The 57,671-nt window shown below is 71.3% G+C and carries 44 protein-coding genes (1 of these 44 only partly in view); 17 read left to right on the top strand and 27 right to left on the bottom strand.

What is annotated here, in order from left to right:
* On the bottom strand, window positions 1–558 hold the start of the coding sequence (locus ACFFGY_RS21490; protein WP_377046588.1) for a YjbH domain-containing protein. Its footprint begins 1,683 nt before the window's first position; the window shows 558 of its 2,241 coding nt (coding positions 1–558); its start codon is at window positions 556–558; its stop codon lies beyond the left edge, outside the window.
* A 306-nt stretch (window positions 559–864) separates the two neighbouring features.
* Entirely contained in the window at window positions 865–1,506 is a 642-nt protein-coding gene (locus ACFFGY_RS21485; protein ID WP_377046587.1) for a DedA family protein, read from the bottom strand.
* 105 nt (window positions 1,507–1,611) lie between these two features.
* On the opposite strand from ACFFGY_RS21485, the gene ACFFGY_RS21480 reads away from it, so the two are divergent.
* The 7 genes from ACFFGY_RS21480 (at window position 1,612) to ACFFGY_RS21450 (ending at window position 7,452) form a co-directional block, all read left to right on the top strand.
* Window positions 1,612–1,938, top strand: a complete 327-nt coding sequence (locus tag ACFFGY_RS21480; protein ID WP_377046586.1) for a YnfA family protein — start codon at window positions 1,612–1,614, stop codon at window positions 1,936–1,938.
* A gap of 253 nt (window positions 1,939–2,191) precedes the next feature.
* Window positions 2,192–2,716 (top strand): HPr kinase/phosphorylase, encoded by a 525-nt coding sequence (locus ACFFGY_RS21475; RefSeq protein ID WP_377046585.1) that lies wholly within the window; start codon window positions 2,192–2,194, stop codon window positions 2,714–2,716.
* Window positions 2,713–3,738, top strand: a complete 1,026-nt coding sequence (gene rapZ, locus ACFFGY_RS21470; protein ID WP_377046584.1) for an RNase adapter RapZ — start codon at window positions 2,713–2,715, stop codon at window positions 3,736–3,738. The genes ACFFGY_RS21475 and rapZ overlap by 4 nt, the downstream gene beginning before the upstream one ends.
* Entirely contained in the window at window positions 3,735–4,184 is a 450-nt protein-coding gene (locus tag ACFFGY_RS21465) for a PTS sugar transporter subunit IIA (RefSeq protein ID WP_377046583.1), read from the top strand. The genes rapZ and ACFFGY_RS21465 overlap by 4 nt, the downstream gene beginning before the upstream one ends.
* On the top strand, window positions 4,181–4,492 hold the full coding sequence (locus tag ACFFGY_RS21460) for an HPr family phosphocarrier protein (protein ID WP_377046582.1): 312 nt from the start codon (window positions 4,181–4,183) through the stop codon (window positions 4,490–4,492). Before ACFFGY_RS21465 ends, ACFFGY_RS21460 begins: the two co-directional genes overlap by 4 nt.
* Complete coding sequence (gene ptsP / locus ACFFGY_RS21455) at window positions 4,482–6,293, top strand: phosphoenolpyruvate--protein phosphotransferase (RefSeq protein WP_377046581.1); 1,812 nt, start codon at window positions 4,482–4,484, stop codon at window positions 6,291–6,293. Before ACFFGY_RS21460 ends, ptsP begins: the two co-directional genes overlap by 11 nt.
* A 163-nt stretch (window positions 6,294–6,456) precedes the next feature.
* Window positions 6,457–7,452 carry a Bug family tripartite tricarboxylate transporter substrate binding protein gene (locus ACFFGY_RS21450; RefSeq protein ID WP_377046580.1) on the top strand — a complete coding sequence of 332 codons (996 nt, stop codon included), beginning with the start codon at window positions 6,457–6,459 and terminating at the stop codon, window positions 7,450–7,452.
* A 331-nt stretch (window positions 7,453–7,783) separates the two neighbouring features.
* On the opposite strand, the gene ACFFGY_RS21445 is transcribed toward ACFFGY_RS21450, so the two are convergent.
* From ACFFGY_RS21445 to ACFFGY_RS21425, 5 genes are all read right to left on the bottom strand, one after another.
* Window positions 7,784–9,511: an ABC transporter ATP-binding protein gene (locus ACFFGY_RS21445; protein WP_377046579.1), complete on the bottom strand. Its 1,728-nt coding sequence runs from the start codon at window positions 9,509–9,511 to the stop codon at window positions 7,784–7,786.
* Window positions 9,508–10,629 (bottom strand): ABC transporter permease, encoded by a 1,122-nt coding sequence (locus ACFFGY_RS21440; protein ID WP_377046578.1) that lies wholly within the window; start codon window positions 10,627–10,629, stop codon window positions 9,508–9,510. Before ACFFGY_RS21440 ends, ACFFGY_RS21445 begins: the two co-directional genes overlap by 4 nt.
* A 7-nt stretch (window positions 10,630–10,636) precedes the next feature.
* Window positions 10,637–11,623 (bottom strand): ABC transporter permease, encoded by a 987-nt coding sequence (locus tag ACFFGY_RS21435; RefSeq protein WP_377046577.1) that lies wholly within the window; start codon window positions 11,621–11,623, stop codon window positions 10,637–10,639.
* Between the two features lie 61 nt (window positions 11,624–11,684).
* On the bottom strand, window positions 11,685–13,649 hold the full coding sequence (locus ACFFGY_RS21430; protein WP_377046576.1) for an ABC transporter substrate-binding protein: 1,965 nt from the start codon (window positions 13,647–13,649) through the stop codon (window positions 11,685–11,687).
* A 173-nt stretch (window positions 13,650–13,822) separates the two neighbouring features.
* Window positions 13,823–14,842, bottom strand: a complete 1,020-nt coding sequence (locus ACFFGY_RS21425; protein WP_377046575.1) for a mannonate dehydratase — start codon at window positions 14,840–14,842, stop codon at window positions 13,823–13,825.
* A gap of 308 nt (window positions 14,843–15,150) precedes the next feature.
* Here ACFFGY_RS21425 and ACFFGY_RS21420 point away from each other — a divergent pair, with 308 nt between their 5' ends.
* Window positions 15,151–16,392, top strand: coding sequence for a class I SAM-dependent methyltransferase (locus ACFFGY_RS21420; protein WP_377046574.1), 1,242 nt, complete (start codon window positions 15,151–15,153; stop codon window positions 16,390–16,392).
* A gap of 195 nt (window positions 16,393–16,587) precedes the next feature.
* On the opposite strand, the gene ACFFGY_RS21415 is transcribed toward ACFFGY_RS21420, so the two are convergent.
* On the bottom strand, window positions 16,588–17,979 hold the full coding sequence (locus ACFFGY_RS21415; protein WP_377046573.1) for a DUF1796 family putative cysteine peptidase: 1,392 nt from the start codon (window positions 17,977–17,979) through the stop codon (window positions 16,588–16,590).
* Between the two features lie 229 nt (window positions 17,980–18,208).
* On the opposite strand from ACFFGY_RS21415, the gene ACFFGY_RS21410 reads away from it, so the two are divergent.
* Entirely contained in the window at window positions 18,209–20,971 is a 2,763-nt protein-coding gene (locus ACFFGY_RS21410; RefSeq protein WP_377046572.1) for a helicase-related protein, read from the top strand.
* Window positions 20,972–21,136: 165 nt separating this feature from the next.
* On the top strand, window positions 21,137–22,492 hold the full coding sequence (locus tag ACFFGY_RS21405) for a glycoside hydrolase family 1 protein (protein ID WP_377046623.1): 1,356 nt from the start codon (window positions 21,137–21,139) through the stop codon (window positions 22,490–22,492).
* A 258-nt stretch (window positions 22,493–22,750) separates the two neighbouring features.
* Here the strand turns inward: ACFFGY_RS21405 and ACFFGY_RS21400 are convergent, their stop codons facing one another.
* From ACFFGY_RS21400 to ACFFGY_RS21350, 11 genes are all read right to left on the bottom strand, one after another.
* A complete protein-coding gene (locus ACFFGY_RS21400; protein ID WP_377046571.1) occupies window positions 22,751–23,725 on the bottom strand; it encodes an MYG1 family protein in 975 nt (324 codons plus the stop codon).
* Between the two features lie 214 nt (window positions 23,726–23,939).
* Window positions 23,940–24,728 (bottom strand): DUF3750 domain-containing protein, encoded by a 789-nt coding sequence (locus ACFFGY_RS21395; RefSeq protein ID WP_377046570.1) that lies wholly within the window; start codon window positions 24,726–24,728, stop codon window positions 23,940–23,942.
* 118 nt (window positions 24,729–24,846) lie between these two features.
* Window positions 24,847–26,256 carry a glycoside hydrolase 5 family protein gene (locus ACFFGY_RS21390; RefSeq protein ID WP_377046569.1) on the bottom strand — a complete coding sequence of 470 codons (1,410 nt, stop codon included), beginning with the start codon at window positions 26,254–26,256 and terminating at the stop codon, window positions 24,847–24,849.
* Window positions 26,257–26,465: 209 nt separating this feature from the next.
* On the bottom strand, window positions 26,466–27,659 hold the full coding sequence (gene mmsB / locus ACFFGY_RS21385) for a multiple monosaccharide ABC transporter permease (RefSeq protein WP_377046568.1): 1,194 nt from the start codon (window positions 27,657–27,659) through the stop codon (window positions 26,466–26,468).
* Entirely contained in the window at window positions 27,656–29,191 is a 1,536-nt protein-coding gene (gene mmsA, locus ACFFGY_RS21380) for a multiple monosaccharide ABC transporter ATP-binding protein (protein ID WP_377046567.1), read from the bottom strand. Before mmsA ends, mmsB begins: the two co-directional genes overlap by 4 nt.
* Before the next feature lie 71 nt (window positions 29,192–29,262).
* Window positions 29,263–30,339: a multiple monosaccharide ABC transporter substrate-binding protein gene (chvE, locus tag ACFFGY_RS21375; RefSeq protein WP_377046566.1), complete on the bottom strand. Its 1,077-nt coding sequence runs from the start codon at window positions 30,337–30,339 to the stop codon at window positions 29,263–29,265.
* 133 nt (window positions 30,340–30,472) lie between these two features.
* On the bottom strand, window positions 30,473–31,399 hold the full coding sequence (locus ACFFGY_RS21370) for a Gfo/Idh/MocA family protein (RefSeq protein ID WP_377046565.1): 927 nt from the start codon (window positions 31,397–31,399) through the stop codon (window positions 30,473–30,475).
* Between the two features lie 5 nt (window positions 31,400–31,404).
* Window positions 31,405–32,334 (bottom strand): dihydrodipicolinate synthase family protein, encoded by a 930-nt coding sequence (locus tag ACFFGY_RS21365; RefSeq protein WP_377046564.1) that lies wholly within the window; start codon window positions 32,332–32,334, stop codon window positions 31,405–31,407.
* Window positions 32,335–32,345: 11 nt separating this feature from the next.
* Entirely contained in the window at window positions 32,346–34,097 is a 1,752-nt protein-coding gene (locus ACFFGY_RS21360; protein ID WP_377046563.1) for an IlvD/Edd family dehydratase, read from the bottom strand.
* A 17-nt stretch (window positions 34,098–34,114) separates the two neighbouring features.
* Entirely contained in the window at window positions 34,115–34,909 is a 795-nt protein-coding gene (locus tag ACFFGY_RS21355) for a FadR/GntR family transcriptional regulator (RefSeq protein WP_377046562.1), read from the bottom strand.
* 344 nt (window positions 34,910–35,253) lie between these two features.
* Entirely contained in the window at window positions 35,254–36,039 is a 786-nt protein-coding gene (locus ACFFGY_RS21350) for a 3-hydroxybutyrate dehydrogenase (RefSeq protein ID WP_377046560.1), read from the bottom strand.
* A 362-nt stretch (window positions 36,040–36,401) separates the two neighbouring features.
* Between ACFFGY_RS21350 and ACFFGY_RS21345 the strand changes: the two genes are divergently transcribed.
* The 3 genes from ACFFGY_RS21345 (at window position 36,402) to ACFFGY_RS21335 (ending at window position 40,386) form a co-directional block, all read left to right on the top strand.
* Window positions 36,402–36,608: a hypothetical protein gene (locus ACFFGY_RS21345; protein WP_377046559.1), complete on the top strand. Its 207-nt coding sequence runs from the start codon at window positions 36,402–36,404 to the stop codon at window positions 36,606–36,608.
* 211 nt (window positions 36,609–36,819) lie between these two features.
* Window positions 36,820–37,734 carry an NAD(P)-dependent oxidoreductase gene (locus ACFFGY_RS21340; protein ID WP_377046558.1) on the top strand — a complete coding sequence of 305 codons (915 nt, stop codon included), beginning with the start codon at window positions 36,820–36,822 and terminating at the stop codon, window positions 37,732–37,734.
* Between the two features lie 465 nt (window positions 37,735–38,199).
* Window positions 38,200–40,386: an anthranilate synthase component I gene (locus ACFFGY_RS21335; protein ID WP_377046557.1), complete on the top strand. Its 2,187-nt coding sequence runs from the start codon at window positions 38,200–38,202 to the stop codon at window positions 40,384–40,386.
* Between the two features lie 21 nt (window positions 40,387–40,407).
* Here ACFFGY_RS21335 and ACFFGY_RS21330 read toward each other — a convergent pair whose 3' ends face one another.
* From ACFFGY_RS21330 to ACFFGY_RS21295, 8 genes are all read right to left on the bottom strand, one after another.
* Window positions 40,408–43,497, bottom strand: a complete 3,090-nt coding sequence (locus ACFFGY_RS21330) for an efflux RND transporter permease subunit (protein WP_377046556.1) — start codon at window positions 43,495–43,497, stop codon at window positions 40,408–40,410.
* 7 nt (window positions 43,498–43,504) lie between these two features.
* Entirely contained in the window at window positions 43,505–46,678 is a 3,174-nt protein-coding gene (locus ACFFGY_RS21325; RefSeq protein WP_377046555.1) for an efflux RND transporter permease subunit, read from the bottom strand.
* Window positions 46,675–48,051 carry an efflux RND transporter periplasmic adaptor subunit gene (locus tag ACFFGY_RS21320; protein ID WP_377046554.1) on the bottom strand — a complete coding sequence of 459 codons (1,377 nt, stop codon included), beginning with the start codon at window positions 48,049–48,051 and terminating at the stop codon, window positions 46,675–46,677. The genes ACFFGY_RS21325 and ACFFGY_RS21320 overlap by 4 nt, the downstream gene beginning before the upstream one ends.
* 1 nt (window position 48,052) lies before the next feature.
* Complete coding sequence (locus tag ACFFGY_RS21315; RefSeq protein ID WP_377046553.1) at window positions 48,053–49,486, bottom strand: efflux transporter outer membrane subunit; 1,434 nt, start codon at window positions 49,484–49,486, stop codon at window positions 48,053–48,055.
* The gene (locus ACFFGY_RS21310; RefSeq protein ID WP_377046552.1) at window positions 49,483–50,010 is read right to left on the bottom strand and encodes a periplasmic heavy metal sensor; all 528 of its coding nucleotides are present in this window, start codon (window positions 50,008–50,010) and stop codon (window positions 49,483–49,485) included. The genes ACFFGY_RS21315 and ACFFGY_RS21310 overlap by 4 nt, the downstream gene beginning before the upstream one ends.
* Window positions 50,007–50,444: a hypothetical protein gene (locus ACFFGY_RS21305; protein ID WP_377046551.1), complete on the bottom strand. Its 438-nt coding sequence runs from the start codon at window positions 50,442–50,444 to the stop codon at window positions 50,007–50,009. Before ACFFGY_RS21305 ends, ACFFGY_RS21310 begins: the two co-directional genes overlap by 4 nt.
* A 5-nt stretch (window positions 50,445–50,449) precedes the next feature.
* Window positions 50,450–51,088 (bottom strand): sigma-70 family RNA polymerase sigma factor, encoded by a 639-nt coding sequence (locus ACFFGY_RS21300; protein ID WP_377046550.1) that lies wholly within the window; start codon window positions 51,086–51,088, stop codon window positions 50,450–50,452.
* Between the two features lie 108 nt (window positions 51,089–51,196).
* The gene (locus ACFFGY_RS21295; protein ID WP_377046549.1) at window positions 51,197–52,051 is read right to left on the bottom strand and encodes a TVP38/TMEM64 family protein; all 855 of its coding nucleotides are present in this window, start codon (window positions 52,049–52,051) and stop codon (window positions 51,197–51,199) included.
* Between the two features lie 151 nt (window positions 52,052–52,202).
* Here ACFFGY_RS21295 and ACFFGY_RS21290 point away from each other — a divergent pair, with 151 nt between their 5' ends.
* The 4 genes from ACFFGY_RS21290 to ACFFGY_RS21275 all read left to right on the top strand — a co-directional run bounded on the left by ACFFGY_RS21290 (window position 52,203) and on the right by ACFFGY_RS21275 (window position 57,590).
* Window positions 52,203–53,240 (top strand): MBL fold metallo-hydrolase, encoded by a 1,038-nt coding sequence (locus ACFFGY_RS21290; RefSeq protein WP_377046548.1) that lies wholly within the window; start codon window positions 52,203–52,205, stop codon window positions 53,238–53,240.
* Between the two features lie 44 nt (window positions 53,241–53,284).
* A complete protein-coding gene (gpmI, locus tag ACFFGY_RS21285) occupies window positions 53,285–54,817 on the top strand; it encodes a 2,3-bisphosphoglycerate-independent phosphoglycerate mutase (RefSeq protein ID WP_377046547.1) in 1,533 nt (510 codons plus the stop codon).
* An 80-nt stretch (window positions 54,818–54,897) separates the two neighbouring features.
* On the top strand, window positions 54,898–56,145 hold the full coding sequence (locus ACFFGY_RS21280) for a murein hydrolase activator EnvC family protein (protein WP_377046546.1): 1,248 nt from the start codon (window positions 54,898–54,900) through the stop codon (window positions 56,143–56,145).
* A gap of 38 nt (window positions 56,146–56,183) precedes the next feature.
* Window positions 56,184–57,590, top strand: a complete 1,407-nt coding sequence (locus ACFFGY_RS21275; protein WP_377046545.1) for a S41 family peptidase — start codon at window positions 56,184–56,186, stop codon at window positions 57,588–57,590.
* Window positions 57,591–57,671: the final 81 nt, after the last annotated feature.

Below are 57,671 nucleotides of genomic sequence, written 5' to 3'. Positions count from 1 at the left end.
GAAGTCGGTACGCAGCGTGCCGCCATTGCCCACCGCGCGCCGGCGCGTGCGGAAGCGGTCCGACACCGCGTCCAGGGGGTTGCCGAAATCATCCGCGGTGCCGAGCCGGCCCCAACCCAGCCCGAGGCTGAGATCGAAGCCGTGCCAGCGCTTGGAGGCCACGACGTACTCGCCGCCGTAAAGGCCGGTGCCGATCATGTCCTGCAGGCCGATCGCCAGGGCGGGAAGGTCGTCGCTCTCGGGCAGCAGCCGCAGCTTGAGGTCCAACGCCCGGTCGGTGGTGCGGCCGCTGCCCGTGGTGCCGTTGAGGCGGTCGGTGGTCCGGAAGGTGGTTTCCAGGAAGGGCAGCGCCTGGAAGGACAGGAAGTAGAAGCGCCGGTCTCGCCGCAGCGAGGCGCCAGCATCGATCACCCCGTCCTCGCGGAAGCGGGCATTGCGGGTTTCGATCAGGCCGACGCCGCCGAAGTTGCTGCCGGTCGGCGCCACTTCCTCGGCAACGACGCGGCAGGGCAGCAGAAGCAGCAGCAGCAGAAGGGCGAGGCGGGAGGACCGGAGCACTGTTCGCGTTTTGCGGGCAAGACTCCGCTAAGCTTGGGCAGCGGGTTGCTGGCAACGGCAGCAGCACAGGCGGGCGGAGAATTTCCCGTGCTGTGCGCCAACCGGCACGAATTATTCCGCTGGAAGGAATGTCGAGGTTCCCCGGGCCACGCGCCGCCGCGACGCTATCGGCCTACCCGTCCCGTTTCGTCCGCGCCTTTCCGGATGTGGTCACTGCGCCAGCCCGCCCGTGCTCAGGGCGACTCGGCGGCACGGCCCAACGTCAGGGACGGGCGGTGTCGCCGGGCGGGATCTTCCCGGCCGGGCTCAGCGCGGCGGGCGGGTGGCCAGGGCGAGGGCGCCCGCCACCCGCTGGCGTCGCCGCAGCCACCAGGCGCCGCCGGCCAGCAGCCCCGCCACGAGCAACACCGCACCCAGCAGCAACGGGCGCTCCAGCAGCGTGCCCAACTGCCCGAGCACCAGCCCGGGCAGGATCATCAGCGGCGCCCAGAGCAGGGCCGAGCCGCAATTGGCCAGCTGGAAGGAGCGGTGCCGCATGCCCGACACCCCGGCGATGGCGGGGGCGAAGGCGCGCACCGGCCCCACGAAGCGCCCGAAAAACACCGCCGCCCAGCCCCAGCGCCGGAACAGCAGCACCGCCCGGGCGTAGTTGCGGCGGTGCTGCCGCGGCAGCCAGCGCTGCACCAGCCCGCGCCCGTGCCAGCGGCACAGCCAATAGCCGATCGCATCCCCCAGGATGCCGCCCAGCACCACGGCGCCGAGCACGGGCCAGGGGTCGAGGATTTCCTGCCCGACCAGCACGCCCAGACCCAGCAGCAGGGCGGTGGCGGGCACCAGCAGGCCGATGCCGGGCAGGGATTCGAGCAGGGCAAGCAGGAAGGCCAGCAAAGGTGCCCAGGCCGCGTGTTCCCGCACCCAGCCCTCGAAGCCCGCGATGATGGCATCCATGGGCCGGCGATCTGGCCCTTTGCCGACGCGGCCGCAAGGCTGGCGGCGCCGCGGGCCGCCCCTCCCCCTTTCGCGCGGCGCCGGACCGTGGCACCGGCGGTCGGCATGAGATCCATCCTGGTGTTCGCCGCCGCCGCGGCGCTCGAGATCGGCGGCTGCTTCGCGGTCTGGTGCACGCTGCGGCAGGGTGCCTCCGCCTGGTGGCTGCTGCCAGGCTCCCTGGCGCTGGCGGGCTTCGCCAGCCTCCTGACGCTGGCCGGCACCGGCTTCGCCGGGCGGGCCTACGCGGCCTATGGCGGGATCTACGTGGCGGCCTCGGTGCTGTGGCTGTGGCTGGTGGAAGGCGTCCGGCCGGACCGATGGGACCTGCTCGGCGCCGCAGTGGTGCTGCTGGGTACGGGGGTCATCCTCCTGGCGCCACGCGGCGGCTGAGGGCGGGTCGGGGCCGCGTGCCCTCTCCGGAGGGGCCGTTCCGCCCTCCCTCCCCCAGCCTTTCCGGACCTCCTCCCGGCCTCGGTTTCGCCGCCCTCATGGCCCCGACGTTGCGCGGCCGCAGGATTCCGCCATGATCCCGCCCGGAAGCGTTGCGGGCGGGCGCGAAGCCCGGCATCCGCAGCCCAGGGGCACGGCAGCGGCCGCGCAGCAGAACAGGAACGGATCGGCCTTGGAAGCAGGGGGAGCGACGATGCGACAGCACGGCAGCTGCGCCTGCCAGCCCGGTCCGATGGGCGGCGTGCTGCTGCTGGGGGCACCGGGCAGCGGCAAGTCGGACCTGCTGCTGCGCCTGCTGGACCGGCCCGGCTGGCGGCTGGTGGGAGACGATCAGCTGATCCTGCGGCGCGACGGTGACGCGCTGCGCGCCCAGGCGGCGTCCCCGCTGCGCGGCATGCTGGAGGTGCGTGGCCTGGGGCTGCTGGAAGGATTGACCCACGAGGATGAGGCGGCGCTGGGCCTCGCCGTGGAATGCGTCGGCCGTGACGCGGTGCCGCGCCTGCCGGTGCCGCGACGGTGGGAAGCGCTGGGCGTGACGCTGCCGGTGGTGGCGATCGACGCCCATGCCGCCTCGGCCCCGCGGCTGGTGGAACTCGCCCTCCAGGGTGCCAGCGGCACGGGCACGGGCTGGCGCGCGGGCGCCTTCGAAGCCGAGGCCCGGCCCGCCGGCCGCGACGAGGCCGCGCCACACCCTGCGGCGGACGGAGCGCCGGCATGATCAACCTGCAGCCCCCGCCGCCACGCCCCGCCGGCCAGCCGGGGCGCCACGTGGTGGTGGTCACCGGCCTGTCCGGGGCGGGCAAGGCCTCGATCCTGCGCGCGCTGGAGGATCTGGGCTACGAGACCGTGGACAACCCTCCGCTCTCGGTGCTGGGGTCGCTGATCACCGAGGATGACGGGAGCCCGCTGGCGGTCGGGGTGGACACCCGCAGCCGCGGCTTCGACGGGGGCGCGCTGATCGCGGGGCTGGCGGCGCTGCGGGCGCGGGGCGACCTCGACCTGCGCATGGTCTTCGCCACCGCCGACACCGAGGCGCTGATCCGCCGCTATTCCGAAACGCGCCGCCGCCATCCGCTGGCGCCTGAAGGCAGCGTGGCCGAGGGCATCGCGCGCGAGGCGGCGGTGCTGGAACCCTTGCGCGAGGAAGCGGACTGGGTGGTGGACACCACCGGCCTGCCGCTGCCCGACCTGCGCCGCATGGTGGAGCAGCAGTTCCGGCCGGACCTCGCGCCGGGGATGTCGGTGGCGGTGAAGTCCTTCGGCTTTCCGCACGGGGTCCCGCGCGAAGCCGATCTGGTCTTCGACCTGCGCTTCCTGCGAAACCCGCACTACGACCCCATATTGCGTCCTATGACCGGAAAGGACGCGCCGGTGGCCGCCTTTATCGAGGCCGACCCGGACTTCCCCGCATTCTGGGGCCACATAACCGCCCTGCTGGACCCGCTGTTGCCGCGCTACCAGGCCGAGGGCAAGAAGTACCTTACCGTCGCGGTTGGCTGCACCGGGGGCAAGCATCGCTCCGTGCTGATGGCCGAGCGCCTGGGCGCCCATCTTGCGCGCGCGGGCTGGCGGGTCGATCTATCCCATCGCGAGCTGCGGCTGCCCCCCGTCGCGCTCGGCGCCGCATGTCCTGCGGACCCTGCCAAACCGGCAGCCCCCTTCACAGCAGGTCCAAGGGACGATCCAAGGTCGTCACCCGGACCTTCCCCTGGGCCGGAGCCCCGAACGCACTTATCATGATCGGAATGGTCCTGGTCACCCACGGACACCTGGCCGAGGAACTTCGCCTCGCGATGGAGCATGTCGTGGGACCGCAGAAGAACGTCGCCTGCGTCTGCATCGGCCCCTCGGACGATGCGGCCACGAGCCGCGAGGAGTTGCGCGCCCGCGTGGCCGAGGTCCGGCAGGGCGACGGCATCGTCGTGCTGACTGACATGGTGGGCGGCACGCCCGCCAACCTCGCCACCGCCATGTTGGCCGAGGGCGACGTCGAGGTGGTGGCCGGCGTGAACCTGCCAATGCTGATCAAGCTGGCCAAGCTGCGCGGCGTGGAGCCGATGCCCCAGGCAGTGTCGCACGCGGTCAGCGCGGCCCGGAAATACCTCGGCACCATCGGCGAGCTGCGGGCGCCCGCGCCCTGCACCGCGCCGAGCGCCATACCCAATGGGGGAGGATCGCCCGCATGAGCACCGAATCCGCCACGGCCGCGCCGCAGTCCGGCACGCCGGTGCTGCGCCGCAAGGTCACCGTGGTGAACAGCCGCGGCCTCCATGCCCGCGCCGCCGCCAAGCTGGTCACCCTGTCGGAGCGCTATTCCGTCTGCCTCAACATCGTTCATGACGGGCAGAGCGTCCCGGCCTGCTCGATCATGGGGCTGATGATGCTGGGTGCCGGCGTGGGCAGCACCCTGACCGTGGAAGCCGAGGGCTGGGAGGCCCGCGAAGCCCTGGATGCCATCGCCGGCCTGATCGAGGCCGGGTTCCATGAGGACTGAGGGCAAGCAGGACACCAGGCGCGCCGCCAGCCGCCGCACGCGGGAGGTGGTGCTGGACGGCCTCGCCATCTCGCCCGGCGTGGCGATCGGCCCCGTTTACGACACCAGCGAGATCCGCGCCGAAACGCCGCGCCGCGCCATCCAGGCCGCGGGCGTCGAGCAGGAGAAGGCGCGGCTGACGGCCGCCGCGGCGACGTCGCGCAAGCAGGTCAACAAGCTCAAGCTCCGCCTGTCGGTGCTGCCGGAAGAAGCGCAGGAGGAGCTGGAGCCCCTGCTCGACGCCTACGCGATGATGCTGGGCGAATCTCGGCTGCTGCGGGGCGCGCGCAAGCGCATCGAGACGGAGCTGCTGTCGGCCGAAACGGCCGTGGTGGATGAGGCCGAGGCGATCGCCGCCGCTATCCTCCTCGCCAAGGACGACGACAAGCCCGGCTTGCGTCGCCGCGCCGGCGAGGTTCGCGAGATCGCCCGGCGCCTGACCCGCAACCTGACCCATGCCGGCTTCCGCTCCTTCAAGGACGTTCCCGCCGGCGCGATCCTGGTGGCCGAGGAGCTCACCCCCGCCGATGCGGCGCTGCTCGACCCCACGCGCATCGCGGGCGTCGCCACCGAGGAAGGCGGCTCGGACGGGCATACCGCCATCATGCTGCGCGCGCTGGGCATCCCCTCGGTGCTGGGCTGCACGGGGCTGACCGAGGCCGCGCGGCGCGACGACCCCTGCGTGCTCGACGGCAGCAACGGCACCGTGGTGCTGCGGCCGAGCGAGAAGTCGCTCTCGGCAGGCAAGGAGGCGCTGGCGGTTCATGCGCGCGAGCGCACCAAGCTCGGCAAGCTGCGCCGCCTGCCGGCGGAAACGCTCGACGGCGAGGAGGTGGACCTTCAGGCCAACCTCGAAATCCCGGCCGAGCTGCCGCTGATCGCCAATGCCGGCGCCCACGGCATCGGGCTGCTGCGCACCGAGTTCCTGTTCATGAACCGCGACTCGCTGCCCGACGAGGAGGCGCATTTCGAGGCCTACCGCCCGATCGTCGAGGCCACCGGCGAGGACGGCGTGACCATCCGCGTGCTCGACTGGGGCGGCGAGAAGGACATGGAAGCGCTGGCCGAGGGCATGGAGCCGACCTATGCCGGCCCCAACCCGGCGCTGGGCCTGCGCGGCGTGCGCATGCTGCTCAAGCGGCCGGAACTGCTGGAAGTGCAGTTCGCCGCCATCCTGCGGGTCGCGGCGCTGGGTCCGGTGCGGGCGCTGCTGCCGATGGTGACGGTGCCCAGCGAGGTCAGCCAGGCGCGCGAGATCTACGAGCGCGTGGCCAAGCGCCTGCGTCGCAAGGGCGTGGCGCTGCCCGACAAGCTGCCGATGCTGGGCGCGATGATCGAGACGCCTGGCGCGGCGCTGGCGGCCGACGCCATCGCGCTGGAGGCGGATTTCTTCGCGATCGGCACCAACGACCTCGCGATGTACACCCTGGCGGTGGACCGGGCCGAGAGCGCGGTGTCGCACCTCTATGACCCGCTGCACCCGGCAGTGCTGCGGCTGATCCAGTTTGCCACCGAGGCGGCGCTGCGCCTGCGCATGCCGGTGTCGCTGTGCGGCGAGATGGCGGGCAACCCGCGCCTGGTGCCGCTGCTGCTGGGGCTGGGCCTGCGGAGCCTGTCGATGAACGCTTCCGCCGTGCCGCGGGTGAAGCAGGCGGTGCGCACGCTCAAAATTGACGACTGTGCCCGCTTCGCCCGTCGCGTGATGGAACAGTCCGACCCGGCGCGCATTCAGGAACTGGTCATGGAGTTCGGCAAGGAATAGCGCCCGCCAGGCACGCCGATTCGCGATGTAACGGCGCGGGAGCGCGACGGTGGGTGCCGGCGTCGCGGAACCCGCCCGTTCTCGCGCCAGTGTCCCTTGCGGTTCTGCGTCCCGCCGCGCGAGAAGGCGGGGCTCCTCCGTTCAGTCCGGGAAAACCTGAACCATGACCATCACCCGCCGCGCCGCCCTGCTGGGCGCCGCTTCCCTGCCCTTCGCCCCTGCCGTGCTGCGCGCGCAGGAGGCTTTCCCGAACCGGCCACTGCGGCTGGTGGTGCCCTATGCCCCCGGTGGCTCGGTGGACATCACCGGCCGCCTGCTGGCCGAGCAGCTGCAGCCGATCCTGGGTCAGACCGTGGTGGTGGACAACCGCGGTGGCGCCGGCGGCAACCTGGGGGCGCAGAACGTGGTGCAGGGCGAGAAGGACGGGCACACGCTGCTGCTGGGCTCCGCCAGCATCCTGGCGGCCAACAAGTTCCTGTACCGCCGTTCCATGACCTTCGACCCGATCACCGACCTCGCGCCCGTCACGCGCGTGACCACCGGCACGGTGTTCATGACGGTGAACAGCAAGAGCCCCTGGAAGAGCTTCGCCGACGTCATCGCCGCGGCGAAGAAGGAGCCGGGCAAGCTGACCATGGGCTCCTCGGGCACCGGCACGATCAGCCACCTGACGATCAGCAAGGTCTGCAAAGCGGCCGGCGTGGACATCACCCACGTCCCGTATCGCGGCGGGGCGCCTGCGCTGCAGGACATGATGGCCGGCAACGTGGACATGATGTTCGACGTGATCCCGCTGGCGATGAGCCAGGTGCGCGACGGCACGGTGCGCGTGCTGGCCGCCGGCAGCGCCGAGCGCGTGACCTACGTGCCGGAGCTCAAGGACGTGCCGGGCATGAAGGAGCTGCTGCCGGGCTCCAACATCGACATGCAGTCTTGGTACGGCATCAACCTGCCCAAGGGCGTGCCGGCGGACCGCGTCGGCAAGCTGCACGACGCCGTGGTGCAGGTCGTGAAGTCCGACGCCTTCAAGGGCCGCATGGAGCCGCTGGGCTTCACCTCCGTCTGGGACGAAACGCCGGCCGCCTACGGCGACTACACCCGCTCGCAGGAAGCGGTGTGGAAGGCACTGGTGGAAGAGTCCGGCGCCAGCCTGGATTGAGGCGCCGCACCCGCGCTGCTGGAGCCGGGTGATCGGGCGTGGTGCCGTTTCCGGGGGAGAGAAGGAATTCTCTCCCCCAGGCCCCCACTCATCTTTTTCCGGGACGCTGCCGCACGGCGGTGGAAGCCGGTCGCGGAACGGTCGATCCTGACCCTACCGAGGAAGAATTTCCTTTCAGCGTGGACGGATACGTCCCTCGCTCCGGGTCATTGACCCGGAGCGCACGTCCCCGGCCACGTTCCCGCGGCAGCGTCCCGAAAAAAGATGAGAGGGTGGGGTCCGGGGAGGGAGAGAATTCCTTCTCTCCCTCCCTGGCCACGGCCACCACCGATCAGGCCGCGTAGCGGAACCTCTGATGCATCCGGCGGTCGCGGGGATCGGGGCGTGGGATCGCCGAGAGCAGCGCCTGGGTATAGGCATGGGTCGGGTGGTCGCAGACCTGCTCGGCCGTGCCGGTTTCCACCACCTTGCCGCGGTACATCACCGCCACGCGGTCGCACATGTAGCGGATCACGCCGATGTCGTGGCTGATGAACACGAAGCTCAGGCCCATGCGGTCCTGCAGCCCCATCAGCAGGTCCAGCATCTGCGAGCGCAGCGACACGTCCAGCGCCGAGGTCGCCTCGTCCGCCACGATCACGCGCGGGTCGAGCGCGATGGCACGCGCGATGCCGATGCGCTGCCGCTGCCCGCCCGAGAAAGCGTGCGGGTAGCGTTCGCGCCAGTCGGGGTTGAGACCCACCAGCTTCAGCAGCTCCGCCACACGGTCGTCCAGGGCGCGGCCTTTCGCGATGTTGTTGACCAGCAGCGGCTCGCCCACGATCTGCGCCACGGTCATGCGCGGGTTGAGCGAGGAGACCGGGTCCTGGAACACCATGCGGATTTCGCGCCGCATGGCGGCCAGGGTCGGCTTGTCGGCGCCCACGAGGTCGACCACCGAGCCGTCGGCGCGGCGATACTCGATGCTGCCCGCTGTCGGCTCGTACATCCGCAGCAGGCAGCGCCCCATGGTGGTCTTGCCGGAACCGGATTCGCCCACGATGCCGAGCGTTTCGCCGGGCCGCACCTCCAGCGACACCTTGTCCAGAGCCTGCACCGGGTTCTTCGGCAGGCCGAAGATCATGCTGAGGTCGCGCACGCGGATGATCGGCGGCGTGGCGGGGTCGATCGGAGCGCGGTTCTGGCGGAGCTCGGCCTTGCGCTCGAGCTTGAGCACGGAGCCGATCAGCATCCGGGTGTAGTCTTCCCGCGGCGCGTGGAAGATCTGGTCCACGGGGCCGCCTTCCACCACCTTGCCGTGGTACATCACCAGCACCTCGTCGGCGATCTCGGCCACCACGCCCATGTCGTGGGTGATGAACATCACCGCCATGCCGTGCTGCGCCTGGAGGCGCTTGATGAGGTCCAGGATCTCCGCCTGGGTGGTGACGTCGAGCGCGGTGGTGGGCTCGTCCGCGATCAGCAGCGACGGGTTGCAGGCCAGCGACATGGCGATCATCACGCGCTGGCGCATGCCGCCGGAGAACTCGAAGGTGTAGCGATCCACCGCGCGCTCGGCGTTGGGGATCTCGACTTGGCGCAGCAACTCGATGCAGCGGGCACGCGCCTGCCGCTTGTCGAGGCCGAGGTGGAGGCGCAGCACCTCGGTGATCTGGTCGCCCACTGTATGGATCGGGGAAAGGGAGCTCATCGGCTCCTGGAAGATCATCGCGATCTCGCGCCCGCGCACGGCGCGGATGGCGCGCGAGCGCGGGTTGAGCTTCGCCAGGTCGGTGCTGCTGCCGTCGGGGCGGTGCAGCACCATGGCACCGCCGACGATCCGGCCCGGCGCGTCCACGATCTGCAGGATCGAGCGCGCGGTGACGCTCTTGCCCGAGCCGCTCTCGCCCACGATGCACAGCGTCCGGCCGCGGTGCAGCGTGAAGGACACACCGTCCACCGCCTTCACGGTGCCGCCGCGGACGGGGAAGTGGGTCGCGAGGTCGCGGACCTCGAGCACCACCGGCGGGATCGCGCCCGACGGTGGGGCCGCGGGGTGGTCGAGGATCGTGGCGCTCATTTGTTGTACGGGTCCGCAGCGTCGCGAAGGCCGTCTCCGAGGAAGTTGAGGGCGATCACCGCCAGCACCACGGCGACGCCGGGGGCGAAGAGCCAGGGTGCGGTGGCGATGGAGCGGATGTTCTGCGCCTCGCGCAGCAGCACGCCCCAGGAGATGGTGGGCGGCTGCAGTCCCAGCCCCAGGAAGGAGAGCGAGGTTTCCGCCAGGATCATCGCCGGGATCGCCAGCGTCACCGAGGCGATGATGTGCGAGGCGAAGGAAGGCAGCATGTGGCGGAAGATCACCCGCGCCTCGGACGCGCCGTCGAGGCGGGCGGCCGCCACGAAATCCTCGGTCCTGAGGCTCAGGAAGCGGCCGCGCACCACGCGCGCCAGCTGCGCCCAGCCGGTGAGCGAGAGGATCAGCGTGATGGTGAAGTAGTTCAGCGTGGCCGGCCAGTCGTGCGGCACCGCGGCCGAGGCCGCGAGCCAGATCGGGATGGCGGGCAGCGACAGGACGAACTCCACCGCGCGCTGCACCGCGCTGTCCACCCAGCCGCCGTAGTAGCCGGAGATGCCGCCCAGGATGATGCCCAGCGTCAGCGACAGGAACACGCCGACGAGACCCACCGAGAGCGACACCTGGGAGCCCTGCATGATGCGCGAGTATACGCAGCGGCCGAGGCGGTCGGCGCCCAGCGGCAGGATGAACTGCGCGGGATCCTGCGGCGCGAAGAGGTGGATGTTGGTGGGGAACAGGCCGAGCACGCGGTACTCGTAGCCGCGGCCGAACAGGTTCAGCGGCACGACGCGGCTCTCGTCGGTGACGTAGCGCATCTCCAGCGTTTCCGGATCGCGCTTGAGCGTGGTGCCGTAAACGTAGAGGCCGATGCCGCCATCGGGTTTGAGGATATGGAGCATCTGCGGCGGCTGGTAGGCGGAGCGGGTGTTCTGCTGCTCCGGATCGTTGATCGCGAAGAAGCCGGGCACCAGGGCGATCAGGTAGAAGACGGCCACGATGACCAGCCCCGCCATGGCGAGGCGGTGGCGGCGGAAGGCCCACCACAGCAGCTGCCATTGCGAGGCGACGGCGAAGCGGCTGGCGGGAACGGCGGCGGTGCCGAGGACGGCGTCGGACATGGCGCGATCAATCCAGCCGGATGCGGGGGTCGGCGAGGGCGAGGAGGATGTCGCTGATCAGCGAACCCAGCAGGGTCAGCACGCAGATCAGCAGCACGAAGGCGCCGGCCAGGTACATGTCCTGGCTCATCAGCGACTGCAGCAGCATCGGGCCTGCGGTGGGCAGGTTGAGCACGATGGCCACGATGATGGAGCCCGAAACGAGGTTGGGCAGCAGCCAGGTAATGGTGGAGATGAAGGGGTTCAGCGCCACCCGCATCGGGTACTTCACTAGGAGGTGGAACTCCGACAGCCCCTTGGCGCGCGCGGTGGTGACGTAGGGCCGGTGCAGCTCATCGAGCATGTTGGCGCGCATCACGCGCACCAGGCTGGCCGTGCCCGACACGGCCAGGATGATGACCGGGATCCAGAGGTGATGGAGCAGGTCCACCACCTTGGCCATGCTCCAGGGCGCGCTGACGTACTGGTCGGAGAAGAGGCCGCCGACCTCCTGCCCCCATTCCACCGCCGCGAAGTACATCAGCACCACGGCCAGCAGGAAGGAGGGCACGGCGAGGCCCACGAAGGAGATGAAGGTCAGCAGGTAGTCGGCGATCGAATACTTCTTCACCGCCGAGAACACGCCCAGCGGCAGCGCGATGCCCCAGGTCGCCAGCAGCGTCGCGAAGGTGAGCAGCAGGGTCAGCGCCATGCGCTCCCAGATCAGCCCGCTGACGGGCTGCTGCCACTCGAAGCTCAGGCCGAAATCGCCATGGAGGACGATGTTGACGATCCACTTGCCGTACTGGACGATCATCGGCTGGTCGAGGCCAAAGCGCTGGCGCAGCTCGAGCGCGGTGTTCTGGTCCACCGTCTCGTTGGAGGCGGCCAACGTCGCGATATAGGTCGTGACGTAGTCGCCCGGTGGCAGCTGGATCAGCACGAAGGCCAGGAACGACACCACCACCAGGGATGGGATCATCCAGAACAGCCGCTTGAGGATGAATTTCAGCATGGGATGACCCGCCATCTCCGCCCTTTCCGCGGCGCTGGCTGCGCCGCGGAAAGGGTCGCCGTCACGAGGAGAAGAAGAACTGCTGCGGCAGGGCCGGACCAGGGTTCGGCCAGGACCAGGAGTTCGGATATTTCGGCGGCACGTTCTGGAGGTTGTTCTTCACGACGCCGAAGGAGTTGCAGTAGAGGCAGATGCCGATCGGCTCGAAGGCCTCGGCCGCGATGTCGAAGACCTGGCGCATGACCTCGCCGCGCTTGTTCAGGTCGGTGATGCCGCGCGCCTGGTCGAACAGCTCCATGCGCTTCTTCTGGTGGTCGGGTGGCTCCATGCCGTCCTTGCCGCCCGACACGTACCACTGCGCCCAGGGAATGGCGTAGCGCGTGCCCTGCGGGTGCTGCGCGAAGAAGTCGCGCGGGTCCATCATGGGATCGAGGCCGCCCGGGCCCGCCCAGGTGGCGGCGTCGTGGTCGTTATTGTCGCCGCGCGTGTAGTAGAGCGCGCGCTCGATGGTGTTGACCTTGATGTCCACGCCGATCGCGGCCCAGTGGCGCTTCACCAGCTCCAGCGCGTCCACCTGGTCCGGCGCCAGGGTGGGGATCACGTCCACCGCGAAGAACACCTTCTGCCCGTCGGGGCGCAGGCGGAAGTTGCCGCTGTCGCGCTTGTTGTAGCCGAGCCGGTCGAGGATCGCGTTGGCCTGCGCCGGATCGTGCTGCGTGAACTGCCTTGCCAGCTTCTCGTGATACCAAGGGTGGCCGGGGCGCGGGCCGGTCTGGTAGGGCTCGCTCTGCCCCAGGTAGACCAGCTCGATGATCTCGGCGCGGTTGATGCCGTGGGAAAGCGCCTGGCGGAACTCCTTGTTGGAGAACATCGCCCGCATCGCGGGGTCCTTGTGGGTGATGTTCAGGTAGATCTGCATCTGCTGCGACGAGGCGCCGATCAGCTCCACGAGGTGGTAGTTGCCCTTCTGCATGTTGCGCGACAGCGTGGGCTTGTTCTGCAGCACGTCGATGTGCCGGTCCTGGATGTCGAGGCGGCCGGACACGGCGTCGATCATCAGGGATTCGACGTCCTGCGAGATGCCGAGGTTCAGCCGGTCGATATAGGGCAGCTGCTGCCCCGCGGTGTCGACCTGCCAGAAATACGGATTACGCTCCAGCACCACGCGGGTCGCGCCGCCGGTATAGGGCTCACGGATCACCCAGGGGTCGAGCACCGGCTTGTCGACGTTGCTCCAGCGCGACGGGATCTCGACATCGCCGCACCGGGCGCGGAACAGCGCGGCCCAGTCGTTCATGCCGGCCGCCTTGGCGTCGGCGGCGACGTTGCTGTTGTACTGCGGATGGAACTGCGAGCAGTAGTGCTTGGGGAACAGCGTCGGGTACTGGCCCAGCGGGGTCGCCAGCGCCTCGAGGAACATCGCGTAGGGTGCGGCGAAGTTGAAGCGCACCGTGGTGTCGTCGATCTTGGTGGCGGTGCAGGGCTTGTTGGCGATCACGATGGCCGACGGCGCCGCGCGGTAGAGCTCGGTGTTCTTGGCGCAGTCCTCGATTGCGAAGACGATGTCGTCGGCGGTGAAGGGATGCCCGTCGGACCACTTCATGCCCGGGCGCAGGTGGAAGGTGAACTCCGTGGCGTCGGCGTTGACCTCCCACTTGCTGGCGACCGAGGGCAGAACCTCGGTATAGGCCAGGTTCCAGCGCACCAGCCCCTGGTTGCCCACGATCTTCAGGATGCCGTTGTGGTCGGCGGAGCCGCGCAACCCGCGGCGGAGCGAGCCGCCGTAGCGGCCGACCTTCTCCACCTGTACCACCATCGGCTCGGCCGGCAGGCGCTGCGCCAGCGGCGGCAGCTTCCCATCCGCCACGAGCTTCGCCAGGTCCGGCGCTTCCTTGGCGCCGGCCTGCGCCAGCGCGCCGGCGGGCAGGCCCAGCACCGCCGCGGCACCGGCCATACCGGCGAGGAAGCTGCGACGATCGACGGCCTTCGGCACCGGCACAGGCCGGTCCCCATCAAACTTGGACATCTCTTCCTCCAGGGCCCGGGCTTGTGCCCGGTGCACCGCGCCGCGCGGGTTTCTCCCGCGTCGACGCTCACTCTCTTGGTGGCCCGGCGCCCCGCATCGAGGCGCATCGCCCGTCGGAATCGTTGCCGCTTCCGTTCAGGGGCAGGCTAGGGACGCGCTCGTTGCGCTGTCAATCACGATCCCTGCCCGGCCCGCGCGCCCGTTCCGGCGTCGCGCGGCGGCATGATCCCGCGCGCCTGCAGCAGTCCGGCGATGTAGCCGTAGCAGAAGGCGAAGGCGGTTCCCTGGGGGTCGCGGCCGCTGATCCGGGGCACGTGGTCGGGCATGATCATGTATTCGTAGCCGACCTCGTGGTAGAGCTTCAGCGACTCCCACATGTCCATGTCGCCGTCCTCGGGAAAGGTCTCCATGAAGGAGAGCTTGCCGCCGCGGATGTTGCGGAAATGGACGTTGAAGATCTTCTTCCGCTCACCGAACCAGCGGATGACCTCGCCGACCTCACGGCGCGGGTCGTCCAGCATCTCGCCCACCGTGCCCTGACAGAAGTTGAGGCCGTGGTAAGGGCTTTCACGCATCTGCACGAAGCGCTTCAGCCCGTCGACCGTGCCCAGCACGCGCGTGACGCCGCGGTAGCCGGGCGGCGTGTAGGGATCGTGCGGGTGGCAGGCGAGGCGCACGCGGTTGCTTTCCGCCACCGGCACGACGCGCTCGAGGAAGTAGTCGATGCGCTCCCAGTTCTCCTCCTCGGACAGCCGGCCCACCGGCGAGAGCGGCGCGTCGTGATCGGCCAGTTCCCAGCGGAAGGCCTCGCTCATCGCGCCGCCACGGCTCGGCTCCAGCGGCGTGCGCGGGATGCCGATGATGTTGAGGTTGTACTTCACCGCCGGGATGCCCGCCGCGGCCACCCGCTCGATCAGCCGGCACACGGCGTCGATCTGCCGGTCGCGGTCGGGCCCGGCGCCCAGGATGTCCGGGTGGGTCTGCCGCTCGATCGGCTTCGAGGGCAACGGCAGCTGCACCATGTCGAGCGAAAGGCCGAAGCCTGCCAGCTTGTCGCGCAGGCCCTGCAGCACCTCGAGCGACCAGGTGTCGGGATTGCCGGGCGGATCGGCGCAGATGTGCTGGATGCCGAGCTGTGCCATGACGCGGTAGTCGTCGTCGTCGCGCGCCGGAACCTGGGTCCCCAGTAGCATTCCTGTTTCCACCCTGTTCAACGAGGGCGTCGTGTCGCGCCCTTGGGTCTGGGGGCGCCTGTCCGGTTCCCGGCCGGCGCGGCGCCCCCGAATTTTCATCATACATCTATAACTATCCCGTGAAGCCCGGCAAGCGCCGCCTGAGGGCCCAGCCTCCCGTATCTGCCGCACTTCGACCCGGCTCACGCCGCCGCGTCCCGGGACTGCCCGGAGGCAGGCGCCCAACGCGACAGGTGGGCGCCTTTGCGGCATCCTATTGATCCTCCCTCCCGGGCCCCGCCTTCCGGGCCCTGTTTTCCGGAGTCGACATGCGCCTCGTGCAAACCAATGCGGAACTGGACGACATCCTGCGGGAGATCAGCGCGGCGCCCAGCGACGATGCGCGGCGCGCGCTGTTCCAAACCTTCAGCATGCTCCCGCCGCGCGACCTGCCCTCCGACCCCTTCTCGCCGGACTACGCGGAACGGCAGATGGCGCTCTACCGGCAGGTTTCCGGGCGCGCCTACTCGCTGGACAACGAGGCCACGCCGCTGGACGTCGCCGAGGCGGTGCGCTGCCCCTTCCCGTATCACACCCGCAGCGCCGCCACCGTCGGCCACCACTACATGGCCATGGGCTTCCTGCTGCGCATCATGGCCCTGCCGCCGCGCTCGCGCGTGCTGGAGTTCGGGCCGGGCTGGGGCAACACCACCGTGGCGCTGGCGCGCATGGGCCATCAGGTCACCGCGGTGGACGTGGAGCCGCGCTTCACCGAGGTGATCCGCCAGCGCGGCGAGCGCGAGGCCGGCGCCGCGATCGAGGCGGTCAACGCCGACTTCTTCTGGGCCGAGACCTGCGGCCGCGAATTCGACGCTGTGCTGTTCTTCGAATGCTTCCATCACGCGCACGACCACCTGCGCCTCCTGCGCGCGCTGCAGACCGTGCTGGCGCCAGGCGGGCGGATCTTCCTGGGCGCCGAGCCGATCCAGCCCGACTTCCCCCTGCCCTGGGGGCTGCGGCTCGATGGCCAATCGCTTTGGGCGATCCGCGAACATGGCTGGCTGGAGCTGGGCTTCCGCGACGACTACTTCGCCGAGGCGCTGCGGCGCACCGGCTGGTTCGGCCACCGCCACGTGTCGCGCGACCTGCCGGAGATCAATGTTTGGGAGATCACGCGCGCCACGGAACCCGTCTTCTCCGCCCCCGGGGCGGATGGCCGCATCGGCACCCAGTCGGGCGAGCGCCGGGACGGGCGACTGGTGTTCCACGACGCGCCGGCCGGCGCGGCGGTCTACGGTCCCTACGTCACCCTGCCGGCCGGGCGCTACCGGGCGCAGCTGGTGCTGGCGGCGGGCGAGCGGCGCGGCCGGGTGCGCATGGACGTGGCGGGCGGGCAGGACCACCACAGCCTGGCCGAGCGGGCGCTCGACCTGTGGCAGCTGCCAGCGGGCGAGGCGATGCTGGAGCTGCCGTTCTACCTCGGCGCCGCGACCGAGCTGGTCGAGGTGCGGCTGTTCAACGAGCCGGGCCTGACGGCCGCGCTGGAGCGCGTGGTGCTGCTGGGGGACTGAGGCCGGGCCGCGCAGGGTTTGCCCTCCGCGGCATGGTGTCGCGGGCGGGGCGGCCGCGAAACCAGGCGACACCCCGCCGCCGCGCGGAAGAAGGTCACCGCTTCCGCGCGGCGGTAGGAGCCGGCCGCGGCGACGGACCGGCAGGGCGATGCCGCGGCGGCTCGGTCACCGCTGGCAGGGCGCGGGGCCGTGCCGTCAGCGCTGCAGGGCCAGGGCGCGCAGGGCCGCCAGCAGCACCGCCTCGTCCATGCGGAACTCGAAGCCGCCCGTCTGCCAGCGGCCGGTGGGGCGGATCACGATCAGCTTGTGGCGACCGGTGTCCTGGGCGGCGAGGCTGATGTCGGGAAAGATGTCGCCGCTGCGGTTGGGCGACACCAGGACCTGCAGCAGCGCCACCTCCCGGAACATCTCGTCCAAGCGGGCGATGGTGGGCAGGAACTCGGCGCGGCTCTCGTGGCCGTCCTCCACGATCTGCAGGAGGTATTTCGGGCCGCGCGCCTGCATCATCTCGCGAAAGCGCGCCACCGAGGCCGTGAGCGAGGCGTGGCCGTCGGCGATCTGCGACTCCTGCATCTGCACGATGCTGACCTGCTCGATCGCGCCGTCGAGCCCGGCCTCGGTGAACAGGCGGACCTCGATGCGGCCCGTAGGCTGCGCCAGGGCGAAGCCGACCTCCAGCACGCGCTCCCCCGCCTCGAGCCGGCCGAGGTCAAAGGGACGCTCGGCCATCGTGGCGTGGTTGTCGCCGCCGCCCACGTCGAGCTTGCCGCGGCCGGCGCAGGGCCCTTCGGCGAAGCGCACCCTGGCGCGGTAGCGGCCGGGCGGCAGCGTGATGTAGGGGCCGTGCAGCGCCACGCCGGCGGGGGCTTGCGAGAAGACCATCCGCCCGTCGCGCTGCACGCCCATCTGGCTGTAGATGCGCCCGTCCGCGCCATCGCACAGGAAGACGGCTTCGCCCGTCGATTGCGGCGCGTGGTCGGTCAGCTCGCCCGCCGCCTCCATCGCCTCGAAGTCGAACACCGGCGCCTGCAGCCGGAAGCGTTCCTCGTAGAACCGGTGCCGCGTGGCACCCTTGCGGCCGGCGGGGCGCTGCGCGGCCGGCACGTCCTCGTAGTGCTCAATGTTCAGCAGTTCCTGGAAGTCGTTCTCCAGGCAGTGCCGCGCCATGGCGGGCGAGCAGCTGAGCCAGTCGAAGGGGCTGCGCGCCTGCCGCAGGTCGAAGCGCCCGAGCATCAGGGCGTTGGCCGGTCGGGTGCCGAAGCTGAACAGCGGGCCGCCCAGCCCCATGCGGGGTGGCAGGAAGCGGCGCCGTTCCTGGCGCCGGATGGTTTCGGCATCCCCCACGGCCTCGGCGGGGGCGGTGTCCAGCAACAGATGCAGGCGCTCGCGCGCCGGCTCGCTGGCGAGCACGCTGCCCAGGTAGTCCGCGATCACGCCCGACAGGGGGCCGCTGCGGGCCTGGGTTTCCAGCGCCTCGGCCTGCTGCGCGGCCGCGGCCTCCTCGACCTCACGGCCGAGCACCGCGCGGTGCACCCCGGCGATCAGTTCCGACAACAGGGTGCGCTGCGTGATCGGCTCGTCTTGCATGCCTCATCCTAGACCGAAGCGGCGCCGGGCCTGGGCGGGGTGCCGGGGCGCCAAGATCCCTACCATAAAGGGCGGCGGGCGCCGCGGCCATGCCACCCTGCCGCCATGGCAATCCGGGCGGCATCCCGCGGGGCGGGACATGCCCAGGGCACCCGCACGGCAGCCGCGATGCGGCGCCGCCAGGGCGCAACCATCGACCTGCCGGCGGCGCTGAGGTTTAACGGAACCAATGACCACCCCTCCATCCCCGCACGATGATCCGGCCGAGAACGTGCCGCAGGCGGCAGAGCCCGGCCACGAAGCTCCGGATCGGGCCCCGGACCACGACGCCGCGGCGACATTGGCCTCGCCGGCCGAGGCCGCGGTGCTGGCCGCGGGCTTCGCCGTGACGAGTCGCGAGATGCCGCAGCTGCTGCGCCTCGTGCGGCGCCGGATGCCCGCCGACCGCGACGCGGTGGCCGAGGCACTGAGCGAGGTGCGGCGACGCGGCTGGGCAGCGCGACTGCTCGACGCGGCGAACCGCACCGGGCGATTCTGGATCACCGCGGCGGATGCGCGCAACGCGGCCGAGGTGGTGCACGACCCCGAAGCCTCGGCCGAGGTGCTGGAAGCGGCGTTGCGGCCGGTGCTGCAGGCCCGGCTGCAGGCGGCCGGCGCCGGACCGGCCGCGGCCCTGGAGTCGCTCGCCACCGAGGCGGCCGACGTGGCCGGGGCGCCGCTCTCGGCCGAGCGGCACGGGGCGCTGGCGCGCGCGGTGGCGGAAGCGCACGGCCTCGATCCGGAGGAAGCCGACCGCTTCCTCAGCCGCGCCGCCAGCGAGGAAGCCGCCCGGCGCGAGGAACGCCGCGCCGCCGCCCGTGCCGCGCGCGAGCTGCGGCGCGACGAGGTGGCCCGGCTGCGCGCCTGGGAACAAAGCCTCGTGCCCTTCGAGGAGGTCGCCGAACGGCTGGGCGCCACCGCCAAGGAGGCGCTGCGCTGGGTGGGCGCCGGGCTGGTGCCGGTGGCGCGCCGCATCCCGGGCAAGCGGGAGCGCTGGGAGTTCGACCCGGCCACGCTGGACGCCCTGCGCGCCGAGGTGCCCGCCTGGCGCGAGGCCGAGGCGGATGCCGCCCCGGCCCGGGCCAGGGGCGACGGACGCGACCGGCCGGTGCCACTGGTGGGCGGCCGCGCGGCCAATGCCGCCGTGGCGCGGGTCGCGGCGCTGGATCGCTACGCCGGGCACTTCGCCACGGCGCGGGCGCTGAACCGCCGGCTGACGCTGGTCACCGGCCCCACCAACTCCGGCAAGAGCCACCTGGCGCTGGACCGGCTGTCCACGGCCGAAAGCGGCGTGGCGCTGGCGCCGCTGCGGCTGCTGGCGCACGAGTTCCGCGAAGCGCTGGCGGCGCGCGGCGTGCTCGCCTCGCTCTCGACGGGTGAGGAACGCATCACCGTGGAAGGCAGCCGACACCTCGCCGCCACGGTGGAGATGTGCCCGCTCAACCGCCCGGTGGACGTGGCGATCGTGGACGAGGCGCAGCTCCTGTATGACCGCGACCGTGGCGCGGCCTGGACCGCGGCGATCATGGGCGTGCCGGCGCGCGACGTGTTTATCCTCGGCGCCCCGGACTGCATCCCCATGGTCCGGCGCATCGCGGCGCTGTGCGGCGACCCGCTCGAGGAAATCTCGCTGGAGCGCAAGAGCCCGCTGCGCGCGGCCACGGAGCCGGTGGGGCTGGGCGACCTGCGGGCCGGCGACGCGCTGGTGGCGTTTTCCCGCCGCGACGTGCTGGACCTGCGGGCCGAGCTGGTGCGGCGCGGCCGTCGCGTCGCGGTGGTCTACGGCGCGCTGAGCCCGGAGGTGCGGCGTGCCGAGGCCGCTCGCTTCCGCTCCGGCGAGGCCGAGGTGCTGGTGGCCACCGACGCCATCGGCATGGGGCTGAACCTGCCGATCCGCCGCGTGGTGTTCTCAGCCGGCTGGAAGTTCGACGGCGAGGTGCGGCGCGAGCTGACCGCGCAGGAGATCAAGCAGATCGGTGGCCGCGCCGGCCGCTTCGGCGCCTTCGAGGACGGTATCGTGGCGGTGCTGGCCGGCAGCGGCGCCAGTCCTGACACCATCCGCCGCGCCCTCGCCGCCCCGCCCGAGGTGATGGACGAGCTGCGACCACAGGTGCAGCCCGACAGCGAGATCATCCGCGCCGTGGCGGCCGAGATCGGCTCCGACAGCCTGTTCGGCGTGCTGGCCCGCATCAAGCGCGCAGTGCTGCGGCGCGATGACCCGAACTACCGCCTGGGCGACATGGAGCAGCAGATGGCCGTCGCCACCGCGGTGGACGGCGTGGCCGGTCTGTCGCTGCTGGATCGCTGGACCTATGCCCTGTGTCCCGTGAGCGAGCGAGACAACGGCGTCGCCCGCCTCGCCCGCTGGGCGGTGGAGCACGGCGCCGGCCGCCCGGTGGTGCCGCCCCATGCCGGCCGCCTGCCCTCGCCCGAGCGGGCGCAGCGCGAGGAGTTGGAACACGCCGAGAAGGTGCATCGCCGCCTCGTCGCCTGGCGCTGGCTGTCACTCCGCTTCGAGGCGGCTTACCCGAACCGCGCCGAGGCGGAAGCGGAAACGGAACGGCTGGACAGCTGGATCGAGGAGGTTCTGCGAACGCAGCGGCAGGGCCGCGACGGCGCGGTCGGGCTGGGCCTGACGCGGTCCGCGCGCGGCCGGCCGGGTGGCGGCACCCCGGAAGGCGGCGGCGCGCCGGCGGCAGGCGAGCGGGAGTCGCGCGGTCGGGGCGGCATGCGCGGCGGTCCGCCCCGTCGCGGCTGGGCCGGTCGCGGCGCGGACGCGGTGGCGGATGGCGCCGAGGCCCGGCCGGATGTGGGCGCGTCCCGTCGGTCCCGCCGCGGGCAGGCCGCGGCACCTCCCGCGGTCCCCAGGCGCGGCCGTGCCGGGGGTGGCGCCGGCGCGGGCAAGCCGTCGCGCAGCAAGGGCGGTCCGGGGCGCCGTTCGCCGAATCGTTGACCGGCCGCACCCGTCCTCCGGTGCCGGGGGGGAACATTCAGCCCCGCGGCGACGTTTCCCGTTGAGCAGTCCACGGGATCTCCATCGATGGCACGGCGACGTTTCCTTCTCGGGGCCTCCCTCGGGGCTTCCCTGGGCGGCTCTCTGGGCGCCCCCTTGAGTGCCATGACGATGGCGGGGCGGGCGCGGGCCGCCACGCCGGACGGCGGCTTTCCCGCAGGCTTCCGCTGGGGCGCCGCCGCCGCCGCGCCGCAGATCGAGAGTGCCGAGGGGCGCGGCCGCTCGATCTGGGACGATTTCGCCGCGCAGCCGGGCCGGATCCATGACGGCTCCACGCCCGCGGTGAACAACAGGGCCGAGGCGCGCTACGCCGAGGACCTCGACCTGATGGCGGGGGCAGGCCTCAACAGCTACTGCGTGTCGGTGTCTTGGTCACGGCTGTTTCCCGAGGGGCGCGGCCCGGCGGACGCGGCGGGGCTCGACCTTTACGACCGGCAGGTGGACGCGATGCTGGCGCGCGGCATCGAGCCCTGGCCGCTGCTGGCGCACTGGGACGTGCCCTCGGCCCTGGAAGGCGGCTGGCTGAACCGCGACGTCGCGGACCGCTACGCCGAACTGGCCGAGGCGGTCGGGCGGCGGCTGGGCGACCGCGCGCGGCACTTCGTGGTGCTGAACGAGCCCGCCACGGTGGCCTTTATCGGGCACGCCCTGGCCTACCATGCCCCAGGACTGGGAAGCGTGGACGCCTTCGTGGCGGCGATGCACCACCAGAACCTGGCGCAGGGGCGCGGCTTCCAGGCGCTGCGCTCGGTGCTGCCGGCGGGCGCCCGGCTCGGCACCACGCTGAACATCCAGCCCGTCCACCCCCAGGCCGACACGGCCGCCGACCGGGCGGCCGCCGCGGCGCTGGACGACTGCTGGAACCGCGCCTTTCTCGATCCGCTCTACGGCCGCCCCTACCCGGCCCGCTTCGAGGCTGCGCTGGCGCCGCTCCTGCGCCCCGGCGACATGGAGATCATCGCGGCCAAGCCCGACTTCCTGGGCGAGAACTACTACACCAGCTACCGCGCCCGCCCGGCGCCGGAGGTACCGTTCGGTGCCACCTTCGCCCCGCCGCCCGACACCCTGCCCCGCACCGACCTGGGCTGGGCGATCGAACCGGAAGGGCTGGGCACGGTGCTGCGGATGTTCCGCGAGGACTACGGCAACCCGGAAATCGTGATCACCGAGATGGGCGCCGCCTTCCGCGACGGCGAGGAAGCGCTGCGCGCCGATCCGGTCGAGGATGACCGGCGCGTCGACTGGCTGCGCGCGCACCTGGCGCAGCTGCAGGAGGCGATGCGGCAAGGATCGCCGGTCAGCGGCGCCTTTGTTTGGACGCTGACCGACAACTGGGAATGGGCCGAAGGGTTCGTTCCTACCTTCGGGCTCGTGCGGGTGGAGCGCGACACGCTGCAACGGCGGCCGCGCCGCAGCTTGGGCTGGTTCGGTGCCTGCGCACGGGCCAACCGCGTCGTGTGACGCGGCCCGGAACCGGTCGCCCCGGGTCGGGCGAACCGACGGCCCTGAAGCGGGCGATCGAAGAAAGGTGCCCCGAAGCGAGGGCTCTGGAACCAGGTGCTCTGCGGGGCAAGAGCCCTGGGACCAGAGGGCTCCGGGCCATCCCCTGACACGACGCGTCCCAGGCTCATGCGATCCGGGCCCATGTGATCCGGGCCCGTGCGATCCGGGTCCGGGTGTCCCGGGCTCATCAGCCCCGGGGCAGCCGGTGCGACGCCCTCAGGCCGCCGGCAGCGTCCCCGCTTCCTCGGCCAGGGCGATGGTGCGGCGGGCCATGGCGAGCGCGCCCTCGCGCGAGCGCGCGGCGCCCACGAAGCGGCGCAGGTGCACGAACACGGCGTCCGGCACGCCGGAGGCCTCGGCCAGGGCCGCATCCTGCAACCCGGCCCAGCCTTCGGGAAGCGGCAGGCGCTGAGCGAAGGACTTGGGCTCGGGCGGCATGGAATCCACCATCCAGTTGCCGTTGGAGGCCGGGAACACCGCGAAGAGCACCGGCAGGTCGTGCGCGAAGACCGCGCCCTTCCAGGGCATGCCGCGGTCGAGTTCCAGCACGCGCCCGTCGGCGGAGGCGGCCTGGGCCGCGACCACGATCGCGTCGGCGGCGTGGCGGGCGCGCAGCGATTCCACCCGGCGGCGCAGCACGCCGTCCAGCAGCGCCACGGCGCGCAGGAAGGCGGCATCCTCCAGCGCCTGGGCGGCCGCCCGGCTGTCGCCGCGCGGGGCGTCCCAGGGAGGATTGCAGTCGCCCACCAGCGCCGCGAGGTCGAGCGGGTCGCGGTTCTCGGCCGTGCCGTTGTCCACCTCGTCGATGCGGCGCACCACGACGCGCTCGACCTCGGCCGCGATGGCTTCCGCCATCGGCGCGTCCGCTGCCGCGAGCAGCGCCCGCACGGCCTCCGCGCCGTAGCGCTGCCACACCAGGCCGGCGGCGCTGAAGGGCGTGCCGTCCTCGCGCAGCGGGGCACCTCGCTGGTGGTGGTCGAAGCGGTTGGCGGCCGCGTCGTAGCTCAGGCCCACGTCCCAGACCACGTCGCCGCGGGCGATCGTGTCGGCATCGCGGGTGCGGACGAGGTCGTGGTCCACCCCGGCCTCGCGCAGGCCCAGGGCGAGGCGCAGCACGACGTAGGCGAAGGCCTCGTCGCAGTGGAAGTTGCCGCTGTGGGTGACCAGGAGGGGACGGGAGGCGTCGGGCATCGTTGCGTGAAACTCGCGAAGGGATTGGGGCGTGGAGCGGCCCCGTTGGACCAGGGGAATCGGTTGGGGGTCTAGAACAGATCGCGGCGGTTCCGTAGCGTTCCCGGACGGGCATCTGCCCCCAGGAACAGGCGGACGGGCGATGGGCCGCGGGTGACGGTCGGCGGACGCGACCCAGGGCGGCGCGGCCGATCCCCCCATCCGGTGCCGCCGCTCAGCCGCCGGCCGGGCTGTCCAGCAGCGGCGTCGCCGGACCATCGGGGCCGCGCAGGCCAAGCCGCCCCAGCCCCGGCAGCTTGACCGCCGGCCGGCGCAGGTCGAGGCCGGCCACGCCGCCCAGGATGTTGATCTCGATGCCCTCCACCCAGGCAACCGTCAGCCCGAGATAGCCGCCAAGGCTGAGGCGGAAGCCGGTGCCAGACGGCGCCAGCCGCAGCCAGCGCCCGTCATAGGGGTAGTCCTTGCCGATCGCGGTGGGCGGCAGGGCGACGTTGACCTCGGGCACCTTGTCCAGCACGGCGGCCACGAAAGTGTTGGAGTTCGGCCCCGGCCAGGCGCGGTAGTCGCCTTCCTTCTGCCAGGCGTAGTCGCGGATCGCCGCCTGCATGCGCGGGATCAGCGCTTCCGCCGCCTCGCCGTCGGCCGCGAAGACCAGTTCCGGCGCGCGGCCGAACCAGCGGCCGTCGGGCTCGAAGCCGTTCAGGCGGATGGGCTCGCCCCAGGCGGTGTAGTCGTAGCGGCTGTAGCGCGCGGCGCCGGCGGGCTTGAGCACGATCCAGCAATGCACGGCCACCACGCCCCGCCAGCGCACCGTCTGCGCCGCGAAGACGCGCACCACCGCCCCCGGCTGGCGCGAGGCCGGCGGCAGGACGCCGATGCTCGACCGGTCGGCCGTACGCCAGCCCGCGCCCGTGCCGTCGAGGCGGTAGCGGGCGGCGGAGATGCCGATCGGCAGGAGGTAGAAGACCACGAAGAGCAGCAGGCAGATCTTGAGCAGCGTCATGCGCCCCAGATTTGTTGCGATGCGGCAAACCTCAATGCTTCCGGCCCCGGGGCGCGGCAGAGTTGATCGGGGGGCACCGACCGCCGCGGCTGGGGCGGCTCCCGTCCACCCTGCCCGTTCAGCCGTGCTCCGGCAGCCCGATCGCCAGCGCCACGTCAGCCCCCGATACGGGGAGCGTGAGGCGCAGGATGCCGTCCGGCGCGACCGTCGCGCGCAGTTCGCCCTGCACCTGGCCCTCGCGCGTGTTCCAGAGCACCACCCGCCGCTCGCCCGGGGCGAGGCCCGGGACGCCGAGAGTGAGCGGGGCGCCGGGGCCTTCCTCCACCCGGCCGTCGGCAGAGCGCACCGTGCGCCGCAGGAGCCAGACCACCGCCTGTTCCGCGTCGCCGCAGGCGAAGGTGGCCCAGGTGGTGCCGTCGACCTCCACCTCCTCGTTCAGGTTGCGGCGGTGGAAGCGGTCCCACTGGATCAGCGGCAGGAAGCCGGCCAGCGCCCGTTGCGCCCGCCGCATGCCGGCGGTGAGCACGTGGGGCGAGCGGTTGGGCCAGCGCATGCCGCCGCCAGCACCACCGGAGGCCAGGTGGGCCCACTGGATGTGGCGGAAATATTCGTCGTCGAAGGGCTCGGGCAGGGTGTGGTGGCGGTCCTTGAAGCGGTGGATCGGCCCGTGCTCGGAGTCGAAGAAGGGACGCTGGTCGGCGATGTGGCGCAGCGCCTCGCGCGTCAGGCGGCCGACGCTGACGGCCGGGGCCACGGTGTCGCGCGGGTCGTCGATGGTGCCGTGCTCGTAGAAATGGCTGCTGGCGAAGTCGAGATGGGGGTGGCGGAAGATCGGGTCCACGATCTGCGGGTGGTTCAGCAGCTCCGGCCCGAAAACTGAGACGCATTGCGGGTGGGCGCGGCCGTGCAGCTCGATCTCCAGCGCGCGCAGGAAAGGCCCGACGTCGTCGATGAAGGCACCGAAGGTGGTGGGATCGTTGCCGCCATGGGCCGGGTGCATCTCGTTCCACAGATCCCAGCCGAAGATCACCCCGCGGCTGCCCCAGCGCCGGGTGGCGAAATCGAGGCGCGCCTTGATCGCCTCGCGCGTCGCGAGGCAGGTGAGGAGCTGATTGCGCCCGGCGCAGGGGCCGCCGTTGCGGCGGTTGTAGGGATGGTGGCGCCAGCGGATCCAGGTGAAGAAGGTGTCGAAGGGCGTCAGCAGCACGCGCAGCCCGTTGCGCTCGCACAGGTCCAGCAGGTCGTCCCAAAGGCGGACCATGGCCGGGTTGAACTGGCCCGCGGGGCGTTCGAGGTAGCGGTGCTGCCCTTGCGCGTATTCCAGCATCAGGCGCAGGCAGGTGACGCCGTGGCCGCGCAGGTAACGGAGGTGCTGCTCGACGCCGGTGAGGTCACGGCGGCGGAAGAGCCCGTTCAGCTCGGGCCAGGAGACGGCATCGTTCTGACCGATCGGCGTCCAGGGCTCACCTTCGGACGTGCGGAAGTAGGGCGCACCGGGCGTGCGCTCGATCCAGGGCAGTGACGGCAAGTGGAAGGGGGCTTTCGCGCGACAGGACGGGACTGGTCAGCCATGTTGCCCCGCGCGCCGGTTTGTCGAGGGAGCAGGGATCGTGGCTGCCACGCGCGGCCGTCGTGGCCCCGGGATGCAGGATCGGGGCGCCGGACCGGAACCGAGGATCGGTCCGGGTGTGAAGTGGCGGACCCACCTCGCGGTGGGCGGGTCCGCCTTTCAGCGCGTCAGGCGCGACGCTGGTTGTAAACGTCGACGCAGACGGCACCCAGCAGAACGATGCCCTTGATGACCTGCTGGTAGTCGATGCCGATGCCCAGGATCGACATGCCGTTGTTCATCACGCCCATGATGAAGGCGCCGATCACCGCGCCCACCACCTTGCCGACGCCGCCATAGGCCGAGGCGCCGCCGATGAAGCAGGCCGCGATCACGTCCAGCTCGAAGCCCAACCCCGCCTTGGGCGTCGCGGTGTTCAGGCGGGCGGCGAAGATCAGCCCGGCCAGCGCCGCCAGCACGCCCATGTTGACGAAGGTCAGGAAGGTCAGCCGCTCGGTCTTCACGCCCGACAGCTTGGCCGCCTTCTCGTTGCCGCCGACCGCGTAGATCTGCCGGCCGATGATCGTGCGGTTGGTCACGAAGGCATACAGGGCGATCAGCGCCAGCATGATGATCAGCACGTTGGGCAAGCCGCGATGCGACACGATCAGCCAGGTGAAGTACAGGATCGCCGCCGCGATCACGATGTTCTTGCCCAGGAAGATGCCCGTGGGCTCGACCTCGATCGCGTGGCTCTGCTGCCGGGTGCGGTTGCGGTAGTTCAGGTAGGTGATCACCAGCACCACCACGAGGCCCAGGAACATCGAGGACAGGTGCAGCCCGCTCTCATCGGGCAGGAACTCGGGGATGAAGCCCGAGGACAGCTTCTGGAAGGTTGCCGGGAAGGGTCCGACCGACATGCCGCCCAGGATCAGCAGCATCAGCCCCTTGAACACCAGCATGCCGGCCAGCGTCACGATAAAGGACGGTATCTTGAAGTAGGCGACCCAGTAGCCCTGGAGCGCCCCGATCAGCCCGCCCGCGACCAGGCACAGGATCGCCGCCGGCACGAAGGGCACGCCGTACTGCACCATCAGCACCGCGGCCAGCGCCCCGATGAAGCCCGCTACCGATCCCACCGACAGGTCGATATGGCCCGTCACGATCACCAGCAGCATGCCCAGCGCCATGATGACGATGTAGCTGTTCTGCAGGATCAGGTTGGTCAGGTTCAGCGGCCGCAGCAGCGTGCCACCGGTCACGACCTGGAAGAACAGCATGATCGCGAAGAGCGACATCAGCATGCCGTAGTCGCGCAGGTTGTTCTTCAGCAGTCCCAGATGGCTGCGCCCGGGAACAGGGGCTACGACCTGCTCGCTCATTGGACCCTTTCTCCCTTGTTCATGATGGAGCGCATGATGCGCTCCTGCGAGGCTTCGGCGATGGGGAACTCGCCCACGAAACTCCCCTCGTTCATCACGCAGATGCGGTCGCAGATACCCAGCAGTTCCGGCATCTCGGAGGAGATCACCACCACGCCCTTGCCGCTGTCGGCCAGCGCCTGGATGATCTGGTAAATCTCGTACTTGGCGCCGACGTCGATGCCGCGCGTCGGCTCATCGAGGATCAGCACCTCGGGGTCGGAGAACAGCCATTTCGACAGCACCACCTTCTGCTGGTTGCCGCCCGAAAGCTTGCCGCTTTCCTGGTACACGTTGGAGCAGCGGATGCGCATCTGCCCACGGTAGCCCTCGGCCACCTGGAGCTCGCGCAGGTCGTCGATCACCTTGGCGCTGGAAATCCCCTCCAGGTTGGCCAGGCTGACGTTCTTGCGGATGTCCTCACCAAGTAAAAGGCCCAGGTGCTTGCGGTCCTCGGTGACGTAGGCGAGGCCGACGTCGATGGCGCGCCCCACCGTGGACAGGTCCACCTCCCGCCCGTCGAGATAGGCGCGGCCGGTGATGTTGCGGCCGTAGGAGCGCCCGAAGATGCTCATCGCGAACTCGGTGCGGCCGGCGCCCATCAACCCGGCGATGCCCACGATCTCGCCGCGGCGGACGTGGAAGTTGACGTTGCGCACCATCTTGCGGCCGGGATGCAGCGGGTGCTCCACCGACCAGTCCTCGACCCGGAAGATGGTCTCGCCGATCTGCGGGACATGGGTCGGGTAGCGGCTGTCGAGGTCGCGATCCACCATCTTGCGGATGATGTCGTCCTCCTCCACCCGGCCGTCGTGGCAGTCCATCGTTTCGATGGTGCGGCCGTCGCGCAGCACGGTGATGCGGTCGGCCACCTGCTTGATCTCGTTCAGCTTGTGCGAGATCAGGATCGAGGCGATGCCCTGCGAGCGGAATTCCTTGAGCAGGTCCAGCAGCGCCTGGCTGTCGCGCTCGTTCAGGCTGGCGGTCGGCTCATCCAGGATCAGCAGGCGGACTTCCTTGGCCAGGGCCTTGGCGATCTCCACCATCTGCTGCTTGCCTACGCCGAGGTCGGTGACCAGCGTGTCGGGCAGCTCGCTCAAGCCCACTTTCCGTAGCAGCTCGCGCGTGCGGGCATAGACGGCGCCGCGGTCGATCACCCCGAAGCGGCGGGGCGCATTGGCCAGGAAGATGTTCTCGGCGATGCTCATCAGCGGGATCAGCGCGAGTTCCTGGTGGATGATGATGATCCCCAGCGCTTCGCTGTCGTTGATGTCGCGGAAGTGCCGTTCCTGCCCGTCGTAGGTGATCGTGCCCTCGTAGCTGCCGTGCGGGTAAACGCCGCTCAGCACCTTCATCAGGGTGGACTTGCCGGCGCCGTTCTCGCCCACCACGGCGTGGATCTCGCCCGGGCGGACCGACAGGTCGACGTTGCTCAGCGCGGTGACGCTGCCGAAGCGCTTGCGGATGCCCCGCATCTCGAGAAGGTTGTTCATCCCCGTTCCTCCCGCAGCCCCAAGGGGGGTAGCTTGGGTGGGGCGCACGGGGCGCCCCACCCGAAACGCCGTCAGGTGAGCTGACGCTTGGTGTAGTAGCCGCTGCCCACCAGAACCTCTTCCCAGTTCGCCTTGGTCACGACCACGGGCTTGAGGAGATAGGAGGGAACGACCTTCACGCCGTTGTTGTAGGTCTTGGTGTCGTTGACCGTGACGTCCTTGTTGCTGAGCACGGCGTCCACCATGTCGGCCGTGACCCGCGCCAGGTCGCGCGTGTCCTTGAAGATGGTGGAGGTCTGCTCGCCGGCGATGATGGACTTCACCGACGGCACCTCGGCATCCTGGCCGCTGACGACCGGCATGGGCAGGTTGCCGCTGCCGTAGCCGATGCCCTTCAGCGAGGAAATGATGCCCAGCGACAGCCCGTCATACGGCGACAGCACGGCATCGACCTTGCGGTTGGTATAGAAGGCGCTGAGCAGGTTATCCATGCGCGCCTGCGCCGTGGCCGGGTCCCAACGCAGCGTGGACACCTTGTCCATGCCCATCTGTCCGCTCGGCACCACCAGCTTCTTGCTGTCGAGGTACGGTTTGAACACCGACATCGCGCCGTCGTAGAAGAAGTAGGCGTTGTTGTCGTCCGGCGAGCCGCCGAACAGCTCGATGTTGAACGGACCCTTGCCCTGCGCCAGGCCCAGCGCGTCCACGATCGACTGCGCCTGCAACACGCCCACCTGGAAGTTGTCGAAGGTGGCGTAGTAGTCGACGTTGGGCGAATTGCGGATCAGCCGGTCATAGGCGATCACCTTGGTGCCCGCGGCCTTGGCCTGCGACAGCACGTCCGACAGGGTGGTGCCGTCGATCGAGGCGACCACCAGCACCTTGGCGCCCTTGGTCAGCATGTTCTCGATCTGCGACAGCTGGTTCGGCACGTCGTCGTCGGCGTACTGCATATCCACGGTGTAGCCGCGGTCTTTCAACACCTTGGAAATGTTGTCGCCGTCCAGGATCCAGCGGGCCGACGACTTGGTCGGCATGGCGATGCCCACGGTGCCCTTGGCCTGGGCCAGGGCGGGCCTGCCGGCCAGACCAAGTGCCGTGGCGCCGAGCGTCGCGGCCGTCGCCGTCAGCAGGGTTCTGCGATCCATTGTTTCTCTCCCTCCTCTTCCTGTTAGGCCAGGGCCCGCGGCCATGGCGCGGTTCCATTCCGCGACTCGAGGAGCAGCGCAGTGTCGTGCTGCCCCGCCCCCGCAGCAACGGTCATGTCGCCCGGCCGGCGCGTCACCAGTGGAACTCCGCCACCACGCGGCGCTCCCCGAGCATGAAGGCGTCGGCGACGTGAACCAGCGGCGCGAGGTCCACCTCGGACGCCCCCGCGCCGATCAGCGCGACGAAGCGGTGATAGATCTCGGTGTATTCCCGCTCCGGCGCATCGTGCAGAATGGCGCCGTCACGGCTCAGGTGCCGCCCGCCGCCGCTCAGCACCAGCGCCCCGTCGGCCGTGTCGACGTGGATGTCCCAGCTCTGCGGCCCGGTCTGGCGCCAGTCGAACTCCACCGCCACCTCCAGCCCCGCGGCATCCCCCAGGCGGAGGCTGGCGGCGATCGGGGTCGCCCGGTTGCCCGGAAACTCCAGCACGGCCTCGGTCACGAAGAGCGGGCGCGGCAGGATGCGGGTGACGATCGACAGCGCGTTGATGCCGGGATCGAAGACGCCGAGCCCGCCCGGCTGCCAGATCCATTCCTGGCCCGGGTGCCAGTGGCGCACGTCCTCCTTCCAGTTGACGCGCACCGAGCGGATCTCTGCCTCGGCAAGCAGCGCGCGCGCCGGCTCCACCGCGGGGGCGAAGCGAGAATGCCAGGTGGCAAACAGCGTCAGCCCCCGATCCCGCGCCAGTGCTTCCAGCGGCGCGATCTCGGCCACCGAGGCGCCGGGCGGCTTTTCCAGCAGCACGTGCTTGCCGGCGCGCAGGGCCGCTGCTGCCAGCCGGTGGCGCCCCATCGGCGGCGTGCACAGCGCCACCGCGTCGACCTCCACGCCCGAGGCCAGCAGCGCCTCGATCGTGAGGAAGCAGGGCACCCCGTCGAGCGTGGCGTTGCGGCTGGCCACCGCCGCGACCGAGATGCCGGGCGTGGCCGCGACCGCGGGCAGGTGCTGGTCGTGGGCAATCTTGCCCAGGCCCACGATCGCGAGGCGTATCTCGGCCACGGCGCTTACTTGCCCCAGCGCAGCACGAGCGGGTCGGTGCGCTTTGCCACCGCGATCAGCCCCGCGCGCGTCGCCGGATGGAGCGGAAGCAGCGGGTGGCGCACCGCTTCGGAGCGGATCACGCCGCCTTCCTTCATCAGCACCTTGGCCGCCAGCAGCCCGCACTGGCGGTTCTCGTAGTTGATCAGCGGCAGCCAACGCTCGTAGGCATCCGCCGCGGCCGCCTTGTCGCCGGCGAACCAGGGGTCGATGATCTGCCGGATGCCGTCCGGGTAGGCGCCGCCGGTCATGGCGCCGGTGGCGCCTGCCTCGAGGTCGGCCATCAGCGTAATCGCTTCCTCACCGTCCCAGGGGCCGACGATGTCGCCGCCGCCGATCTCGATCAGGTGGCGCAGCTTGTTGGCGGCCTGCGCGACCTCGACCTTGAAGTAGGCGATGTTGGGGATCTCGCGTGCCATCTTGGCCAGGAAACCGGCCGAGAGCGGCGTGCCCGCCACCGGCGCGTCCTGGATCATGATGGGAATCGTGATCGCGTCCGACACGGTGCGGAAGAAGCTCTCGATGCCCAGGTCCGGCACGCGGATCGTGGCGCCGTGATAGGGCGGCATCACCATCACCATCGCCGCCCCCGCGGTCTGGGCGCGGCGGGAGCGCTCGGCGCACTCGGCGCTGCTGAAATGGGTGGTGGTGACGATCACCGGCACGCGGCCGGCGACGTGCTCCAGCACCGCGTGCATCACCTGTTCGCGCTCGGCGTCGGTGAGCACGAACTGCTCCGAGAAATTGGCCAGGATGCAAATGCCGTGGGAACCCGCATCGATCATGAAGTCGATCGCGCGGCGCTGCCCTTCGAGGTCGAGCGAGCCGTCGTCGTGGAACACGGTGGGGGCGACCGGGAAGACGCCCTTATAGACGGGATGCTGGGTGGCGGACATCGGCGGTCTCCTCAGTGGTTGTCGCGCGCCACGGGCGAGCCGGTGTTGCCCACCAGGAAGTCGAGATCGACCCCCTGGTCGGCCTGCAGCACGTGCTGCACGTACATCTTGGTGTAGCCGCGCTCGGCCAGCGGCGTCGGCGGCGGGGTCCAGGCGGCGCGACGGCGCGCCAGATCCTCGTCGGACACGTGCAGGTGCAGCGAGCGCGCCTCGACGTCGAGGGTGATGGTGTCGCCGTTCTCCACCAGCGCCAGGTTGCCGCCGGCCATCGCCTCAGGCGCCACGTGCAGCACCACGGTGCCGTAGGCGGTGCCCGACATGCGCGCGTCGCTGATGCGGATCATGTCGCGCACGCCCTGGCGCAGCAGCTTGGGCGGCAGCGGCATGTTGCCGACCTCGGCCATGCCCGGGTAGCCCTTGGGCCCGCAATACTTCAGCACCATGACGCAGCTCTCGTCGATGTCGAGGTTCTCGTCGTTGATGCGCTCGTGCAGGTCCTCGATGCTTTCGAACACCACGGCGCGGCCGGTGTGCTTGAGCAGGTGCGGCGAGGCGGCGGAAGGCTTGATCACCGCGCCCGAGGTGCAAAGGTTGCCGCGCAGGATGGCGATGCCGGCATGCGGCTTGAACGGCGCCTCGTAGGAGTGAATCACCTCGCGGTTCCAGCACTGCGCCTCCGCCACGTTCTCCGCCAGGGTGCGGCCGTTGGCGGTGATGGCGTCGCCGTGCAGGAGCCCGCGCTCCACCAGCTCCCGCAGCACCACCGGCAACCCGCCGGCGTAGTAGAAGTCTTCCATCAGGAACTGGCCCGAGGGGCGCAGGTTCACGAGGCAATTCACCTCGGACGCCAGCCGATCAAAATCCTCCAACGTCAGCGGAATGCCCAAGCGGCCCGCGATCGCCAGCAGATGCACAACCGCGTTGGTGGAGCCGCCGATCGCGGCCAGGGTGCGGATGGCGTTCTCGAAGGCTTCGCGCGTCAGCAGCTTCGACAGGCGCATGTCCTCGCGCACCATCTCCACGATGCGCCGGCCGGACAGGCGCGCCAGCTCGTTGCGGCGGGCGTCGGGGGCCGGGATGGCGGCGTTGTGCGGCAGGCCGACGCCCAGCGCCTCCACCATCGAGGCCATGGTGGAGGCCGTGCCCATGGTCATGCAGGAGCCGGCGGAGCGCGACATGGCGCTCTCGGCCTCGTGGAACTCGCGCAGCGTGATCTCGCCCGCGCGCAGCTGCTCGCTCATGGAGATGGTGTTGGTGCCGGAGCCGATCTGCTGGCCGCGGTAATGACCGTTGAGCATCGGGCCACCCGACACGCCGATCGTCGGCAGGTCGACGCTGGCCGCCCCCATCAGCAGCGAGGGCGTGGTCTTGTCGCAACCCATCAGCAGCACCACGCCATCGAGCGGGTTGGCACGCAGCGCTTCCTCGACGTCCATCGAGGCGAGGTTGCGGTACAGCATGGCCGTCGGGCGCATCTGCGTCTCACCCAGGCTCAGCACTGGGAATTCCAGCGGGTAGCCGCCCGCCTCCAGGATGCCGTAGCGCACGTGCTCGGCGATGGTGCGGAAATGCCCGTTGCAGGGCGTCAGCTCGGACCAGGTGTTGCAGATGCCGATCACCGGCCGCCCGTCGAACTGGTCGTTCGGCAACCCGCGGTTGCGCAGCCAGGAGCGGTAATAGAACCCCATCTTGTCCTGCCGCGCGAACCAGGCGCGGGAGCGAAGTTCGCCGGGCTTGCGATAGTCGTTCGGGTCGTCGGTCATGCTGTTTACTCCGGCGTTCAGGCCGCGCTGCTGGCGCGGGAAGGCGCCGCCAATGGTCCGGCGGGGCGATGGGTTTCAGGGGGGCTCAGCGCGTCGGCGTAGCCGTGCCGGCGCAACCCGTTGCGGATCACCGCGGCCATGGCGGCGGAAGCACCCTCGCGGTCGCGCCGCGTCACGGCGTCGAGGATGCGCGTGTGCTCGGCGATGGTGAGGTCCCGCTCGGCGGCGTCGGTGGGGGCGCTGAGGCGGAAGGAGGCCCGCAGCGCGGCCTCGATCACCGCGCCCACCGAGCGCATGAAGGGATTGCCCGAGGCGGTCGCGATCACGAGGTGCAGCGCGAGGTCGGCATCGGCGAACTCCTCGCTGTGGGGCGCGAAGTGCTGCATCTGGCCGATGCTGTCGCGCAGCTGCGCGAGGTCGCGCTCGGAGCGGCGTTCGGCGGCCAGCGACGCGGCCTGCGGCTCCACCGCCAGGCGGATCTCGGCCAGGTCCGCCAGGAAGCGGGCGTCGATGCCGCTGTCGAGGTGCCAGGCCAATACGTCGGGGTCGAACATGTTCCAGGCCGCGCGTTCCAGCACCGTGGTGCCGACGCGCGCCTTGGTGGTGAGCAGCCCCTTGGCCACCAGCGTCTTCACGCTTTCCCGCAGCACGGTGCGCGACACCTTGAAGCGGGCGATGAGGTCGGCGTCGCGCGGCAGCACCTGCCCCGCCTCGAGCCGCCCGGCCACGATGTCGACGGCCAGGCAGCGCGTGACCTCCGCGTGGCTGGAGCGGACGGCGCGGCTCGGGATGGTGACGACGCTGGCGTGCAAGGGCCGGTTCCTGGAAGGGCGTTCGCGCCGCCGGGGCGCGGGGTGGCACCCGGAAGGGCTTCGGAAGGAGGTCGGGCGCGGGACGCACCGCCGGAGCGCCCCGCCTCACGGGCTCAGCTACCCCGGACTCGATTGCTCCGGACTCAGCTGCCGGTGATCGTGACTCGCATCCTGTTCCCCCGTGTTCGGCGCCCTTCTTCGGGGCGCTGCCTGGTGCGGATGCATCCTGGCACGGCCACGGGTCCATTAAAAGTCATACTATATGACGAAGCTTATAAATCATAGTCCATCCCGAAAGGTGACGGGGCAGCCCTCCCCCGCCTCCTTTCGCGACGGCCCGGCTGTCAGGCGGCGGTCCAGCCGCCGTCCATGGACAGGTTGGCGCCGGTGATCTGCGCCGCCGCGTCGGAGCACAGGAACACCGCCATGGCGGCCACCTCCTCCACCTTCACGAACTGCTTGGTGGGCTGCGCCGCGAGCAGCACGTCGTTGATGACCTGCTGCTCGGTCATGTTGCGCGCCTTCATGGTGTCGGGGATCTGCCGCTCCACCAGCGGCGTCCAGACGTAGCCCGGGCTGATGCAGTTGGCGGTGACCCCGTGGGCCGCGACCTCCAGCGCCACGGTCTTGGTCAGCCCGACGAGGCCGTGCTTGGCCGCGACGTAGGCGGACTTGTAGGGCGAGGCCACCAGCGAGTGCGCCGAGGCGGTCGAGATGATGCGCCCCCAGCCGCGCCGCTTCATGCCGGGCACCGCCGCGCGCATGGCATGAAAGGCCGCCGACAGGTTGATGGCGATGATCTGGTTCCACTTGTCCACCGGGAACTCCTCGACCGGGGACACGAACTGCACGCCGGCATTGTTCACCAGGATGTCGACCGAACCCAGCGCCTCCTCGGCCTGGGCGATCAGCCCGGCGATCGCCTCGGGATCGGTCATGTCGGCCGGCGAGTGGAGCGCGCGGACGCCGAATTCTCCTTCGATCGCGGCGCGCGCCTGCTCGATCTGCTCGGCCGGGCCGAAGCCGTTGAGCATGACGTTGGCACCCTCGCGCGCCAGGGCGCGGGCGCAGGCGAGCCCGATGCCGCTGGTGGAGCCGGTGACGACGGCGTTGCGTGTTCTGAGGCTCATGAGGCTGGCTCCTTTTCCGTAGCGATGGGGTTTCCCGGGCCCGCAGGCGCCGGCCCGCGCGAGGCAGGGGGCGAAAACCGGTCACGCGGCGGCACCCCGTCGCCGACCGCGACGGCGGCCGGCGGGAGAAGCAGCGATCGTGCGCCCATCCGGCGGCCGGCGTGAAGAGCCCCCCGGCGGGACCCGGCCCGAGGAGGCCACGAAGCGGGGTGGCGGCGCTTTCGCGCGGTCCGGACGCTGGCTGGGGCACGCTGCCCTGCGGCGCCGCGCGGGCGGCGGTCGGCGGTCGCAAGGAGGGTGGCGTTAAGGATTGCTTCAGATCCGGCTGCTCTACTCCGCGCTCCTCCAAACGGATCGGACCCATGCGCTTCCTTCTGCGTTCGGCAATGGCGTTCAACCTCCTCTCCGCCGCGGTGGTCTTCCTCGAAGGCTACCTGGGCGTCGGCTTCCTGCTGCTGGCGATCGCGGCCGCGCTGCATGCCAGCCAGAGCTGGGCCTCGCCCCTCCCCGAAGCCGAAACGCGGGAGGCGCCGTCCACGCCCCAGACCGTTCCTGCCCTGAGGGGATAGGAACAGCCCGCCCTTCCGGCGGGGCAGGCCCCGGGTGCCCCGGCGCGCGGGGCCGGGACGCTGCCGGTTATGCGGCCACCTTGCCAGCGGGAGATGGCACGGGCACTCCTGCGGGGGTGGTCACCCGTTCCGGCCAGGGGCGGGTCTGACGGGCGCCGGGCTTCCGATGCGCCGCGCGGCCGCCACAGACGAGCCCAAGGAAGGACCCCTGATGCGCGCCGTTTTCGTGGATGCCAGCCCCTCCCTCGCCGCCGTGGCCGAGCGGCTGCGCCGGCCGGACGACATCGCCCTCGAGGTCAACCGGCAGCCCGACGTGACGCCGGAGGAGCTTCCGGCGCTGCTGGGCGACGCCGAGATCGCCATCATCGACCATACGCACCTGCCCACCGAGATCGCCCTGCGCTGCGCGGCGCTGCGACACGTCGTTTTCCTGGGCACCGGCGCGCGCTCCTACATGAACCCGGAGGAGCTGGACGCGACGCGCGGCATCCAGGTGCACATCATCAAAGGCTACGGCGACACCGCGGTGGCGGAGATGGCCTTCGCGCTGATGTGGGCGGCCGCCAAGGGGCTGGTGCGGATGGACCGCGGCATCCGCGCCGGGCAGTGGCTGCGCACCGACGGCATCGAGCTCACCGGCAAGACGGTGGGGCTGATCGGCTTAGGGGGCATCGCCGCCGAGATGGCGCGGCTGTGCCACGGGGCGGGGATGCGGGTGGTGGGCTGGAACCGCACGCCGCGCGAGGTGCCGGGCGTGGAGCTGGTGGATCTCGACACGTTGCTGCGGGACAGCCACGTCGTGTCGCTGCACCTGCTGCTGAACGACGAAACGCGCGGCTTCCTGTCGGCCGAGCGAATCGCGCTGATGCGGCCGGGCACGATCTTCGTGAACACCGCGCGCGGCGCGATCACCGACGAGGCGGCGCTGGTGGCGGCGGTGGAGGGCGGCCGCCTCGGCCACCTGGCGCTGGACGTTTACGCCGAGGAGCCGCTGCCGCCCGGCCATGCCCTGTCGGCGGTGGAAAAGGCGACCCTTTCCGCCCATTCCGCCTTTCGCACGCCCGAGGCCAGCGACAACCTGATCGAGGCGGCGCTGAACCATTGCCGCCGCATCGCGGCGGGCTGACGGGCGGGGCGACCGCCGCGTCCCAGCGTCGGGGGAACGCCCCTTCCCCTGGCTGGCGCGACCGCGGGGAGCAGCCGGCCACCGCGGCACCATGGCCGCTCCATCCTCCCTCCGGCGCTACCGGGCCGGCCGGCCGCTTGGGGTGAGCCAGTCGGGACGGCTGGCGGTGTGGGCCAGTTGGGGCAACCTGTCGGGGCAGCCAGCCGGGACAGCCAGCCGGGACAGCCAGCGGGGCTGGTCGGCAGTCCGGACGGCTGCAAGGGCATCTTGCCAGCGCCGCGCCACTCGGCTACCGATCAGGGCATGTTCACGCGCACGCCCCCGTCACGCTGGTGGTGGCCCCTGTAAAGCAGGCGGCTCGCGCATTCTCATGAGGCCGCCTCGGAGCATCCGGGCGGCCTTTCGTGTTTTCTGACCCCGCCGATCCGCTCTCCGAGGCCGCCGCGAACCCTTCCGGAGCCCGATATGAGCAGCACCCAGAACAGGCAGGAATACCGAACCGGCGGCGGCCTCACGATCCGGCGGCAGACCCACCACGTCGAGGCCACGGAGATGCTGGCCACGCTGGCGGGGCGGCTGGACCGGCAGCGCGGCGTGCTGCTGTCCTCCTCCTTCGAGTTTCCCGGCCGCTACACCCGCTGGGACCTGGGCTTTGTTGACCCGCCGGTGATGCTGACGGCGCGCGGCCGGGCGGTCACGGTGCGGGCGCTGAACGCGCGCGGCGAGATCCTGCTGGGCGCCATTGCCCCGGCGCTGCGCGACATGCCCGAGGTCGAGCACTTCCGCGGCGACGCCACCACCCTGGACCTGCGGATGCGTGCCCCGGCGGAGCGCTTCCCGGAGGAGCAGCGCTCCCGCCAGCCCTCGGTGTTCAGCGTGCTGCGGCGCCTCACCGCGCTGTTCCGCTCGGACGAGGACCCGCATCTCGGCTTCTACGGCGCCTTCGGCTACGACCTAGTGTTCCAGTTCGAGCCCATGGCGCTGCGCCTGCCGCGCGCCGACGACGCGCGCGACCTCGTGCTGTTCCTGCCCGACGAGATCGTCACGGTGGACCACATGCGCGGCCAGGCGGAGGTCCACCGCTACGACTTCACCGTGGACGGCCGCGCCACCGATGCTCTGCCGCGCGAAACCCCGGCCGACCCGTACCGGCAGGGTGCCGATGCCCCCACCGAGGTCGAGAGCGACTACGGTCCCGGCGAGTACGCTGCCATGGTGGAACGCGCCCGCGACGCCTTCGCCCGCGGCGACCTGTTCGAGGTGGTGCTGGGCCAGACCTTCCGCACCGCCTGCGCCGAAGCGCCCAGCGCGCTGTTCGAGCGCCTGCGGAGAGTGAATCCCTCCCCGTACGGCGCGCTGATGAACCTGGGCGACGGCGAGTTCCTGGTCGCCGCCAGCCCCGAGATGTTCGTGCGAGTCGAGGGCCGCCGCATCGAGACCTGCCCGATCAGCGGCACCATCAAGCGCGGCCGCGACGCGCTGGAGGATGCCGAGAACATCCGCACGCTGCTCAACTCCGCCAAGGAGGAAAGCGAGCTCACGATGTGCACCGACGTGGACCGCAATGATAAGTCGCGCGTCTGCGAACCGGGCAGCGTGCGGGTGATCGGCCGCCGCCAGATCGAGATGTATTCCCGCCTGATCCACACGGTGGACCATGTCGAGGGCACGCTGCTGCCCGAGCTCGACGCGCTGGACGGCTTTCTGTCCCACGCCTGGGCGGTGACGGTGACGGGCGCGCCCAAGACCTGGGCGATCCGCTTCGTGGAGCAGGAGGAGCGTTCGGCACGGCGCTGGTACGGCGGCGCCATCGGGCGGATGACCTTTGACGGCAACATGAACACTGGGCTGACGCTGCGCACCATCCGGCTGAAGGACGGCGTGGCCGAGGTGCGCGCCGGCGCCACGCTGCTGCACGACAGCGACCCGGCGGCCGAGGAAGCGGAATGCCGCCTCAAGGCTTCCGCCATGTTCGCCGCGATCAAGGGTGCGGCGGCGGCGGCACCGGTGGCAGAGGCCGCCGCCGTGCTGGGCCATCGCCCGCGCGTGGTGCTGGTGGATCACGAGGACAGCTTCGTTCACACGCTGGCCGGCTATTTGCGCGCGGCCGGCGCCGAGGTCACGACGATGCGCCCTGCCCTGGCGCGCGAGGCGCTGCGCGAAGGCGGCGAGGTGGACCTCGTGGTGCTTTCGCCGGGTCCCGGGCGGCCGTCCGACTTCCTGATGGACGAGACGCTCTCGATCCTGGTGGAGCGGCAGCTGCCGGCCTTCGGCGTGTGCCTGGGCCTGCAGGGCATCGTGGAACATTTCGGCGGCGCGCTGGACGTGCTGGAGCGGCCGATGCACGGCAAGCCCTCGGTGATCCATCGCAGTGGCGGCCGCTTCCTGGGCGACCTGCCGGACAGCTTCACGGTGGGGCGCTACCACTCGCTCCACGCGCGCCGGCTGGTGCTGCCGCCCGAGATCACGGTCACGGCGGAAACCGAGGACGGCGTTGTGATGGCGGTGGAGCACGCGACGCTGCCGATCGCGGCGGTGCAGTTCCACCCGGAGTCGCTGATGACCGACCCGTCGCGCATCGGCATGCCGCTGATCCGCGCCATGCTGACGCGGCTGACCCGCCGCAACGCGGAGGTCGCGCCGGCAGCCTGACGGCCGGCCGCCCTGTCCCGGCTACTCCGCCGGGACGGGCAGCGGTTCCCGCGCGCTGCGCGGCCGCAGCCGGTCGAGCGCCAGGTAGATCACCGGCGTGGTGTAGAGCGTCAGCAGCTGCGACACGACCAGGCCGCCGATGATGGCGACGCCCAGCGGCTGCCGCAGCTCCGCCCCCACGCCGATGCCGGCCGCGAGCGGCACGGCGCCGAACAGCGCAGCCAGCGTGGTCATCAGGATCGGGCGGAAGCGGTCGCGGCAGGCGGCCAGGATGCTTTCCTCGCTGGTGGCGCCCTCGCTGCGCTCGTACTCGAGGGCGAAGTCCACCAGCATGATGGCGTTCTTCTTCACGATGCCCATCAGCAGGATCACCGCGATCAGCGCGATGACGCTGAAGGGGAGGCCCGTGATCTCCAGCGCCAGCAGCGCGCCCAGCCCCGCCGTGGGCAGGCTGGACAGGATGGTGAGCGGGTGGATGAAGCTCTCGTAGAGAACGCCCAGCACGATGTAGATCGTGGCCAGCGCCGCCAGGATCAGCAGCGGCATCGAGGAGGAAAAGGCCTGGAAGGCCGCGGCATTGCCGCCGTACTGGGAGCGGATCGTGCCCGGCAGCATGACCTCACGCTCTGCCTGCTGCACCAGCGCCTGCGCGTCGCCCAGCGCCACGCCCTCACCGAGGTTGAAGGTGATCGTGGCGGCCGGGTACTGGCCCTGGTGCGTCACGCGCGCCGGCGCCACGTCGCGCTCGACCCGCGCCACGGTGCGCAGCGGCACCGGCCCGTCCTTGCCCGGCACGAAGACGCGGTCGAACTGCGCCGAGCTCTGCTGCAGCGCCGGGTCGATCTCCAGCACCACGCGGTACTGGTTGCGGGTCATGTAGATGGTGGAGACCTGGCGCTGCGCGAAGGCGTTGTTGAAGGCGGCGCTGATGTCGTCGATCCCCACCCCCAGCCGCGCCGCGGCGTCGCGGTCGATGATCAGGCGCTCCACCAGGCCGGAGCGTTCCTGGTCGGAGGACACGTCGTACAGGCCCTTCACCGTCCGCAGCTTCTCGACCATGGTGTTGGTCCACCGGCGCAGCTCATCCAGGTCGGTGCCGAGCAGCACGTAGGAATACTGCGCGTTGCCGCCGCGGCCGCCGATGAACAGGTCCTGCTGCGAGCGCAGGAAGACGTTGACGCCCGGGATGTGGCTGAGCGGCCCGCGCAGCCGGGCGATGACCTCGTCCGCCGAAACCTTGCGCTCGTCGGCGGGCTTGAGCGTGATGAAGAGCTGCCCGGAATTGGTGCTGGCGTTGAAGCCGCTGCCCACCGTGGCGCCCAGGCTCTGCACCGCCGGGTCGCGTGCCACGATGGCGCTGACCTGGTTCTGCAGCCGCAGCATGGTTTCGAACGAAGTGTCGGGCGCGGCCTGGCTGAAGCCCTGGAGCAGGCCGGTGTCCTGTTCCGGAAAGAAGCTCTTGGGCACCACGGTGTAGAGCCACACCGTCAGCACCACGAAGCCCAGCGTCAGCAGCAGCATGGAGCGGCGGAAGCGCAGCACCACGGCCAGGCTGCGGAGATAGGCGCGGATCAGGGCACCCAGCACGCTCTCGAAGCCGCGTGCGAAGCGGCCGGGCGGCTTCGGCGGTCGGTGGCTGCCGAGATGGGCCGTCATCATCGGCGTCAGCGTCACCGACAGGATGCCCGAGATCAGCACCGCCACTGCCAGCGTGGCCGAGAACTCGCGGAAGATGCGCCCGACCACACCGCCCATCGCCAGCAGCGGAATGAACACCGCGATCAGCGACACAGTGATCGACACGATGGTGAAGCCGATCTCGCGCGAGCCCTGGATCGCCGCCTCGAAGGGGGTCAGGCCGCGCTCGCGCAGGCGCGACACGTTCTCGATCATCACGATGGCGTCGTCCACCACGAAGCCCACCGAGATCGTCAGCGCCATCAGCGAGAAGTTGTTGAGCGAGTAGCCCAGGAACCACATCACCACCAGCGTGCCCAGCAGCGACAGCGGCACCGCGGCGCTGGCCGCCAGGATGGGCGACAGGCGGCGCAGGAACACCGCCACCACGCCGATCACCAGCCCGATGGAGACCAGCAGGGTGAACTCCACCTCCTCCACGCTGGCGCGGATGGTGCCGGAGCGGTCGCTCTGCACGTCGATATGGACGCCGCCCGGCACCCAGCGCTGCAGCTGCGGCATCGCCGCGCGGACGCCGTCCACCACGTCGATGACGTTGGCATCGGCCTGCTTGTAGACCTGCAGCAGGATCGAGGGCTTGTTGTTGAACCAGCCCGCCTGGCGGCGGTTGCGACTGCCGTCCACGACGCGGGCGATGCTGGACAGGCGCATCACCCCGTCGGGCGTGCTCTTGACGATGATGTTGGCAAACTGCTCGGCCCGGCGCAGCCGGTCGTTCACGCCGATGCTGCCGGCCTGCTCCGCCCCGTCGACCAGCCCCACCGCCTGGGTGACGTTGCTGTTGCTGATGGCGGTGCGCACGTCGTCGAGCGACAGCCCCGCCGAGGCGACCGCGTCGGGGTTGACCGACACGCGCACCGCCGGCTGATCGGCGCCGCCCACCTGCACCTGCGCCACGCCGGTGACCTGCGACAGGCGCTGCGCCACGATGCTGTCGGCCACGTCGTAGAGCTCGGTCTGGCGCAGCGTGTCGGAGGTCAGCGCCAGGATCATCACCGGGAAGTCGGCCGGGTTGATCTTGCGGATGGAGGGCGGGTTGGGAAGCGTGGAGGGCAGGTCGGACCGCGCGGCGTTCACCGCGGCCTGCACGTCGCGCGCGGCACTTTCCTGGGTCCGGCTCAGGTCGAACTGGATGATGATGTTGCCCGAGCCGGTCGATGAGTTCGACGTCATCTCGGTGATGCCGGCCACCGCGCCGATCTGCCGCTCCAGCGGCGCGATCACGGTGGCGGCCATGGTTTCCGGGTTGGCGCCGGGCTGGCTCACGCTCACGAAGATGGTGGGCAGGTCCACCCGCGGCATGGCCGAGACCGGCAGCTGCCCCCAGGCCACGAAGCCCGCCAGCATCAGCCCCACCGCCAGCAGCAGCGTGGCGATGGGCCGGCGCACGAAGGGGGCGGAGATGGAGAACACGGCGGCGCTACTCCGCCGCGGCCGGGGCGGCGGGGTGGCCGCGCCAGCGCTCGACGCGGGCGCGCACCCATTCCAGCGCGAGGTACACCGCGGGCGTGGTGAACAGGGTGATCACCTGGCTCAGTAGCAGCCCGCCCACGATCGACACGCCCAGCGGCAGGCGCAGCTCCGAGCCGATGCCGTGCGACAGCACCAGCGGCAGCGCGCCCAGCAGCGCCGCGGCGGTGGTCATCATGATGGGCCGGAAGCGCAGCAGGGCTGCCTGCTCGATCGCGTCGCGCGGCGAAAGGCCGCCCTCGCGCTGCGCTTCCAGGGCGAAGTCGATCATCATGATCGCGTTCTTCTTCACGATGCCCATCAGCAGGATGATGCCGATCAGCCCCACCACCGACAGGTCGAGATCCCACAGCCGCAGCGCCAGCAGGGCGCCGATGCCGGCGGAGGGCAGGGTGGACAGGATGGTGATCGGGTGGATGAAGCTCTCGTAGAGAACGCCCAGCACGATGTAGATCACCACTACCGCCGCCAGGATCAGCCAGGGCTGCCCCGACAGCGAGGAGCTGAACTCCGCCGCGTCGCCGCTGAAGCTGCCGGTGATGGTGTCGGGCAGGCCGATCTCCTGCTGCGCCGCCTCCACCGCGTCCACCGCGTCACCCAGCGAGGTGCCTTCCTCCAGGTTGAAGCTGAGCGTGACCGCAGGGAACTGGTTCTCGCGCGAGATCAGCAGCGGCGCGCGGGTGCGGGTGAAGGTGGCGATCTCGCCCAGCGGCACCTGGCCGTTGGCGGAGGTGCTGGCCTCCGTCGTGGCGGAGCTGGAAGACGAGGAGGCGGTCGTGTTGGTGGCGCTGCTGGCCACCCCGGTGGCGCTCACGCGCAGCTGGCCGATCGCCATGGGGTTGGTGCGGATGTCGTCGGAGGCTTCCAGCACCACGCGGTACTGGTTGGTCTGGCCGTAGATGGTCGAGATCTGGCGCTGGCCGAAGGCGTTGTAGAGCGCCGCATCCACCGCCGCCATGGTCACGCCCAGCCGCGCGGCCCGGTCGCGGTCGACCTCCACGGTGATGCGGACGCCGTCCTGGCGGCTGTCGCTGGCCACGTCGCGCAGGCCGGGGATCTGGCGCAGCCGGTCCAGCACCTTGGGTGCCCATTGCGCGAGCTCGTTGGCGTCGGAATCGGTCAGCGTGTACTGGTACTGCGTCGTGGTGATGCGCGTGCCGATCTGGATGTCCTGCACGGCCACCGGGTAGCTCACGCCGCCGGTGACCTCGGCCAGCCTGGGCTGCAGGCGCGCGATGATCCCCTGCGCCGTGGCGTCGCGTTCCCCGCGCGGGTGCAGCACGGCGGTGATCCGGCCGGTGTTCTGCGCCGGGTTGGTGGCGGTGGCGCCGGCCACCGCCGACACGGAGGACACGGCGGGGTCGGCGCGCACGGCGGCGGCCAGCCGCTGCTGCAGGTCCGCCACGCGGGCGAAGGAGGCATCCTGCGGCGCCTCGGTGGTGACCTGGATCAAGCCGGTGTCCTGCGGCGGCAGGAAGCCCTTGGGCACCACCACGTAGAGCCAGCCGGTGACCGCCACCGTCAGCAGCGCCACCAGCAGCGTCAGCGCCTGGTGGCGCAGCGTCACGCGCAGCATCCGGGCATAGCCGCCGCGCATCCGCTCGAAGCCGCCCTCCACCCAGCGGGCGACGCGGCCTGGCTGGCTGTGCGGGCGCAGCACCAGCGCGCACATCATCGGCGTCAGCGTCAGCGAGACCACCATCGACACCAGCACCGCGGCGGTCAGCGTTTCGGCGAATTCCCGGAACAGCCGGCCCACCACACCGCTCATGAACAGCAGCGGGATGAACACCGCGATCAGCGACACGGTCAGCGAGATGATGGTGAAGGTGATCTGCCGCGCACCCTTGAACGCGGCGGCGAGCGGGTGTTCCCCTTCCTCGATCAGGCGGACGATGTTCTCGATCATGACGATGGCGTCGTCCACCACGAAGCCGGTCGCGATGGTGAGTGCCATCAGCGACAGGTTGTCGAGCGAGTAGCCCATCATCGACATGACGCCGAAAGTGCCCACGATCGACAGCGGCAGCGACACCGCCGGCACCAGCGTGGCGCGGCCGGAGCCCAGGAACAGGTAGATCACCGCCACCACCAGCACCACGGCGAGCACCAGGGTGATCTGCACCTCCTCCACCGAGGCGCGGATGGTTTCGGTGCGGTCCGACACCACCGCCAGCCGCGCCCCCGCCGGGATGGCGGCGGTCAGCTGCGGCAGCAGCTCCTGGATACGTGACACCGTTTCCACGATGTTGGCGCCGGGCTGGCGCTGCACGTCGATCAGGATCGCGGGATGACCGTTGAACCAGGCGCCGTTGCGGTCGTTCTCCAGCCCTTCCACCGCGGTGCCGACATCGCGCAGCCGCACCGGCGCGCCGTTGCTGTAGGCGATGATGACGTCGGCGAACTCGGCGGCGTTGTTGATCTGGTCGTTGGCCAGGATGGTGGCCGCCTGCCGCGGCCCGTCCAGCGATCCCTTGGGCGAATTCTGGTTGGCGTTACTGACGGCGGTGCGCACCGCCTCCATGCCGATGCCGTAGGAGGCGAGCCGCGCCGGATCGACCCGCAGCCGCACCGCCGGGCGCATGTTGCCCTGCACCGTGACGCGGCCGACGCCGCTGACCTGCGCCAGCTTCTGCGCCAGCAGCGTGTCGGCGGTGTCGCTCAGCCGCGTGATCGGCAGCGTGTCCGAGGTCAGCGCCAGCGTCATGATCGCGGGATCCGCCGGGTTCACCTTGTTGTAGACCGGCGGGTAGGGAAGCGTGGAGGGCAGCGTGCCGCGCGCGGCATCCAGCGCCGCCTGCACGTCCTGCGATGCCTCGTCCATGCTCTTGTCGAGGCGGAACTGCAGCGTGATCCGGCTGACCCCGGGGCCGGAGGTCGAGCTCATCGCCGTCAGCCCGGAAATCTGCGCGAGGTTGCGTTCCAGCGGCGCGGTCACCAGCAGCGCCGCCGTGTCGGGCGAGGCGCCGGGCAGCTGGGTCGAGACCTCGATGGTGGGGAAGTCCACCTCCGGCAGGGCCGAGACCGGCAGCTGGAGGTAGCCGTAGATGCCGCCCAGCAGCACCGCCACGGCCAGCAGCGTGGTCGCGATCGGCCGGGCGATAAAGGGGGCGGCGATGTTCACGGCGTGCTACCCCCGGCGCGGCGGGACCGGTTGCCCGAGGACGCCGCGCCCACCGGCGGCGTCGCGGCCTCGGCCACCGGCGTCGTGCCGGCGGGTGGCGCCACCGCCACGGCGGTGCCGGGGTTCAGGCGCAACCCGCCCGAGGTCACCACGCGCTCGCCCGGCTGCAGGCCGGTGGCGACCGCCGCCTGCGTTTCCGTCAGCGATCCCAGCGTGACCGACCGCTGTTCCACGGTGTTGTCCGCCTTCACCACGAAGAGGTAGGGGCCGTTGGGGCCCTGCTGCACGGCCACCAGCGGCACCACCACCGCGTCCGGCACGGTCTGGATGCGCATGCGCAGGTTGACGAAGGCGCCGGGCCAGAGCTTGCCGTCCTCGTTGGGGAAGCTGGCGCGTGCCTTGACGGTGCCGGTGGTGGCGTCGACCGTGTTGTCCACCGTCATCAGCGTGCCCTTGGCGCCGGGGTTCTGGCCGTTGGCGGTGGTGGTTTCCACCGGCACGGGTCCTGCCGCCTGCGCCGCGAGAAGCCGGCCAAGTTCCTGCTGCGGCACGGTGAAGATCACGGTCATGGGCCGCATCTGCGTCACCGTGACCAGCCCGCTGCTGTCGGAGGAGCGCACGAGGTTGCCCGGATCGACCTGCCGCAGGCCGACGCGCCCGTCGATGGGCGAGCGGATCACGGTGTAGTCCACCTGGGTCTTGGCGCTGTCGATCGAGGCTTGGTCCTGCGCCACCTGCGCCTCGTACATCGCGACCTGGGCGCGCTGCGTGTCCACCTGCTGCCGCGTCACGCCGTTGGCGGCGAGCAGCCCCTGGTAGCGCTGCAGGTCGACGCGGGCGTTGTTGAGCTGCGCCTGGTCATAGGCCTTCTTGGCCACGGCCTGCGCCAGCGCCGCGGCGTAGGTGCGGTCGTCGATGCGGGCGAGCAGGTCGCCCTTCTTGACTTCCTGCCCTTCCGTGAAGGCGACCTCCACCAGCGTGCCGTCGACCTGCGAGCGCACGGTGATGTTGTTGAGCGGCGTCACCGTGCCCAGCGCGTCGAGGCTGAGCGCCAGGTCCTTTCGTTCCGCCGCCGCAGCCGTCACCGGCACGGCGGCGGCGCCGCCCGCCCCGCCCCCCGGGCCTCCCCCTGGGCCGCCCGCCCCGCGGCGACCCGCGCGGCCGCCGGGTGCTGCCCCAGGAGCCGCCCCATTCGCCGCCTGTGTCTGCGCCGCCTCACGGTGATGCCAGTACCAGTAGCCACCGCCTCCTGCCGCGGCGATCAGCACGAGGAGAAGAAGCAGGCGCGGGGCGCGGGAGCGGGGCATCGGGGAACCTCGGGTCGCGTCGTCGCTGTCGTTGTTCATGGGGTCGCGGTTCAGAGAGTCGGGCATCTCAGTTCCAGCCTCCTCCGAGTGAGCGGAACAGGCCGACCGCGGCCTGGAAACGCTGGAGGCGTGCCTGCACGAGGCTGGTGCGCGCGGTGAACAGCGTTTGCTGCGTGTTGATGAGCGTGATCAGGTCGATGGTGCCGGCGCGAAGCTGCGCGGTGGAGATATTGTAGGCCTGCTCGGCACGTTCCACCGCCGTCTGGCGGCGCCGTTCCTGCTCGGTGGTTTCGCGATAGGCGATGATGGCGTTCTCCACGTCCACCAGCGCTTCCACGATGGCGCGGCGGTATTCCACCAGCAGCTCCTCGGCCTGCGCCTCGGACAGTGCCACCTGGCCGCGCAGCGCGCCGCCGGCGAAGACCGACTGCGTCAGCCCGGCCGCCACGGTGTAGACCAGCGCCTGCGGCGTAATGAGGTTCGCCAGCGACAGGGTTTGGAAGCCGGCGCTGCCGGTCAGCGTGACGGAGGGCAGCAGCGACGCCCGCGCCACCGCGATGTCGGCATTGGCGGAAGCGAGGTTGGCCTCGGCCAGCAGCACGTCGGGGCGGCGCGCCAGCAGCTCCGCCGGCAGGCCGGGCGAGGCTTCGGGGATGCGTAGCTGATCGAGCCGGCCGCCCTCGACCTTGAAGCTTTCGGGCGTCTGTCCCACCAGCGTTGCGATCGAGTTGATGTTCTGCCCAATGGTCTGGCGCAGCGGCGGCACGGCCGCTTCCTGCTGCGCCACCAGCGTTTCCTGCTGCGCCACGTCGAGGCCGGTCGCGGTGCCGGCGGCGTACTGGGCGCGCACGATGGCAAGGGTGCGCTGCGCCGCGTCGAGGTTGTCGAGCTGCGTGCGCAACTCCTCCTGCGCTTCCAGCACCTGGAAATAGGTGTTGGCGAGCGAGGCCTCGGTGGTGAGCGTGACCACGCCCACGTCGTAGCGGTTGGCGATGGCGCTCTGCCGCGCGGCCTCGGTGGCGTTGCGGTTCTTGCCCCAGAAGTCGATCTCGTAGCTGGCCTGGAGCGCCAGGCTCTTGATGGCGTTGTTGCTGCCGCGCGTGCGGCCGTAGCCGCTGTTGTGCTGCTGGCTGGCATCGGCGCTGAAGTCCAGCGTCGGCAGCAGCGAGGCGCCGGTGATGCGCAGCTGCGCGTCGGCCTGCCGCACGCGGGCCTGCGCGGCGTTGAGGTCGAAGTTGCCGGCCGCCGCGGCGTTCATCAGCGCATTCAGCTCGGGCGATCCGAAGCCGGTCCACCACTGCGGGTCTGGCCAGCGCGCGGCGGTGTTCGCGGCCTCGCGGAACTGCGCGGGCGTTTCAAGCCCCGAACTCACCGGGGGTGGCTTCGGCCCGCAGGCGGCGAGCGCCAGCAGCAGCGACACCGCCAGAACCGGGCGGGCGCAGCCGGCCGGGTGCGACGCGGGACGGCGCCCGGTCGCCGCGATGGAGGTTCGGGATATCAATGGGTGGTCTTCCTTCCGTCCTGCCCAGTGCGTTCACGGTCGTGGTCGCGGTCGCCATCCCGCCTTTCGGCCGTGTCCGGGTCGGCTCTGTTCCGATCGGGTCCGGGCATGTCCTGCGCGACCCGCTGCCGTCCTTCGGGCGAGATGGCCGAAAGGGCGCGCACCAGCGTATCGTCGAAGAGGTTGCTGAAATCGTTCCAGGGCGCCCGTCCCTGCATCATCGCCGCGCGCAGTGCCGCCGGGTCGAAGGGCTGCGCGCCGATGGCGTCGCGCACCGGGGCGAGCCCTTGCCGGATCCGGCGCTCCGCGGCCGCCATCTCCTCGCGCCGGGCCGCCACCTCGCGCTCGAAGGCGGCGCGGTCCGCTTCGGGCAGCAGGCGCTCCACGCGGGCCAGCAGGCGACGGGGGTTCGGCGAAGGGCTGGAACGGTCGCGCATCAGCAACAGCCCCCCCAGCACTAGGTTGAGGGCGAGCGAGGCGCCCAGCAGCACCCGGCCCAGCACCGCGAGCGATGGGCGCCTCATGGCACCGCCTCGGCCAGCGCCAGAACCTCGGTCGCCGCCAGGGGGTCGGCCGCGCCCGCCGGCAGCGCGTCGAGCGGCTGGACCAGGGTGAGCCAGAGCCCGCAAGCCGCCAGCGTGGCCAGGGCGCCGCACCCCACCGGCAGGGCCGGTCGCAGCCGGGCCAAGAGCCGCCCGGCCGCCGTGGGCGCTTCGGGCAGCGGCATCCGGGCGACCCGCGCGGCGAGGCCCTGGCGCATCTGCTCCAGCCGGGCGGGTTCCAGCGGCGGCAGCGAGGCGCCAATGGCCGCGTCCAGGCGCTGCGCCCGCCCCAGCGCGGCCCGTGCCTCGGCGGAACCGGCCAGCAGCGCGCGCGCCGCGGCGGCTTCGGCTGCCGGCCAGCGGTCGAGCGAAGCGCCGTGCCGGTGGAGGCGGTCGCGAAAACCTTCGAGTTGCACCAGCGTCAACCCTTCAGCCGCGACAGGAGGAACTGCCGGGCACGGCGCAGCAGCCCTTCCACGGCGCGCGGCGACACGTCGAGCGCCGCGGCGGCCTCGGCCCCGCTGAGCCCGGCATCGTAGCTCAGCGCCAGGGCGGCGCGCTGGCGCGCGGGCAGCTCCTCCAGCGCGGCCAGCAGGGCGGCGCGGTCTTCGCGGGCCAGCAGCCGCGCCTCGGGGTCCTCCGCCGGGTCGGGCAGGTCGGGCACGCCCTCCAGCGTCGCGAAGCCCGGCCGCCGCGCCCGGTCGATCGCGAGGTTGGCGGCGATCCGGTAGAGCCAGGTTCCCAGCCGTGCCCGATCGGGGTCGAAGCGCGCCGCGTGCTGCCAGGCGCGCAGCATGGCCTCCTGCGCGATCTCCTCCGCCTCGGCCGGGTTGCCGGTGATGCGCAGCGCCACCGCGTGCAGGCGCGCGAGGTGGCGCGCGGCCAGCACGTCGAAGGCCAGGCGATCGCCCCCGGCGGTCCAGCCGATCAGCACCTCGTCCGCGGCCGCCGCGCGGTCGCGGTCCAGCGGGGGCGTCCGGCCCGGCGTTGCGATGGCGTCACGTCGCAGAAAGGTCTCGATCCAGCCCGGAAAGATGCCCGGCAGGGCGAAGGTGGTCATGGTTGCGATGGAAGCCAGCCTCAGGGTTTCGTCTGCTGATACGCTCCCGGCCGCGGGAACCCACACGCTTTCCATGTCTTTTTGTAGGCCGAAAGGTTTCAGCCTGTTTCAGGCGCGTGGCTCGGGGTCCTGCTCCTCGGCATTGCGCCGCCGCCACCAGGTCGTCACCAGCGCCAGCCCGGCCAGCACCAGGAAGGGCAGCCCGACCAGGGGCGAGAGCACCACCGAAAGGTCCAGCGCCCCGCCGCGGTCGAAGACCTCGCCCAGCCCGGCGCCGATCCAGGCAAAGACCGCGGTGCCCGGCAGGATGCCCAGCGCCGTGGCCCCGGCGAAGACGGCCAAGCGCATGCCCACCAGCGCCGCGGCGACGTTGCCCAGCCAGAAGGGCACCACCGGCAGGAAGCGAAGCGACATCAGGTACCAGAAGCCGTCGCGCTCGAGCTCCGGCCGCAGGCGCTCCACCAGATTGCCGGCGCGCTTCAGCACCATCGGCCCGAAAACCGAGCGGGTGACCAGGAACAGCACGCAGCCGCCCAGCGTCGCGCCACACACCGCCAGCGGGATCCCGGCCCAGGGTCCGAACAGGAAGCCGCCCGCCAGCGTCAGCGGCATGCCGGGCAGAAAGAAGCTCGTGGCGGCGGCATAGACCAGGAGGTAGAGCAGCACGGCCTCGAAGGGGCGGGTCGCCACCAGCAGCAGCAGGGCCTCGCGGTATTCCGCCAGCGCGCCCAGGCTGGCGTAGCGGCCCAGGCCCAGGAAATAGGCGAGGCCGCCGCCCAGCAACAGCAGCAGCAGCGGCCAGAAGCGCGTCCAGCCACGCGCCCGCCGGAGGCGCCCGCGGGGGCGGGCCTCGGGCGCGTGCGCCTCCACCGACGCCGGTGCGGAGGCGGATTGTTCGGCCGCCGCGCGGGCGCCCGCCTCCGACCCGCCACCCCGGGGTTCCGTCCCGCTATCCTGCCCCATGCCTGCCAACCCTTCCGGCTTCGGCAACGCGGCGCCGGCGCGCGGGATGCGTGACCGCGGGCCGACGGCGCGCCTATGATGCGGGCAACCCGGATGTTGCACCCCGGGGGTTCCTGCCTTCCCCGCTCTGCCGCCCCTGTTTCCGGAGCCGATGCGCCCTCCCCTTCAAGCCAGCCTGGTGAACGGCCGCTTCGGTGACCCGTCGCTCTTCGTGGAGGCGCCGCTCAGCGGCCGCGCGCTGCTGCTGGACCTGGGCGAGCTGCACCGGCTGCCGGCGGCCGCCCTCTTGCGGGTGGACGCGGCGCTGGTGACGCACGCCCACATGGATCACCTGATCGGCTTCGACACGCTGCTGCGCTACCTGGTGGGGCGGGAAAAGCGGCTGCCGCTGCTGGGGCCGCCGGGCATCATCGAGCGGATCGGGCACAAGCTGCTGGGCTATGCCTGGGACCTGGCCGGGCTCTACGAGGCGGCGCTGGAGTTCGAGGTGACGGAGCTGGACGCCGACGGCGCCCGCCGCCACGCGCGCTTCCGCCTGGCCACCGGCTTCCGGGCGGAACCCCTGGCGGCGGAGGCCGCTCCCGCCGACGGGGTGGCGCTGCGCCTGCCCGGCCTCGCGGTGCGGGCCGCCACGCTGGAACACCACGGCGTCGCCTGCCTCGGCTACCGGCTGGAGGAGGACGCCACCGCGAATGTTTCGCGCGTGGCGATCGAGCAGGCGGGCCTGCGTCCGGGGCCCTGGATCAACGGGTTGAAGCGCGCCCTGCTCGAGGGGTTGCCCGACAGCCACCCACTGCCGCTGGGCGATGGCGAGAGCCGGCCGCTGGGCGAGCTGCGGTCGCTGGCCACGGTGTCGCCGGGCTTCCGGCTGGCCTACTGCACCGACCTTGCCGACACGCCGGCGAACCGGGCGGCGGTGGAGGCGCTGGCGCGCGACGCCGACCTGTTGTTCCTCGAGTCCGCCTTCGCGGCCGCCGATGCCGCGGTGGCCTCGCGCCGCGGCCACCTCACCACCCGCGCCGCGGGCGAGATCGCGCGCGCGGCCGGGGCGCTGCGGCTGGAGCCCTTCCACTTCTCCGCCCGCTACCGAGGCGAGGAAGCGCGGATGCTGGCCGAGGTGGCGGCCGCCTTCACGGCTGGCGGGGAAAACCCCACGGGGTGGTTGGCGAGCACCGCCCCCGGGCGCTAAGCCCTTTTTCTTCCGTGCCCATGCCGCCGAGGAGCGCACCCTCCATGCCGACGCCCAAGCCCGCGATGCTGGTGATCCTGGATGGCTGGGGCTGGCGGGAGGAAGTGGCCGACAACGCCGTCCTCCAGGCGCGCACACCCTGCTTCGACGAGCTGTGGAACAGCTGCCCGCACGCCTTCCTGCGCACCTCCGGCGCCGATGTCGGGCTGCCGGACGGGCAGATGGGCAATTCCGAGGTGGGGCACCTCAACATCGGCGCCGGGCGCATCGTGATGCAGGACCTGCCGCGCATCACCGCCGCCGTGGCCGACAACTCCATCGCCGCCAATCCGGCCTTGCGGAGGGTGATCGACCGGCTGCGGGACAGCGGCGGCACGCTGCACCTCCTGGGGCTCCTGTCGCCGGGTGGCGTGCACAGCCACCAGGACCACGGTCTGGCGCTGGCCCGGATCGTGGCGGCGGCGGGCGTCCCGGTGGCCCTGCACCTGTGGACCGACGGGCGCGACACGCCGCCACGCGCCTCGCCCGACTACCTGGCGCGGTTCGAGCCCTCCCTGCCGACGGGGGCGCGGGTCGCCACGATCTCCGGCCGCTACTTCGCCATGGACCGTGATCGCCGCTGGGACCGGGTGGAAAAGGCCTGGCGCGCCATGGTGATGGCCGAAGGGCCGCGCTTCGCCGAAGCGGCCGCCGCCATCGCCGCGGCGCACGGGGCGGACGTGACCGACGAGTTCATCCCCCCCACCGTGATCGGCGACTACGCCGGCATGCGCGATGGCGACGCGGTGCTGTGCTTCAACTTCCGGGCGGACCGCGTGCGCCAGATCATGGCGGCGCTGCTGGACCCCGGCTTCGACGGCTTCGACCGCCCCGTCCGCCCGCGCTTCGTGGCGGCCGCGGCGCTGACCCAGTATTCCGAGGCGCTGGACCCCTTCCTCGCCACGATGTTTCCACCGCAGTCGATGGCCGACATCCTGGGCGCGGTGGTGTCCGCCGCCGGCCTGAAACAGCTGCGCATGGCGGAAACCGAGAAGTACCCCCACGTCACCTACTTCCTCAACGGCGGCGAGGAAACGCCCTTCCCCGGCGAGGACCGGATCATGGTCGCCTCGCCCAAGGTCGCGACCTACGACCTGCAGCCCGAGATGTCGGAGCCCGAGCTCGCCGCCAAGGCCGAGGCCGCGATCCGCTCCGGCCAGTACGACCTGATCGTGCTGAACTTCGCCAATGCCGACATGGTGGGCCATACCGGCAGCCTGGCCGCCGCGATCCGCGCCTGCGAGGCGGCGGACAGCGGCCTCGCCCGCATCGCCGCGGCGATCCGTGACGTGGGCGGCGCCTTGCTGGTCACCGCCGACCACGGCAATGCCGAGCTGATGCGCGACCCGGTGACCGGCGGCCCCCACACCGCGCACACCACCAACCCGGTGCCGGTGGTGCTGCTGGGCGGCCCGGCGGGCGCGTCGCTGCGCGATGGGCGGCTGGCCGACCTCGCGCCGAGCCTGCTAGCGCTGATGGGCGTGGCGCAGCCGGCGGCGATGACCGGGCAAAGCCTGATCCTGCGCGGCGGAGGCTGATGCCTTCCGCCGCCCGGCCGCGGAAAGCCCCGGCGCGAGGCCGCGAGGGCGGGGCGCAAACCCCGCGTTCCGGCGGCCGGGTGACGGCCGGCCTGCTGCTGGCGCTGCTGCCCCTCCTATTGGGCGGTGCCGGCCAGCCCGCCCCGACGCGCCGCTCGGTGCAGGACGCGCAGCGGGACGCCGCGCAGGCGCGCGACGCCGCCGACGCCGCGGCCCGCAACGCCAAGGAGGCCCGGGCGCGGGAGGCCGCGCTGTCGGCGCAGCGCGCCGTGGCCGGGCGGCAGGCGGTGGCGGCCGAGGACGCGGTGGACCAGGCGCGCGCCCGGCTGGACGCCGCCAACCACGAGGCCCAGGCGGCGCAGGAATCCCTGAACGAGCAGGCGGCGCGATTGGCGCCGCTGCTGCCCGCGATGCGCCGGCTGTCGGCCTGGCCCTCGGAAACCCTGCTGGCGTTGCCAGTGCCGCCGGAGGACGCGTTGCGCGGCGCGTTGGTGCTGCGCAGCCTCGGCCGGCAGCTGGCGGTGGAGGCCGCCGCTTATCGCGCGGCCGGCGCGAAAGCCGCGGCGGCAGCGGCGCAGGCACAGAGCGAGCGCGACGCCCTGCTGGCGGCCCGCGACCGCGCCGCCGCGGCAGTGGCGACGGTCGAAAAGGGCCTGGCCGAGGCGCGCTCCGACCGGCGCGAAGCCGACCAGGGGCAGAACAAGGCGGCGCAGGAGGCGGCAAACAGCGCCGCCCGGGCCCGCAACCTCAACGACGCCCTGGCGCGGCTGGAGCGCGAGGAAGCGGCCCGCGCGCGCGCCGAGGCCGCCGCCAAGGCTGCGGCGGAGCGCGCCGCCGCGCAGCAGGCGGCGGCGGACCGGGCGGCGGCGGCCGCGGTGCGTAATGCCGCCCGTAGCGCGCCAAAGCCCGACGAGGAGGCGCCGGACGAGGACGAGGCGCTGGCCTCGCTGCCGGCGGCGAACGGGCGCGCCCTGCCGGTGGCCGGCCGCGTCACCTCGGAATTCGGGGCCGGCGGCACGGCAGGGCAGACCTGGTCCACGCCGCCCGGGGCGCGCGTGGTCAGCCCTTGTTCGGGCCGCGCGGTGTTCGCTGATACATTTCGTTCCTATGGCCTCCTGTTGATCGTGGATTGTGGCGGCGGATATCATGTGGTCCTTGCTGGATTGGACCGTCTGGATGCCACGGTGGGACAGCGTGTCTCGGCGGGCGAGGCGGTTGGCGTGATGGGACGACCCGGATCCGGGCGCCCCAGCCTCTACGTCGAGTTGCGGCGCAGGGGGCAGGCGGTCGATCCGCGTCCCTGGCTGGCCTCCGGCCGGTTGGGGTAGCGGCTTTGGAAACTCAGGACACGGGGAGCACGCAGCGGATGCGGCGCAAGTTCCGGACCATGACGGGTATTGCGGTGGCCTTCACCGCGGGGGCCGTCGCGGGCCCGCTCCTCACCTCGCCCGTGGTGCAGGCCTGGGCACAGACCTCGAACCGCGAAGACACCTACAAGCTGCTGAACCTGTTCGGCGACGTGTTCGAGCGGGTGCGGGCGGAATACGTCGACCCGGTGAACGACCGCGACGCGGTCGAGAACGCGATCAACGGCATGCTGCAGGGCCTCGACCCGCATTCCTCCTACATGAACGCGCGCAACTTCCGCGACATGCAGGTGCAGACCCGCGGCGAGTTCGGGGGGCTGGGCATCGAGGTCAGCCAGGAGGGCGGCTACGTCAAGGTGATCTCGCCGATCGACGACACGCCCGCGGCGCGTGCCGGCGTGAAGCCCGGCGACCTGATCACCAACCTCAACGGCACCTCGGTCCAGGGCATGTCGCTGCAGGACGCGGTGGAGCAGATGCGCGGCGAGCGCGGCACGGCCATCAAGCTGACCATCCGCCGCGAGGGCACGCCGGCGCCGATCGAGCTGAACCTGACGCGCGAGGTGATCCGCCCGCAGGTCGTGCGCTCCCGCCTCGAGGGCAACGACGTCGCCTATATCCGCCTGACCTCGTTCAACGAGCAGACCGATGCCGGCATGCGCAAGGCGCTGCAGCAGCTGCGGCAGCAGGCCAGCGGCGGGCTGAAGGGCATCATCCTGGACCTGCGCAACAACCCGGGCGGGCTGCTCGATCAGGCGATCCAGGTGTCGGACGATTTCATCGACCAGGGCGAGATCGTGTCCACCCGCGCCCGCCGACCCGAGGACAGCCAGCGCTGGAACGCCCGCGCGGGCGACATCGCGCAGGGGTTGCCGATCGTGGTGCTGACCAATGCCGGCTCGGCCTCGGCCAGTGAAATCGTGGCGGGCGCCCTGCAGGATCACCGCCGGGCGGTGGTGCTGGGCGTGCGCTCCTTCGGCAAGGGCAGCGTGCAGACGGTGATGCCGCTGCCTGGCAACGGCGCGCTGCGGCTGACCACGGCACGCTACTACACGCCCTCGGGTCGCTCGATCCAGGCCACCGGCATCGAGCCCGACGTCGAGGTGCTGGCGCAGCGCCAGGACACCGCCGTGCGCGACCGCGAGGCCGACCTGCGCCGCGCCCTGCGGCACGAGGACACCACGCCGCAGCACCCGGTGGCGCCGCTGCCGCCGCTGAACCTGCCGCAGGGGCTGCTGGACCGCATCCAGCACACTCCGGCCGAGAACGCGCCGGCCTTCGACCCCACCAAGCCGGAAACCGACTTCCAGCTGCAGCAGGCGCTGGTGCTGGTGCGCGGCATGGGCACCCCCCAGGCCGCGCCGGCGCCGCAGCCGCCGCAGCAGCGCCGCGCCAGCAACCTTTGAGCGCGTCCTGAAGCGGTGAGCGGATCGACGGGGAGGACGCCGCCTCCGGGCGGGTCCTGGCGGCCGCTCGGCTGGTTCTGG

Source organism: Roseomonas elaeocarpi, from assembly GCF_042433915.1.
GTDB lineage: Bacteria > Pseudomonadota > Alphaproteobacteria > Acetobacterales > Acetobacteraceae > Roseomonas > Roseomonas elaeocarpi.
Note: the sequence above shows the minus strand (reverse complement) of the source record. Positions and strands in the feature narration are given on the sequence as shown.

Bases quoted from the DNA above. Each gene is read 5' to 3' on its own strand.
- ACFFGY_RS21485 (WP_377046587.1), bottom strand. From the start codon at position 1,506: ATGGATGCCATCATCGCGGGCTTCGAGGGCTGGGTGCGGGAACACGCG.
- ACFFGY_RS21480 (WP_377046586.1), top strand. From the start codon at position 1,612: ATGAGATCCATCCTGGTGTTCGCCGCCGCCGCGGCGCTCGAGATCGGC.
- ACFFGY_RS21475 (WP_377046585.1), top strand. From the start codon at position 2,192: ATGCGACAGCACGGCAGCTGCGCCTGCCAGCCCGGTCCGATGGGCGGC.
- rapZ (WP_377046584.1), top strand. From the start codon at position 2,713: ATGATCAACCTGCAGCCCCCGCCGCCACGCCCCGCCGGCCAGCCGGGG.
- ACFFGY_RS21465 (WP_377046583.1), top strand. From the start codon at position 3,735: ATGATCGGAATGGTCCTGGTCACCCACGGACACCTGGCCGAGGAACTT.
- ACFFGY_RS21460 (WP_377046582.1), top strand. From the start codon at position 4,181: ATGAGCACCGAATCCGCCACGGCCGCGCCGCAGTCCGGCACGCCGGTG.
- ptsP (WP_377046581.1), top strand. From the start codon at position 4,482: ATGAGGACTGAGGGCAAGCAGGACACCAGGCGCGCCGCCAGCCGCCGC.
- ACFFGY_RS21450 (WP_377046580.1), top strand. From the start codon at position 6,457: ATGACCATCACCCGCCGCGCCGCCCTGCTGGGCGCCGCTTCCCTGCCC.
- ACFFGY_RS21445 (WP_377046579.1), bottom strand. From the start codon at position 9,511: ATGAGCGCCACGATCCTCGACCACCCCGCGGCCCCACCGTCGGGCGCG.
- ACFFGY_RS21440 (WP_377046578.1), bottom strand. From the start codon at position 10,629: ATGTCCGACGCCGTCCTCGGCACCGCCGCCGTTCCCGCCAGCCGCTTC.
- ACFFGY_RS21435 (WP_377046577.1), bottom strand. From the start codon at position 11,623: ATGCTGAAATTCATCCTCAAGCGGCTGTTCTGGATGATCCCATCCCTG.
- ACFFGY_RS21430 (WP_377046576.1), bottom strand. From the start codon at position 13,649: ATGTCCAAGTTTGATGGGGACCGGCCTGTGCCGGTGCCGAAGGCCGTC.
- ACFFGY_RS21425 (WP_377046575.1), bottom strand. From the start codon at position 14,842: ATGCTACTGGGGACCCAGGTTCCGGCGCGCGACGACGACGACTACCGC.
- ACFFGY_RS21420 (WP_377046574.1), top strand. From the start codon at position 15,151: ATGCGCCTCGTGCAAACCAATGCGGAACTGGACGACATCCTGCGGGAG.
- ACFFGY_RS21415 (WP_377046573.1), bottom strand. From the start codon at position 17,979: ATGCAAGACGAGCCGATCACGCAGCGCACCCTGTTGTCGGAACTGATC.
- ACFFGY_RS21410 (WP_377046572.1), top strand. From the start codon at position 18,209: ATGACCACCCCTCCATCCCCGCACGATGATCCGGCCGAGAACGTGCCG.
- ACFFGY_RS21405 (WP_377046623.1), top strand. From the start codon at position 21,137: ATGACGATGGCGGGGCGGGCGCGGGCCGCCACGCCGGACGGCGGCTTT.
- ACFFGY_RS21400 (WP_377046571.1), bottom strand. From the start codon at position 23,725: ATGCCCGACGCCTCCCGTCCCCTCCTGGTCACCCACAGCGGCAACTTC.
- ACFFGY_RS21395 (WP_377046570.1), bottom strand. From the start codon at position 24,728: ATGACGCTGCTCAAGATCTGCCTGCTGCTCTTCGTGGTCTTCTACCTC.
- mmsB (WP_377046568.1), bottom strand. From the start codon at position 27,659: ATGAGCGAGCAGGTCGTAGCCCCTGTTCCCGGGCGCAGCCATCTGGGA.
- mmsA (WP_377046567.1), bottom strand. From the start codon at position 29,191: ATGAACAACCTTCTCGAGATGCGGGGCATCCGCAAGCGCTTCGGCAGC.
- chvE (WP_377046566.1), bottom strand. From the start codon at position 30,339: ATGGATCGCAGAACCCTGCTGACGGCGACGGCCGCGACGCTCGGCGCC.
- ACFFGY_RS21365 (WP_377046564.1), bottom strand. From the start codon at position 32,334: ATGTCCGCCACCCAGCATCCCGTCTATAAGGGCGTCTTCCCGGTCGCC.
- ACFFGY_RS21360 (WP_377046563.1), bottom strand. From the start codon at position 34,097: ATGACCGACGACCCGAACGACTATCGCAAGCCCGGCGAACTTCGCTCC.
- ACFFGY_RS21350 (WP_377046560.1), bottom strand. From the start codon at position 36,039: ATGAGCCTCAGAACACGCAACGCCGTCGTCACCGGCTCCACCAGCGGC.
- ACFFGY_RS21345 (WP_377046559.1), top strand. From the start codon at position 36,402: ATGCGCTTCCTTCTGCGTTCGGCAATGGCGTTCAACCTCCTCTCCGCC.
- ACFFGY_RS21340 (WP_377046558.1), top strand. From the start codon at position 36,820: ATGCGCGCCGTTTTCGTGGATGCCAGCCCCTCCCTCGCCGCCGTGGCC.
- ACFFGY_RS21335 (WP_377046557.1), top strand. From the start codon at position 38,200: ATGAGCAGCACCCAGAACAGGCAGGAATACCGAACCGGCGGCGGCCTC.
- ACFFGY_RS21320 (WP_377046554.1), bottom strand. From the start codon at position 48,051: ATGCCCGACTCTCTGAACCGCGACCCCATGAACAACGACAGCGACGAC.
- ACFFGY_RS21310 (WP_377046552.1), bottom strand. From the start codon at position 50,010: ATGAGGCGCCCATCGCTCGCGGTGCTGGGCCGGGTGCTGCTGGGCGCC.
- ACFFGY_RS21300 (WP_377046550.1), bottom strand. From the start codon at position 51,088: ATGACCACCTTCGCCCTGCCGGGCATCTTTCCGGGCTGGATCGAGACC.
- ACFFGY_RS21295 (WP_377046549.1), bottom strand. From the start codon at position 52,051: ATGGGGCAGGATAGCGGGACGGAACCCCGGGGTGGCGGGTCGGAGGCG.
- ACFFGY_RS21290 (WP_377046548.1), top strand. From the start codon at position 52,203: ATGCGCCCTCCCCTTCAAGCCAGCCTGGTGAACGGCCGCTTCGGTGAC.
- gpmI (WP_377046547.1), top strand. From the start codon at position 53,285: ATGCCGACGCCCAAGCCCGCGATGCTGGTGATCCTGGATGGCTGGGGC.
- ACFFGY_RS21275 (WP_377046545.1), top strand. From the start codon at position 56,184: ATGCGGCGCAAGTTCCGGACCATGACGGGTATTGCGGTGGCCTTCACC.